This window comes from Paenibacillus oryzisoli, from assembly GCF_001653565.1.
Lineage (GTDB): Bacteria > Bacillota > Bacilli > Paenibacillales > NBRC-103111 > Paenibacillus_E > Paenibacillus_E oryzisoli.
Genome location: NZ_LYPB01000050.1, coordinates 346,028 through 403,698, shown reverse-complemented (window position 1 = coordinate 403,698; position 57,671 = coordinate 346,028). Strand labels below are relative to the sequence as shown.

The following is a 57,671-nucleotide window of genomic DNA, read 5'->3' as shown; positions in this document are numbered from 1 at the left end:
TGGTGCGAAGAAGCAGAACATTCACAGCGGCTCGATGCTCGTTAATGTTCACATCGCACAAGTCCTCTGGCGTGAGGTTCGTGAGCCGTTCAGTTTCTGTCAGCGCAGCACGAACATCCTCATGGACTGGACTTGCTGCCTGTAAGGTTAAGGCCTCTGTCAAATACCAGAGCAGCTCATGAAGCTGTCGCATCAGTGGAAATACTTCAAACATCTGCTTCGCGGTTTCAGGTGCTTTGCGCCAGTCCTGACCACCGAAGGTGCTCTGTGAAACCTTCTGTCCCGCACCAAAACAATCATACACGGTGCATCCGCGGAAACCAATCTGACGAAGCTGGGTATGCACACCGCAACGAAAGTCGGCTTGCAGATTCATACAGGGCTGTCCAGCTCCCTTATCGTTAGCGAAATCCGCTGAAGCTGCGTAGGGCAGAGCAACACAACATAGACCAAAGCAGTTCTCGCAATCTCCTTGCATATGTTGGCGTGCATCTACCGTTGAAGTTTCTGAAAAGTTATCATTTTCTAACATAAATGAGGTTCTCCTTGTTCGTTATCCTTTTTACATTATACAATGAGGAGACCAAAATGCACGAACAAGGTGAGAGGGTGACACCCATGAGCACATTAACGAAAGCTATTTTAATCGCAGCGAAAGCCCATGATGGTCAGGTAGACAAAGGGGGCAGCCCCTATATTTTACACCCCATTCGTTTAGCTAGCAGGGCCAAAACAACGGAAGAGTCCATTGTTGCTGTTTTACATGATGTCGTGGAAGATTCAGATTTTACTCTATTTGATTTGAAAAAAGAAGGCTTTAGCCTACCTATCCTTGAGGCACTAGATTGCCTTACTAGAAGGCCTGATGAGTCGTATGAAGGTTTTATTAAGAGAATCAAAGTAAATCCATTAGCTTCGGTTGTGAAGCTCTTAGATTTAGAGGATAACTGTGATCTTAGTCGAATTGAGGATCCTACCCGTCAAGACTATGAACGAATCGATAAGTACAAAAAAGCCATAGCCGAATTAAAATATGGAAGCTGACTGTAACATGATAAAGAAGATTCGCCCCCCATGCGGGGAGCGAATCTTTTTTTATTTGATGGCGGAAGTTCAATACTTAAGAAATCTTTTAATTTTACCCCACATTTTCTTTAAGCATTCTGCCTTACTCTTAATGCATGCAGAAGGAAGGGGAATGGTAGATGAAAATGTGGGGGTATCATTATGTATGCGTGTTTAAGAAAAGCATGCATAGATGGCTGCGCAAAGATGCCGCTGCAGCGTGGGGATTTCTACTGCCAAGCGGAGTTGGATTCGCTTTGTTTTATCTGATTCCATTTGCAATAGGGGTGCTGTATTCATTTATGAACAGTCCGGTAGGCGGCCATTTTGTTGGCTTTGATAACTACAAGAATCTTCTTTCGAGTGGTTCCTTTCGCAAAGCGGCATGGAATACTTTTTATTTTAGTGCGGTAGGCGTTCCACTTAATCTAGGACTGTCGTTAGGTTTGGCATTACTGTTAAACCAAAGCAGTTATCTTAGGACATGGATTCGAACTGCGTATGTGCTTCCACTAGTTGTTCCAGTCGCTTCGATTATATGGGTCTGGCAGATTATTTTCGACTGGAATGGTTCACTTAACGCATGGCTGAGCTACTTTGGATGGGAACGAGTAGATTGGATGAAGTCCAATGGGGCTCGATATGTGGTCATTATTTTTTATATATGGAAAAACATTGGCTATAACGTCATTTTATTTTTGGCGGGATTGCAGCAAATTCCAAAGGATTATTACGAAACTGCCCAGATGGAAGGTGCAGGAAGTTTCCGGCAATTCTATAGCATTACACTTGTCTATCTCACTTCAACGAGCTTCTTTGTCATTATCATTTCGATAATGAACTCATTTAAGGTATTTAGGGAAACGTATTTGATCTCAGGGGAATATCCGCAAGATCGTATTTATATGCTGCAGCACTACATGAACAACATGTTCCAATCCCTTGATATTCAGAAGTTAACTGCTGCAGCAAACGTGATGGTGATCGGCATTCTTCTGATCGTCTTCTGCTTGTTTACAATTGAACGTCGGTTTCGCCGGTTCATGGAATAGGAGGAACACGCATTGCTAGGCTTAAAATTAATAAAAAAATGTGCGTTTACGCTGATATTAGGTATGTTTGCCATTTGTCTATTGTTCCCAATTGTAATTACCTTCACCAATTCGTTCATGACAACACAAGAGATCTCACTCGATTATGGCGCTATCGGACAGAAGACGGAAGTATCGGCAGGTAGTAGAGGTCATTCATTTGCCAATCTCAAATTAATCCCTGATCAAGTTACCTTGGAGCAGTACGGCATGGTACTTGTGAACAGTCCAAGATATCTCATGATGTTTTGGAATTCGGTTGGTATGGTGGTGCCAATAATTGCAGGACAAACGCTAGTCGCGGGGCTTGCAGCCTACGCATTAGCTAAATTGAATTTTCGCGGACGCGAATTAATATTTCTAGTGTATCTCTTAACGATGCTAATGCCGTTTCAAGTGACACTCGTACCCAATTACATGATGGCGGACAAGTTAGGGTTGCTGGACAGCGCAAGTGCCATTGTTCTACCTGGCATATTCGCAGCATTTGGTGTGTTTATCCTTCGCCAATTCATGCTGCATATTCCGTATGCCTATATTGAAGCTGCCAAGATGGATGGTGCGGGCCACTTACGTATTTTTCACACGATTATTATGCCGATGGTAAAACCAGGGACTGCCGCGCTGATTATCCTCTTATTCGTTGATTATTGGAATATGGTTGAGCAGCCGTTAATTTTCTTGGACGATCCATTTAAACAGCCACTCTCTGTTTATTTATCAAGAATTACAGGAGAGCCTGGCGTTGCTTTTGCTGCATCCGCCTTGTATATGGCTCCAATGGTGCTTGTGTTTCTATATGCAGAATCCTATTTCATAGAGGGCATTCAGTTGTCCGGCATTAAAGGCTAGAAGGTGAGGAATACGATGCTAGAAGCGGCTGACAACAGAAGAAAACGAATGATTCAAATCATGTTCATTGCTTTTATTGGAGTAATGTTATTCTTTACTTTCTTTAGCAACTCCCTACAATCGCTAACCTTGCCCAAAGTACGAACAGAACCTGTGGTAAAGGGAAGCTTTGATTTCACACTCGAAACAAGCGGCAACCTACGAGCTTTCGATGAAGTACAGGTATCCAATCCAGCTGGTTGGAAGGTTGAGCAGATTTTCGTCAAACAAGGCGATCATGTTCAGAAGGGTCAAAAGTTAATCAATTACAATAGTAAATCCGCTCAGAGAGAATTGGCAGATGAAATGGCTAATTTGGATACACAAAAAATTGAAATGGATCGACTCCAAGATCAGTATGTCCAATTGGTTAAAGAGGGGGATGAACTGAAGATTCGAAATGCAAAACGGGATATTGATGTACTGAAACTAGGCATGGCTACTCAGCAACGGAAAATAAATGAGCTGGGTGACCAACTTGCAAGTCAAAAAGAACTTAATGCTCCATTCGATGGTGTAATTATGTCCATTAATGCTACAGAAGGCATGGCTTCGGCGGGTAAAGCAGATATTCTCATGGCGAATGACAGTTTAGGATTCCGCCTGGATAGTACAGTTGATGCCGCATTAGTGGCCAATTTGGGGATATCCGTTGGCGAGCCCATAACAATCGAAGTACAAGCTGGTGAAGATCAACATAGGCGTAAGGTCAATGGCACTATACAAGAAATGTTGCTTGCTCAGCCGCGTACTGAAAGGTCCAGCGGAGAAACGGGAGAGACTCAAACAATCCCTCAGAAAGTACTGAGCATCAAGGTTGTGGATCCGGCACTGAAAGGAGGTGAACTAGCATGGATTAAACTGAAGAAGCCATCACGCTCCGTAGAGCTAATCGTTTCTAACGATGCCTTACATCAAGATCGTGAAGGGACATATGTCTATGCCATCCAAGAACAAAGAGGTGCACTAGGCAATATCTTTGTCGTCCGGATTGTCCGAGTACAATCTGTTGGAGTGAATGGCAAGGAAACGATGATTCAATCGGATAGCCTCTTCGAGGGGGATCCACTTATTGTGGAGAGCAGTGAACCTCTACAAGAAGGAAACCGCATACGTCTGCAATAGAGTATGAGCAAATATAACATTTTTGGAGGCCATTATAACAATGAAGAAACATTTAAGTATAGTGCTTTTTTTGACAATAGTCTTAACCGCATGCAGTTCAGGTGAAAAGGGAGAGACCGCAAAGACAGACGATTCCACAAGTAAAGGGGAGAAAACGACAGTTACACTATCTGTCCAAGAGCCATATCCATTCTATCAGACACTGAAGAAGAAGTTTGAAGAGAAGTACCCGGAGATCAATCTGCAAATTCAAGCCTACAAACAAGCGGGAGAACAATGGTCTGCAGCAGATTACGAGAAATACCAGCAAACAACAAGCACAGCAATTTTATCAGGCAAAGGCCCGGATATTTTTGAAATTGGCAGTTTACCCATAACTGATTTTGTGAACAAAAAGCTGCTTCTGAACATGGATGACTATATAAACAAAGATCAATCGATCAATAAGAGTGATTTGGAAATGAACGTTTTACAAGCAATTAAGTTAAACGGTGGTACCTATGCCATTCCTTCTGGTTATTTCCTAAATACGTTTGTAGGTGATAAGAACCTACTGACCCAAATGAAAGTTGATGATAACAAATGGACTTGGGCGGATTTTGAAGAGATTTCGAGTGGGATCCAAAAAAACAATAGCAAAACCCCACGTTATGCCCTGTCAAACTTTCCGCCTGAAGCACTTCTCCAAGAAATCTTGGGGGACAGATTCAAAGAGTTTGTTGACCGTACAGGGAAAAAGGCAAAGTTCGACTCACCGGAATTCCTAAGTATCATGCAACAAATCAAAAAAATGTACGATGATAACATTATGTCGTCTAAACCAGCAGAGAACAACAATCAATTATTTTATCCTATGGATTTCATATCGCCGACCGACTTGATCAATGGGCCATATTCTGTCTTCACTAATCCACAGCTTTTGAAACGACCGCATGCAGGGCAAAAAGATGGCGGAATTAAGATTAATCTATCGCAAGAGTTCGCGATACAAGCCAATTCTCCAGTTAAAGAAGAAGCATGGAAGTTCATGTCCTATTTGTTATCCAGTGAAGGGCAATCCTTGCAGGAGAGAGAGGGCTTCTCACTTCTTAAATCCGTCAATGATAAGAAAGTTAATGACATTAAGGATCAAGTGAAAAGTGGTAATTTCAAACTGCCCAACGGAATGACCGTTAGTGCGCCCGACGAAGATTTCACCCGTATGAAAGAAATGATACATGCAGCGACTCAGTTTAATGAATTGGATGGCAAAATAATTAGAATCGTTGGGGAAGAGTCCAGGACCTTCTTTGGTGGTCAAAAGCCTGCCGCGGATGTTGCGAAGCTGATTCAAAATCGAGTGACAACGTATATAAACGAATAAGTGGTTTCTGCTTTAGGAGGTTAACAAAATGAAAAGAAAGACTCGCCATACAAGCGTACTACAGATATCCCTTGTGGCAGCACTGCTGCTAGGGATGGTTTCCCCTGCACATGCCAGTGAGAATCTGGCTGCTGATACTGTTGTGCTGGATAAGGTAAATATAAAAGCAAACAGTTACTTTCAACTGGAACAGATTCATGTTCTCCCGAGTCAAAACGGTAAAGTGGCAACATTCACAGTATCCATTCATAATGATAGCAGTTCTGCACTGCAGGTTGTTGATTATTGGGCACGGTTAAGAAGTAAGTCCGGCAATCAATTCGTAGCCAAATTGTTACCTGCGGATCGGGATAAGAAAAGTGTTGCCCCTGGTTCTACAATCGATTTGAACTATTATGCAATAGTTAATTCAGATACGAATTTGCAGGATCTTGTCGTTCAATTGATCAAATGGGATTTCAGTCAGTCCAATTTCGAACAAGTATTGGGTGAAGTAGCTGTACCAGACACCTTCACAGACGTAACCCCCTCAGGCGGCGCTTCCGTAATTTCAGTTAGCGGTATGCAACTAAATGCTTCCATTAAAAAGTGGATGAACAATAAAAATGAGAAATACTACGTTCCAACAATTAATTTGACAGTAGAAAACGTTGGGAATCATACAGCAACACTTCCTTCCTACCTATTTTCGATACGTACATCAGAGGGGCTTCTGTATCCACTGGAGGTGAAAGGAGCAAAAGAATTAACAATAAACCCGAAGGAAAGCAAGGAAATTCAACTCTCAGGTTCAATCCCTGTTTCTGTCGCTGCAGACCATTGGCAGTTGACTGTAGCTGAGAATATCTCAGAGTTAAAGCTAACTGTCCCAATTGCTGCATTCCAATTACCTACGACTACCCAAGGGGAAGAAGGATCGATTGGAAAAGAGTATGCTTTCACGAGCAAATCCGGCGTCTATAAGGCACAGCTGAATGCGCTGCGCCGACTTCCTTGGGAAGATCAGGACCTCCTGACAGCTGATCTGACGCTGAGTAATCCTGGGGAAGATCCTTTGCCGATTCCAAAGTTATCAGGCTATTTCTTACTTGATGGTGCCGTGAAAATCAATGCGAAACTGGTACAGACCGCTAAAGTGATTGGCTTGGGAGCAAATGCGAGAGTGAATTTGCAAATCGTTGGGAAAGTACCTTATACGTATGGATTTTCTCAGATTAAATTAGTTCTTCAAGAAGAGGAAGAGAGATCACCTTCCGTTGGTACAGATCCCAGCAGTGCGACAGTAACGGACGTGCTTGAATTCGCAACCCAAGATGACTTTCAAGCCATACCTTCCATTGATGAGGGTCAGTTCTATACGACGAATGAGGTCGGGCGTAAATCGAAGTATAAGATTCGTGGCGTATCAACCTATTGGGATACAACAAATATCATGTACTCTGCGATGGTCGAAGTTACCAATTTGGAGAAAAGGTTCACTACAGTACCTAAACTTGTTGCCAACTTCCGATCGGCGGATGGCACCGTGTTCCCGGCAACGATAGCAGAGATAGAGAACAAAATAAGCCCGACAGGCAAGGGTTTATTAAATGTTTGGGCATCCGTACCCAAAGGTTACTCTACAACCAATTTAACCTTACTACTAGGTGAAGCAGTGACAGATGGTGCTCTGTCGGAAGGTGAGAAAGTTATACCTGATTCCTATGTAAACCCAATTGCCTACAAGTTGCCTGATGAGAAAACGAATGTTGCGACGACACTGGCCAATGTCGAGTTGTTTCCTTATACGATTTCGATGAATAATATTAGCACCTCCATTGCAGACGGCACGTTCACTTTGAAATTCAATTATGAATTGACGAAGGAAAAGCTGACTGAGATCAATACCGAAGGCCATAACCTACTACTCGTTTTTGAAGATGGCGGTGGCGAGAAGCGTTTCGAGAAAAAGTTTGATTTCAAGGACTTTGACGTGATGAATGGAGATTCTACAGCGGATGAAGATGATAAGATTCGGCTAGGTAAACGAGAAAATTTCAAAATATCGATCGCAGATCCCGGATTAATTTTCAAAACACAATTTTTAAAGCAATATACGCTTCATATTTACGATGAGTTCCAAGGCCAACGAAAACTGCTTGCTTCACAAAAAGCGGATTGGTTTATTACAACGGATTAATTGTATAAAAGTAGTAAAAGAAAGAAGCCGCATAGTTGCGGCTTTTTTTGTCGAAAAAGACTTGGAGAAGGAGGACACCAATCGACATACGAAATGAGCTATTTACAATATGATTAACGTATGAGTACGAGCAGACCATGAAGAAAGGGTTGATCGCCATGAACAACATTAGAATATCCTCAAAAGGTATCGAAAAAGCGCTCCGTAAGTTTGATTATTTGCAAGCTATTGCCGAATACATTTGGAACGGTTTCGACGCTGAGGCTACGGCGGTAGACATAACTCTTCATAAAAACATACTAGACGGCGTGGATCAAATCGAAATTGCAGACAACGGTTATGGGATTAAGCTCAAAGATTTAGAGGGAAAGTTTACGCCTTTCTATGAATCGGAGAAAGCTGTGGACCCAGATAAACGGGGGCGAACAACTTCAGCGATGCACGGTAAAAATGGGATAGGACGCTTAACGTTCCATCACTTTGCTTCGGAAGCGATATGGCAAACCACGTACGAGGATGGTCTCCTGCTCAAGAATACGTATAAGATTCATATTAAAGCCAAACAATTGGATGCCTATCACGTGACCAAGCCTGATCTAACGGATAAGGACAGAGGGACGACCGTCACATTTAACCATATTATTAAGGAATTCGTGGCCCAGGATTTTCTAGCATACTTGAGTAGAGAATTCGGGTGGTTCTTAGAACTCCATGCGGACAAGGCCTACACAATTCGTATTGATGGTGAACCGTTGAACTACACTAGTTTGATTGCAGAAAAGGAAACTTTCCAATTCGTGCATCCGATGTCACAGACGAAATTTCGAATTACGTACATTCGTTGGGAAGATCGTATGAATCATGAGTATTCGAAGCTATATTTCATTGATTCGAAGTTGAATGAGCAGCATAAACAGCCCACAACGTTTAACAATAAAGGGGATTCCTTTTACCATAGTGTCTATATTCAGAGTAAGTTATTTGATCAATTTGATTGGAGCCATGAGGAGCTGAGTGGACAGCAGTCGTTTACATTCGGTGCGAGCCGCAAAAGTGACGCTTTTCAATATCTATTGGATGAGCTAGCGACGTTCATTAGTGAGAAAAGGAAGCCCTATCTGCGGAAATTATCCGATGCTGTTATCAAGGAATTTGCGGAAGCGAAGGCGTTTCCGACGTTCACCGGTGATCCTGAGGCAGCTAACCGCCGGGAGGAACTCGAAGCTGCGATTCGTGCGTTGTGTCATGCGGAGCCCAAGGTATTTGCGCGATTAAATCCGGAACAGAAGAAAGTGCTTGCTCACTTGATGTATGCCGTTGGAGCGGAGGAACGAGAATGGTTGATGGCTGCGCTATGATGTATGATGAAGATAGACAAGGTACCCATATTTCAAGGCTTATTGGATGCAGGTGCAACGTCATATCGAACGGAAGTTACGGATAATTTCACGGTGTGCTAGGCTTTATGCCGATTGCTTGAAGGATATGGCGCAAGCTGGCGTTCATTATTACATCGTTGCAGAGGCTGTTCCTTTATTTAAATGAGATTGTTCGACGAAGCTGCCTCCTCTTAGGGGAGCGGCTTTTTTAAGCTACAGGAATATCCATTTTTATCTCGAATACGTGGAGACGGCATTTTATAGGGGAGGAATTCAAGGGAATGCAGAAGAACATCGTAATTGGCATTGATGGTGGAGGAACACATACAAGAGCAGTAGCCGTGGACACAACGGGGCATGTCTTAGCCCATTCACGGTCAGGTGCTGCAAATTTACATAAGGATCCTCATGCCAAACAGCATGTGAGAGCAGCGATTGCAAACCTACTAGCCAAAGTAGGATGTAATGAAGGCGACATTATCTCACTTGTCGCTGGATTTGCCGGATTGGATCGGACAGAGGATCAGGCTTGGTGTGACGATTTTATCGATATCGATGGGATGAATGGAACGAAGCGTGCAGTTAGTGATGCGTGGATCGCACAAGTCGGAGCAGTTGGTGGAGAGCCTGGGATTATTGCTATTTCAGGGACGGGGTCTGTTGTTTTTGGTATTAATGAAAACGGGGAGCAGTTGAGAAACTATGACTTTCGGCAGTATGCCAGCTCGACGGCAAGGCACCTTTCATACGAAACCGTCTATCGTATCCTTGCAGGTAGCTATGACTTAGAAGATGAAGAGCTTATTACAAAGGTCTTTACCTATTGGGGAGTCTCGGATATGCAGGAATTTGGTAAATTAGCTTCCACTGGTTTCATTTCCGACCATCAATCATGTAATATGAAATTTGGTGACATGGCTCAACTGGTAACAGTCGCTGCTGCTACAGGTAGTCCTTTGGCTATCGAGGTGTGTAATTCAGGAGTGTCTCAGCTCATTACTGCAGTCCGGCTTGTCGGATCACAATTTGCTTCCGATTGTATACGTCTGGCACTGATCGGTAGTGTTGCACGCAGTCCGTATATGATGCAGCGACTTGAAAATGAAATAGCCAAAGCAAATAAGCAAGGAAAGTCTTATGCGGTCCAGCAGCCGCGATATGAACCAGTCACTGGTGCTATTCTTATGGCATTTCAGCAAGCGGGAATCGATATTACGGATGAGATTCATGAGAATCTAGGTTTGAGCACGTGATAAAGATTGTTAACCACGTAAACTTGTTACGATGAAAATAAGTAAAGGAGCCCACAAATGAACAATCACACACCAGGACTGCATCACATCAAAGCTATGGTCGAGAAAAAAGTGACCTGGCTTGAGCTATTCTACGACCTGCTCTTTGTTGCAGCGGTTTCCAAAGCAAGTCATGTCTTGGTACATGTGCATCATGGCACTATCCCGCTGGAGTATTTAAGCAAATTTGTTCTAATTTTTGTCCCTATTTGGTGGGCTTGGGTGGGGCAGTCACTATTCGTCAACCGATTTGGACGGGACAGTACTTCCCATCGCGTTTTCCTCATACTGCAATTATTTTTCGTGTTAATTATGACGGCGAGCCTGTCGGTTGATTTTGATCAGTATTTCGTGCCTTTTCTGATCGGTTACCTAGGTTTGCGAGCGATGACGGCGATTCAATATTTGGCTGTACACAAGAAAGAAGAAGATCATCGACGGATTACTGCACGTTATCTAGGCAGCCGTTTTTGGATCGGGTTGGCTATTTCGGCACTTTCCTTGTTTTTTGACTCATGGATTCGTTACGCGGTGTTATATGTGGGAATTATGGTCGATATTTTGCTCCCACTATGGGGTCGAAAGTACTTGGTGAGAAGCCCTATAAATACACATCATTTATTGGAGCGGTTCTCGCTATTTACGTTGATTCTACTGGGAGAATCAGTCATTAGCATATTGACCGTCTTGCAGTCGAGCGATTGGACATGGCAATCCATTCTATTTGCATCTATGACCTTTCTGCTCATCATTGCGATGTGGTGGCAATATTTCGAGAACGTCGAGAAGAAAGTGAACAAAGATCTCGAGACGGCGGGCCAGACGATCATCTATGGCCATTTATTTATCTATTTATCCCTGTGTATGATGGCCGCTTCCATCCAGTTGTTATTCTTGGAGCAGTTGAACTATGGATTTATGTTGAGCTTTATTTTCGGTTCTGTGCTTCTATACTTTTTCTCAACATCTCTAGTCTTTCACAAATATAGACATCCGCATCAACGATTAAAGATAGGGCATTTAGTCGTATTTCTAGGATTACTCGTTGTCTTTCTTGGTTTGGACCTGATGTTCCAAATGCCGAATTACGTAATCATCGGAGAAATGATGTTATTTTTTGCTGTGTATGCGAAGGGAACGACTTAAGAACGTATCTGTATCTGGAGGGGAAGAAGACATGCGCATTGAACTGGATGCTGATCTTACACTTAAATCGCTTGAACCCAAGGATGCTGAAGCGCTATTCCTACTCACCGACAGCTGTCGAGAGTACTTGAGAGAGTGGTTGCCTTGGGTGGATGCGACGCAGCATAGCGATCATTCAAGAGGTTTTATTCAGCATTGTCAAAATCAAGAGGCATCCAATCATGGCATTACTGCTGGCATTTGGTTCAAAGATGAGTTTGCAGGCTGTGTAGGATTTCACCCGATTAGTTGGGCTAATCATAGTGCGAGTTTAGGCTACTGGTTAGGAGAAGGATTTCAAGGTCACGGTATCATGACACGGGCTTGTCAGTGGCTTGTAGATTATTCGTTTAACGATCTGGGCCTGAACCGAGTTGAAATCAGATGTGGGGAGACCAACTTCAAGAGCAGGGCCATTCCTGAGAAGTTAGGGTTTACAAGGGAAGGACAGATTCGGGATGCCGCATGGCTGAATGACCATTACATCGACCTCATAGTGTATGGCATGCTGAAGCGTGAGTGGAGGCGAGGTTGATTGTCGGTAGTATGAGAAAGCAGGTTGCCGAGGCAACCTGCTTTCTTGCTATAGTTAGAAAGTTTCCGGGCACCATAAACTGCTTTCATATTGGTGATGAAACCTAAGAGGCCTCCCTAGCGCACATAACATGTGCGCTAGGGAGGCCCTCCGTCGTCCGGCGGGCTCTAGTGAGGTTGTTTTCTTATACTTCGGGCTTATTTCGTCGAATTCATGATATCCCAATCCCGCTGCAAAATTATTCGTTCAGCGACTTGGAAGCTAATCGTTACATGATTCATGCCTGGCTGGAGTGGATGGTCCAATGAAAGATCATAGAGCCCATTGTTATAGCTCAAGTCATACAGGAATTTCATCGCGGCGCCTGATTCAGTTGCTGCGGTTTCGTCCAAATCGCGGTGCTTAATCTTGATTTGCAGGGCTGGTTTGATGCTATTGTACTCCAGGTACCGATTTTCATAGACAAGCCCTGATAGATGAAGTTGCTGATCAACAGCTTGAGAGGGTAGCTGTAAATTATTTCCAATTTTATACAACTGAGAACTCAGTGTGACAACTTTGTTATTATTGTAGCCCATGGTGACGCTCGTGGTCGCCCCAAACAATGCCCTTACATCAGTAAGACTCAGATAGGGCGAGCCTTGATCATTAGGAGAATTCGGTGAAGACGCAAGCTTCAACTGCTTAGCTAATTTACCGTTCCAGAGGGTTCTAACTTGCGGCTCACCTGCTTTTATTTGAAAAGCATATCCAGATTCGTTCTTTAGCGTCCACCAGCCCGCGGCATCTGGCCCGGATAGATCGAAGTGATAGATGCCTGCCAGAAAGGCTGTATCTAGGAACGGTTCACCTTGCTTATTGTCGTATCCGATAGATTCATTCCCGAAAGTATAAGCACCTGCCTCATTCTGATTGAAAGCGCCTTGGTAGGAAGTATCACTCTGGATAACTATATCCGATTCGCGATCCTTCAGGGTCAACTTATCCATATAGGTTGAAAGTTGAATCCAAGCTTTACCGACGAATGAGTTAATTTGAAACCAACGGACGCCATTCGGGTCGGTCCAAGCTGCAAGGGGATGAAGCGTTTGTGGGCCGATCTGTCCATGATTGAGTATGATTCCCGTATTCGGATATCGAAAAAGCGTCGTGACAGGAGAATTAAGCTGTATCGTTGCGGTCTCCGCGACAGCATCCTCAGGTTCAGCAAACTTCGGATTAAACCAACCCTCACCCTGCGCGGTGCGAACGTGATACCAATCACCGTCATAGCCATAGTTCGTGATGTACTCGTTATACGTTTTCTCATAGGCAGGTAAGTCTCCTGTAAGAATCAACTTGGGCTCATCTTCGTACTGAGAGGAAGGATACGTATATATGGCACTTGGATGTGTTCGCCGAATGATTGTAGTGTCGGCTACAATTGGTTGTCCGGCACCTAATGCCCATTTCACACCATCGTCTGTTTCAAGCTGATAATATGTTCCGAGCAATGAACGGAATTTACCAGTTACATGGGCAAATTGTTTCGAAAGTATCCCATCTGTTTGATACGTTTGATAATCAGATTGAGGCTTAAGGTTATAGTAAGTATTTGCATAATAGCTCATTTGATCTGCTGGGTGAAAGGTGCCGATCCCATCTAGATTCAAATGAATCCATTGATCTCCTAGCCAGGTTGTGTGAATTTTGAGCCACTTCTTCGGATTATAAACCTCGCCTGTACCCGAGCTATTCCGGAACCAGCCTTTTTCCGCGTCAACGACGGTGACCTCTTGTGGGGAAAGAGCTGCTGTACGTTGACTATTAACCGATGGCTTCGCATAAAGAGGCGTCTCGCTCATCAAATTGATTGTTGCTGGGGGCGGGGCATCGAATTGCCATGGCGCGGTTTTAATCCATCGATCTCCCATGTCGGTATGAATTTTCCACCAATTCCAAGCGCTTGACCAATGGTTTTCGGCTTCAATAACCTTAACAGTTTGTGGAGAGAGGGACCCTTCCGCTTTGTTCAACAGGGCATTCGGAATTACATAATAGGGAATGTCTTCAAGCAGGGTTAGCGCTCTGGGGATATGGATCCCGTCCGCGACTTCCGTTGGTGTATCTTCATATTCATAAGCGTTTCCTTTAGGAGCTCCTAGACTACTTTGTAAACCAATAGCCACCATGCCTAGTGCTATCATCTTTTTCCACATCGTCTGTCACATCCTTATTTGATTTTTCAATCACCTAGTATGTTCTACTATTAAATGGATAATAAGTTGTGAAGATGAGCCAAAAAAAGTGTATGGAAGTGTCATTTGGGATTAGCTCAAAAAGGCACCATTCACTCCCAAGATGGGAATGAAGGTGCCTTTATTCAACGGGTCAGAGAGTTTAGATGGAAAATCTACAGTTAAATTTCGCGATTGTTCGAGCAAACGCAGAATAGATGGAAACCTACATGTAATATTAAGATTTTTACCTAATACGACGCAAAAGAAGGGGATTTAACTACATAATTTACAGTTAAATCAAATTTTTGAAGGAATTACGCATAAATAGATGTACTTTTTCCAGCTAATATGGTCTATGTATCGATCTAATAACAGTAGTCGCCTATACGCGAAGAAGGACTTCAGCGGTATTTTCTCCATGCACGGAACATGTATCCCCCGCTAATTAGCTGCTGAGCCATCCTCGGCTCTCGTCTGCATCCTCGACAGCCCATACCACAGCAGCATTCCGAACGAGCAAAGACCGACGACGATCAACAAACCATAAACATGCTTGTACGACTGTAGGAGCGAGGTATTCCGCTGAACTTCGAGTAGAATGCCGCATATCGCGACAGACATGGATCCTCCGAAAAATTGGATCAGCTGCATGAGCCCCATGCCAGAGCCTATTAGAGGCTTCGGCATGATGCGTGAAGTCTCATTATTTAACGATGCCATTGTCGCGGAGAAGGCAGGCGAGAAGCAAAGGTAGCCGATCATGACGACGTGAGGGGAAGCGCCAAGCAACGTTGCGAATGCGATCATGACCAGAGTTAACAGCCCGTGGCCGATATACAGAAACCGCAGATTGCCGAACCGATCAATCCAGCGGCCGACGAAGCGGGTTAGGAACGCAGATAGAATCGCTCCTGGCGCAATCGTTAAACCGATGGTCATGGCAGATTGGTGGAACACCTTGGCAAGAACAAGTGGCATGAGAAATAGATTGCCGAGGTTCAGAACTAGGATGCAGAACCCGATGAACACAAGTTTCCGAAAGGCTGGATTCACCAATAATAACGGATTAATGAACGTGTCATTAGATCGTCGCAAGTGCCACGCGTGTATAGCAAAGGAGAGGCCGCTAATCGCCAGCCACAGACCAGAAAGCTGCGTAACTGCGAGCAGCAAAGATGCAGCATTCACTACGGTTAGCAGCGCTCCTAGCATGTCAAAGCGGAAGGCAACAGGCTGTTCTTTGGGAAGCAAGCGCAAGAGAACAGGGAGAATGACTAAGACTAGGCAGGTTATAGCAAACAATCCATTCCAGCCCCAATATTCGCTGATGATGCCGCCAACGATCGGTCCAAGTCCGAAGGCCATCGCGCTCCCCGCAGAAATCATCGCAATCGCCGAGCCTCTTCGTTCAATCGGGATGTAGCGACTGGCGAGAACCAAGCCAAGTCCAGCCATCACACCTGCGCCTGCGGATTGGAGAATACGTGCCGCCAACAGGGTGTGAAACTCTCTTGCGAACAGTCCGAATACGGAGGAAAGTCCGAGTACAATAAGTCCTGCCGTGAGCAATTTACGAATCTGAACTACATCCGAGAGTCTACTATAGATAACCGTAGATAAGGCGTAGCCAATGGAATAGCTGGAAATAACCCAAGATCCGAGATCTGCCGTGATATTGAGATCTTGAATAATACTGGGAATCGAGACGTTGAACATCGTCGTATTCATAACCACAATGAACAAGCCGATTGTCCAAACGGGCATTACAATTTTATCGTTCATGTGAATCCATCCTGTCTGGTGCATGAAGTAATGTATGGTCTTTATTATAAACCTACATGGGCGAATAGCCAAAATAGATGAGGTATATGCCAGTTGACAGGTTGGGAAAATAGAGGTACTATTTGATTATACATTTAGACAAATATCTAAATAAGGAGGAGCTTTCATTTGAACGAGGCATTTAAAGCGCTAGCGGATCCGACTCGTCGTGAAATTCTACAACTGCTGCGAGAAAAGAGTATGAATGCCGGTGATATTGCTGATCATTTCAAGATTAGTAAGCCGAGCATATCACATCACTTGAATCTGCTCAAACAGGCGGGACTTGTCATGGATGAACGTCATGGACAACATATCCTATATACCTTGCACACGACAGTTGTTGAAGATGTCATCGGATGGATGTTTAACATTCTTAACAAACAAGATAAGGAGGAGTCGTCATGAAAAAATGGAAGGAAATCTTGTTGCTTGTAATCAGCCTTTCGCCAGCGATAGGGGGCTTTATACTTTATAGCAGACTTCCGGATACGATGGCGAGCCATTTCGGTGTGAATAATGAAGTAAACGGAACGATGAGCAAAGAAATGTCGCTGCTCATGCTGGTACTGCTGGGTCTGCTGCCGCTGTTTATGCGTGCTATGAGAGCGATTGATCCGAAGAAAGCCAATTTCGAGAAATTTCCTGCGGCATTTGAGGTAACGCGATTCGGCGTAACCATTCTCTTGGCCGTTGTTGGCTGGGCAATCATTTTCTTTAATCTGGGGTACAGCCTGGACTTTAAGAAAATCACGATGATTTTGCTGGGCGTGTTGTTTGCTGTGATGGGGAACTTTTTGACGCAAGTGAAGCCCAACTATACGTTCGGCATTCGGACACCTTGGACACTCGCAAATGAAGAAATATGGAGAAAGACGCATCGGTTAGGTGGACCGCTGATGATGGTCGGAGGCATTGTCGCTTTCATTGCAGCGTTCTTAGCGAGCTCCGTCGCCATCGGCATTTTTATTGCGGCTATCCTCATCTCTTCCTTCATTCCGATTATCTATTCGTATGTGATGTTTAGCCGCCTCTCGAAATAAAATAGGCCCAAATAAAGACTGCTCAGCACACGCTGAGCAGTCTTTACTTACATCTGTTTAACGCCATTAACGTTTAACCTAGGCGGGTCGCTTTTCAACGCATACGTTCGATTTAAGAGATAACCGAAGAGAGAAGCAAGTGACTGTTGAAACAACATGCCGAGTACGACAGGAATCGCTACAGGTGGCGGGAAATAAGCAACAGCGAGGACTGCACCCGCACTAATATTACGCATACCACTGTTAAAAGTAAGAGCAACCACGACATCTTGTTCCCAGCGGAACAGTCTAGCGACAAGCCAACCGATCATGTAGCCCAGTGAGGCCACCACTAGTACAAAGCCTGCTAACCCGAGCAGCTTCGCATTGAAATCCCGGAGGTACGGAGCTATGACAGAGCTATTAATCGCGACAACGATACCCATGCATATCTTGGAAAATGGACTTAAACGGCCTCCCCATTGCTCCTTAATTTTACCCCGCGTCCACTGATTGAGCCCCATCCCGATGAGAGAAGGAACGACGATCATGAAGAACAAGCCTTTCATCATCGCGAACGTATCGAGCTGCACCTTGGTGCCGACGAGCAGAGAGAGTGTATATGGCACGACAAAAGGGGAGAGAATCGTATCCATCAGGATGATCGACAGCGTGAGTACGATATTGCCGCGATAAATCGCCACCCACACGAAGCTTGTAATCCCAGTAGGAATGGCCACGGCCAGAATAAGTCCCGTAATTGTCAGCGGTTCGTGACGATAGACAGCATGACCGAGTCCGAGTGCGATGAGCGGCATCCCGACATGCAGAATGAATAAGGTAGTCAGAAGCGGCAGTGGCTGAACGACAACCTTGATGAATTCTTTGAAACTCGAAGAGATACTCCCCGAGAACGTCATGAAGGCAAACAACCATGGCGACAAATAGGTGAACCCAGATAAGTGACTTCCGAGCAGAACTCCGATAAGAACACTGAGAGGTGTGATGAGCGGCAAGATCTTTTCTAATTGGCGATTCAACTGAGGCAGCATCTAGGTGAACATCCTTTCGTGACCAGCTCAGAACGAGTGCGGTAGTAAGCCGATTGTGATGATGATCTTACAATTGTAGCAGAACAAGTAATAGAAGATAAGAGTCAATTAGAGGAAGGTTAAGGACATAAACAAAAAAAGCATGCCATCCGAAGATGACATGCTCTTACATAGACCTCAATTATTTACCAAGTAAAATTTTCGTGTACGGAGAATCAATCGGCAGCATAATGACAGGCTCCCCTTTGAATGACACCAAGTAACTATCCAGCGTACGGTAGAAATTGTAGAAAGAAGGGTCCTGGCCGTAAGCGGAGTTATAAATTTTAGCGGCTTCTTGCTCGCCTTCGGCGACAATTTTCTTCGCATCCGCTTGCGCTTGTGCGATCAACTCGCTTGCTTGCCGATCGGCTTTGGAGGTGATTTTCTTCGACTCCTCATCGCCCTCGGACAAGTACTTCGCGGCAATGGATTGACGGTCAGAGATCATCCGTTTGTATACGCTTTGTTTGTTGGACTCAGGTAGATCCGTGCGTTTGATGCGCACATCGACAATCTGAATGCCGTAGTTATCGCGCTCCATCAAATCCGAAACTTCCTTCGTAATCTCATCGTTCAAATTCCCGCGCTGCGTATTTTCGCTGATAATATCGCTGTAATTGATCTCCGACAACTTCCGTCGAACGGTGTTGTACACAGCGGCATCAATCCGCTCTTCCCCGCCAGTGATCGATTGAATCGTGCGCAAGAATTGCTGCGCATCATCAATGCGCCATACCGTATAGTTATCCACTTCGATCGGCTTCTTATCTTTGGTCAGAATGGAAGTAGGCTTGCTATCATACACCATCTGGTATTTAGGAAGTGTACGAACCGATTCAATGAAGGGGATTTTAAAATGAATACCAGGTTCTGTCTGGATACGAACAGCTTCCCCGAATTTGAGGACGACGCGGTATTGGCCTTCTTTGACAATAAAGATGGAAATCAGGAAGAAAAAGACGAGAACGACACCAAGGATGGATCTCAGAATCCATTTATTTTGTGTGGTCATTTCGCAGTCCCTCCAGTCGTACCTGTTGCAGCAGCAGGTGTACGCAACAGCTCATTAATTGGTAGATATTTAACAGTTTCGCCGGTGCTGTCGCTGATGAAAATTTTGGCATTCGGCAATATTTTTTCTAACGTCTCAATGATAAGCCTGCTCTCGGTTACTGATTTATTATTGGCATATTCCGCATACAGGGCATTAAACTTCGCAACATCCCCCTGTGCATTCAAAATCCGTGATTTCTTCTGAGCTTCGGCATTCTCAATTAGTGCCTGCGCGTTACCGCGCTCCCGAGGAAGGATATCATTTTCGTATTTCGTTGCCACGTTAATCTTCGTATTTTTCTCTTCACGTGCATTCGTTACATCCTTAAAAGCATTCTGCACATCGCCTGCTGGCGGCTCAATATCTTGGAATTTCAAATCGACAATATGGATGCCCGTTTGATACTTCGTCTGCATTTCAATCAAACGCTCTTTGACCTTGCCTTGGACTTCGGTTTTACCTTCGGTAATAGCAAAATCTAGCGCTGTCGCTCCAATAACCGAACGAATCGCAGCACTCGCGGAGTTGCGTAGGAATAGTTCAGCATTATCAATATTATACAAATAGTTGCGCATGTCACTAATATTCCATTCCACCACGGCATCAGCGGACAAAATATTCTCATCCCCGGTAATCATCATCGCTTCTTCTTCGACGGGCGTAATTTTGCCATTAGCTTCACGGAAGCCGATTTGGATACGTTGTGTCTTTTTGGCAGGTAATACAATTACTTGTTGAATGGGAAAAGGGAGTTTAAAGTGAAGTCCAGCTTCCTTCTCGGTCGTATATTTACCTAATGTTAGAATAGCCGCCTTCTCATGCTCCTGTACCGTGTAGAAAGTGGAAGAGCCGAAAATAAGGACGAGAACGATGACAAGGCCGATCACGATTTTGGTCATCAAGCCTGGCGGGAGGGAGGAGGGTCTTCGTCGATCAGGTTCTGGCAGTACAAATGGTTCCATGGCAAACACCCCTTAATATAAGATTTACTTATACTCCTATACGGGAAGTATTGGAAATGGTTTCAGGGAGATGAGGTTATTCTCACTAAACTGAGAAAGGCTAGGTTGACTGCAAGCGAATATGGAAAATTATTATTTCCAAGAGTTGGCTGTCATGCTATGATGAATAGTAATCGCATACGAATGAATCCCTAGGGGCGCCGAGAGGCTGAGACAGTGCAGACTGAACCCTTTGAACCTGATCTGGTTTATGCCAGCGGAGGAAAGTGGAACGAGCTACGGAGCCGAATTTATTGCTATTTATGATGAGGCAGCCTACAACCACTTTCCTGAGGAAAGTGGTTTTTTTGTGTTTATATGCACAGTCAAGATGGTTCACGTGGTTAAAGAGAAGTGAGATATCGTGGAGAGGAGTCCCTTCAATGTCTGAGAAAGAACTGCACGTCATATCTAATGGGAAGATGACATGGTCTGAGATCGCAAAGATTGCGGCGCAGATTCACCCGTATGTCACAGCCATTCATATTCGAGAGAAAACGAAATCCTTGGATGAAGTGTTCATCGGCATTCAGTATGTAGTGGAGCAAGGGATTCCGGCGAGTAGCTTGTACGTTAACGGGTTTCCTTCGGTCGCGTTGGCTTTGCAAACAGGAGGGCTTCAACTGCCAGGTACGACGCCACCTTTGGTTATTCAGGATGAGTTTTGCCAGGGGATACAGCGCATCGGAGTTTCTGTGCATGGGGTAGATGAGGCGAGGTGGCGTGAAAAAGAAGGGGCCGATTATGTCATGTTCGGTCATATCTATGCGACAAACTCGAAGCAAGGCGTGCCGCCTAGAGGTTTGGAGCAGTTAAGCCAAGTAGTTAATGGGGTGAACATTCCTGTCATTGCAATAGGCGGGATGACACCTGCGAGAGTCCAATCGGTTCTGGATGCAGGAGCATCTGGCATCGCAGTGATGAGCGGAATATGGGAAGCAGCGGATCCGCTTGGAGCCGTTCTAGCCTATCATGAAGAGCTTCAATAAATAGAGGTGAGCGAAATGTCAGCAACAAGATCCCCTGTCATCATCGTTGGCGGTGGTGTTATCGGTACATCCATTGCTTATTACTTGGCCAAAAGAGGGCAAACGGTCACGCTGCTAGAGCGCGGCCAGCTAGGCATAGAAGCCTCGGCTGCGGCAGCAGGCATGCTCGGCGCCCAGTCCGAGATGGAAGACACGGGCGCCCTGTTCCAGTGGGCGCGCCTGAGTAGATCTATGTTCCCCGAGCTGAGCGGGGAACTGCGAGAGCTCACGGGCATCGACATCGGCCTCGTCCGTGAAGGGCTGCTGAACGTCGCGCTCAGCGACGTTCAAGAAGCGGAGCTGCGCGCGCGGGAGAAGCTCCAGCGCGCCGCGGGCGAGCAGGCCCAGTGGCTAAGCGCCGCTGAAGCCACGGCCCTGGAGCCCGCGCTGAGCGCAGCGACGCGCGGAGCCCTGTACCTGCCCAGCGATGGGCAGGTCGATGCTCCGCTGCTGGCGGCGGCGTTCGCGCAGGCCGCGCAGGTGCTTGGGGCGAAGGTGCAGCCCTTCGCCGGGGTGCAAGGGCTGCTGACCGCGCAGGAGCGCGTCATCGGCGTGCAGACGGCCGCTGGTCCGCTCTACAGCGACCACGTGGTCGTCGCCGCAGGCACGTGGAGCGGTCAGCTGCTGGGGAGCATCGGCATCGAGCTGCCGATGTATCCAGTGAAAGGCGAGTGCTTCTCCGTGAGGACGCCGAAGCCGCTCTTGAAGAAAACCCTGTTCTCGCCAGGATGCTATATCGTTCCGAAAGCCGGCGGACGGCTGGTGGTCGGCGCGACGGTCGTGCCGCACAGCTATGACCGCAAGGTGTCGCTCTCGGGCTTAGCCGAGCTTATGGAGCGAGCGAGGGGGTTGATGCACGCGCTCGGCGACGCCGAGTGGGAGAAGGCTTGGTCGGGGCTGCGCCCGCAGACCGCCGACGGGCTGCCTTACATCGGCAAAGTGCCGACGGTTGCGGGCTTATATACAGCGTGCGGTCATTACCGCAACGGGATTCTGTTGAGCCCGATCACCGGGAAGGTGATGGCGGATTGGATTCTGGGCGGAGAGGGCGCAGGTGAGCAGGGGACAGCATCTATAGCTCCTTGGCTGGATGCGTTCAGCCCTGATCTGTCCCCTAGAACCGTACGGGTGAGTAACAGTTACGAGGGTCAGGAACCATTTTCAGCCCCAGGAAAGGAATTGATAAGCATTGAAACTGCACATTAATGGTCAGCCAGTTGACGTACCGGATACGATTCGGACCGTTGTGGAGCTGCTTGCCCACTTCGACCTAAGCGACAAAATGCTCGTGGTAGAGCATAACGCAGCCATTTTACATAAAGAAGATCACGCCGGTGCTGAATTGGCGGAAGGTCACAAAATTGAGATCGTTCATTTCGTTGGAGGAGGATAAAGACATGTTAAAAATTGGTCCATATGAATTTCGTTCACGTTTGCTGCTAGGTACGGGGAAGTTTCCAGATTTTCAGATTCAAAAACAAGCGGTGGATATCTCAGAATCGCAAATTTTGACGTTTGCGGTTCGTCGGATGAATATTTTTGAGGCGAGTCAGCCGAACTTCCTCTCGATGCTGGACACGTCAAACTTCACATTGCTGCCGAATACAGCTGGTGCCAAGACAGCCGAAGAAGCCGTGCGTATCGCACGCTTAGCGAAAGCTTCTGGTTTGTGCGACATGATCAAAGTCGAGGTGATCGGCGATGAAATGACGCTGCTGCCCGATCCCGTGGAAACGTTGAAAGCTTCGGAAATGCTGCTGGAAGAAGGCTTTATCGTGTTGCCTTACACATCGGACGATGTTTTGCTAGCTAAACGTTTGCAAGCACTCGGCGTACATGCCATTATGCCTGGTGCATCACCGATTGGTACAGGGCAAGGGATTATTAACCCGCTGAACCTGAGCTTCATTATCGAGCAAGCAACAGTACCTGTTATCGTGGATGCGGGAATTGGTGCACCCTCCGATGCATCATTGGCAATGGAAATGGGCGCGGACGGCGTGCTGTTGAACACGGCCGTATCAGGTGCCAAGGATCCTGTCAAAATGGCTTACGCCATGAAACTCGCGATTGAAGCGGGACGCGCAGGCTTTGAGGCGGGGCGTATTCCGAAGAAGCGATATGCGTCCGCGAGTTCTCCCATGGATGGATTTAGCAGAGTTTAGGGTCGTGTGGGGTTGAGTAGAGGAGTCAGTTGGATTTGGAGAATGCTAAGCGTCTGCGAGTTCTTCGATGGATGGATGGATTGAGCAGAGCGTAGGGTTGTGTGGGGTTGAGTAGATGAGTCAGTTGAACTGGAAGTTTAAGGTTCATTGTTACTCGGAGTCGCAGTGTTTCCCTCATCCAACAGTGACTTATGTGTTTGAAAAATGCAAAAAGGCATCTACTTCACTCCATTAGGGACTATATATGACCTGAAAGTTGCAAAAAGGCAGTTATTTAGCGGCAAATGGTCCAATTTGCTGTGAAAGTAGCGAAAAGGTTGCAGATTTGCACGTATTTATGAAATTGAGGCGTTTTGGTTGGAAAAGGATGCCTTTATGCATCTTTGGAGACGTAGACCTGGATTTGATTGATTTGATTGATTTGATTGATTTGATTTGATTTGAACTTAGATTACTACTAAGAAGTACATAAGCGGGTAAGTGCTGAGTCGGAAAGGGGGCGTACCGTGGCGATTTGCAAAGCATTGACGATTGCCGGATCAGACAGCGGTGGTGGTGCCGGCATTCAGGCGGATTTGAAGACGTTTCAGGAGCTCGGCGTGTACGGCATGTCCGTAATTACCGCTGTGACCGCACAGAATACGTTGGGTGTGCAAGGGGTCTATCCGATGAGCGGGGAAGCAATTGAACGCCAACTGGCGTCTATTGGAGAAGATTTGCGACCGGATGCTTTGAAAACAGGGATGCTTTTCAGCGGGGAAATTATTCATATTGTCGCGGCGGCGATTAAGAAGTATGCATGGGAGCAGATTATTGTGGACCCGGTGATGATCGCCAAAGGCGGGGCTTCACTCTTACAACAGGAAGCAATTGACGCGATGATTCAGCAGTTGCTGCCACTTGCAGATGTGGTAACACCAAATATTCCCGAAGCCGAAGTGCTTAGCGGCATGCGGATTACGGATGCAGACTCACGGCAAAAGGCAGCTATACGAATTCATGCCTACGGCTGTAAGCATGTGATGATCAAAGGCGGCCATGAAGCGAATACCGAGCAGGCAACGGATTTGCTGTTTGATGGCGTTTCTTTTACTGAATTTACAACTAAAAGGCTGCATACGCAGCATACGCATGGAACAGGCTGCACATTTGCGGCAGCCGTGACTTCGGGGTTGGCTCAGGGCCTTACGACGAAGGCGTCTTTGCAGTTGGCGAAGAGCTTCATCCATGCAGCGATTTCGGAGCCTTTACATATCGGAAGCGGGCATGGACCGACGAATCATTGGGCTTATCAGCAGGGTGTTCGCGGCGCTGAACTGCAAGAGACAGCCACCCGAGGTGCACGATGAGCGCCATGTTGAGTGCTGAAGAGCTGCGCAAAGCTCTGCGTTTGTATTTGGTGATGGGCAGCCCCAATTGTGGCGGGGGAGATCCGTATGAAGTGCTGGAAGCCGCCATCGACGGCGGCATCACGATGTTTCAGCTGCGCGAGAAGGGCCCCGGCGCCCTGCAGGGGCCGGAGCTGCTCGCGCTAGGCGCGCGGCTGCGCCGCCTTTGCGCGCAGCGCGGGATCCCGTTCATCGTGAACGATGATGAACGGTTGGCTCTAGAGCTTGAGGCCGATGGGCTCCACATCGGCCAAGAGGATGCCCCAGCCGCCGCGGTGCGCGAGCGGCTGCCGAAGATGATCGTGGGCGTGTCGGCCCACGATCTGGGCGAAGCCCAGTCGGCGCTGGCCGAAGGCGCCGACTACTTAGGCGTAGGCCCCCAGTACGCCACGCGCACGAAGCTCGATGCGCGTGAGGTCCAGGGGCCAGCCGTACTGGCGCGGATGCGCGCAGGCGGCATCCATCTGCCCTTAGTAGGCATCGGTGGGATCGATGCCACCAATGCAGGCGCCGTCATCCGCGCAGGGGCGGACGGCGTTGCAGTGGTGAGCGCCATCGCGAGTGCGCGCTCACCGCGGGAAGCTGCAGCCGCGTTGCGTGCGCTGCTTCTCTTGTAGTGGTGAGCCCTCATCTACCTGATCCCATCATCGTAGATACTACTGAAACTATTAGATTTGTACAGTTCATAAATGACTGAATGCTATTTGAATGGCGCATTACAGAATATCTCATTTTTATTGGTGACGTTTCTACCTTTATGGTGACAGAAACGTCCCTTTTTGCTACCATAGTAGAAAGCTTAATTTCGGTAATCCGTTAAAGCGGTGAAATGCCACCGTATCTTAAGGTCTCGTACTGACTTAGGTGGACAGAAACCGCAATTGACATAGATTCTGTTTAGCATTATGATACGGTTAAAAAGATTTGACCGTCGTTTAATTAATCTCTTTAAGAGATTATAAGATGACCAGGAAGCGCTTGTAACAAGGCTTTTTCGAGATGAAACTCGTTCTAGCATAGGTGCATTCGTTGAACTTGGTACTGGAGAGGGAGGTCGGATCCATGATGAAACTGCAGCCTGTTTATATCATTGAAGAACTCGAACAACTCAAAACAATTAGTGATCCACTTCGCGCTAGAGTACTGCTATATCTCATAGAGAAAGCTTATACGGGACAGCAGTTGGCTAAACTATTAGGGATGGCGCGCGCCAAAGTGCATTATCATTTGAATGAGCTTGAGCGTCATAATTTGATTTGCGTCGTTCGTACAGAGCTTAAGAATGGCATTGTGCAAAAATTTTATCGTGCCGTAGCACGTGGTTTTGTGCCTAGTGAGAACTTGCTCCCGTATGTTTCGGAGGTAGAGAATTATTATCGAGAACGTACATTAAGTGTACTTGGACATGCTAGAAACAGAGCGATTAATGCCCCCGAAGAGGCGTTTCAAATTCCATCGCCCGACCGATCCCAGTGGCCGATTATCATGACGCAGGTTGAAGTCAAAATGAGTAGAGCGAAATACACCGAATGGGTAAGTAAATTCCGCGCACTTATTTATGAACTAGATGCCGAACAAGAGGAGAATGGGGAATGGTTCTATTTGACGACGGTCGGCTTTCAGACACATGAAAGAGGATTTGACCCCATCGAACCCGCCAATGAAGAGGAGAGATAACACATGCTGGATCCTAGATTAACCAAGCTTGCTGATGTATTGGTCAATTATTCTGTTAAGGCGCAGCCAGGTGAAAATGTTTTAATTGAAGCGTATGGGATTGATTCTGCTCTTGTCAAAGAGATCGTCAAAAAAGTGCACGCCGCGGGCGCACATCCCTTCGTAAACTTGCGTGACCATACTGTGATTCGTGAGCTCGTTATGAACGGTACGGAAGCTCAAATGCAAACATGGGCGGATGCCGATGCTTTCCAAATGAAACAAATGAACGGTTACATCGGTGTACGCGGCGGCGCGAATATTTATGAGTTGTCGGATATTCCAGCTGATCGAATGAAGCTTTACAATTCTGTGTACTATCAACAAGTACATTTCGATGTTCGCATCAAGGACACAAGATGGGTTGTTCTTCGCTACCCAACGTCCTCAATGGCTCAACTTGCGAGTATGAGCACGGATGCGTTCGAGGATTTCTATTTCAATGTATGTACGATGGATTATGGCAAAATGTCCAAAGCGATGGATCCGCTCAAAGAGCTTATGGATCGCACGGACAAAGTACGTCTTGTTGGCCCAGGTACCGATTTGACGTTCTCGATCAAAGGTATTGGCGGCGTGAAATGCGACGGTGAGCTGAACATTCCAGATGGCGAAGTGTACTCCGCCCCTGTAAGGGATTCTGTGAATGGTGTCATTTCCTATAATACGCCTTCGCCACATGACGGCTTTATTTTCGAGAACGTGGTGCTTCATTTCGAAAATGGTAAAATCGTTAAAGCGACGGCGAACGACACGGATCGCATTAATGAAGTTTTTGATATGGATGAAGGCGCACGCTATGTTGGTGAATTTGCAATTGGTGTGAATCCATACATCCAACACCCGATGAAAGATATTCTGTTCGATGAGAAAATCGACGGCAGTTTCCACTTCACACCTGGTAATTGCTATGATGATGCCTACAACGGCAACAAATCTTCGCTTCACTGGGATATGGTGAACATTCAACGTCCTGAGTATGGCGGCGGCGAAATTTGGTTTGACGATGTGTTGATTCGTAAGGACGGAATCTTCGTATTGCCTGAACTTCTAGTGTTGAATCCAGAGAACCTGAAATAATGTTTTGCATAGTCAAAAGGTTGCCCAAGTCATCAATGATGACTTGGGCAACCTTTTTATTTACGTCAAGTAGTATCGTAAACATACCGTGCGCCAAACTGAGCGGATAAGCTATTCTCGCCGACAGATGGCCCCGCAGAAACCTCATCCATGTATGCGCTGCCGTTGCTGCCAACTCCACTAACAAGCTCCGCATGAGGCACCGCGCCGCGATAACTGGAAAACCTACAGTTATTTTAGGCTTATTTAGCTGGTTACATCAAATAACTGGAAATTCTACAGCTATTTTCAGCCATTGACACCCTTTGGCCAGAATGGTGAAATTAACTGTAGTTTTAAAATTTTCCATTTAATATAATTTTTCAACCTGTGTATGCTCAGGCCATGGTCTCTTTCAACTGCTGGACAATCTTCTTAGGTGCTGTCCGTGCATACCCTTCAAGGATCAGGTCTTCAATCTCTGACCATGGCACTAGCTCAATGTCCATAATGCTAACCCAGCCATGCTGGCCGATATAGGGTGTCTTCTTATATGCCGTGCCATCTTGACTTAAGAGGAACTCTTGCGTTGTTAGGTTCGTTTTGAACGAGGTTGAAACACGGCCATCGGTCTCACCAATGAAAATAAAGGGCTTGTCTTTGACACGAAAAGTAGTGTGACCAAAGCCATCTACCTTTTCTTCTACCACCGGCAGTTTGGTGCAATATTCGCGGATTCTGGCAACTAGCGCCAATCCTTCCGGTGAGGTAATTTGATGGTGTGACACAAGGATCACTCCTAAGTATAGATTTGAAATTTCCAGAACAGTTGCTGCCTATTACACTCGTCGTTGCTGTGATTGGTACTGACGAGGGGGGAGGCCGACGGCCTTTTTAAAAGTCCGAATGAAGTTCGAATAATCGTTGAAGCCCGCTAGCTGGCAAGTGTCAGTTACAGTTGAGCCCTCGCGCAGCAAATGTTTGGCCCTGGCGATTCGCTTGAACAAGATATGCTCGTGAATGGTGCTGCCTGTATGCTTTTTGAAAAGTCGGCACAAGTAGGAACGGTTCATGAAGACGACTTGTTCGAGTACTTCGAGCGACAGGTCTTGATCTAGATTTTCATCGATGTAGGCGAAGAGAGAGGATAGCTTGTCTGGCATCATGACTTGTTCTTCTTGTTTCCCTTGATTCTGGAAGATCCGATTAATGAATACGAGCAGCTCAATAAAGGTAGCAAAATAAAGAATCTCCGAACCTGGTAAAGCCTGAGGCCGGCGATGCATCTCCATGCGATCGAAGAGTTTCATGATGTCGTCAATTTGCGGAGGTGTCAGCCTCATACGATTCTGCTCACCAAAAACACGATTATTGAAGCAGTCCAACAAGTCGAACTGTTGAGAGTTAAAATGTTCTAGCACCGCTGGATTGAAGTGAATGACAACATTCTCATAGCGCTGTTTCTTCGATTGGAAATTAGGCCGATGCAGCTCATTGCTATGCATGATCAGCAAATCTCCGTACTGCAAGGGATATACTTGCTTTTCAATGAAATAGTGAACATCGCCAGTAAGGAAGAAATAGATTTCATAGTGGTCCTGATGCTGGTGGAAGTCCAACGGAATTGGATTATGGGTTACGGAATGTCGAAAAGTCAACAGCTGATCGAGATTCTTGTACATTTCCTGCATGTGAAGATCTCCTCTGAGAGCCTAGTCAATATTAGCAAACTTTTGCCCAATTAATGCAATGAATACGTTTTTATTATACTGCAAAATATAGGAGAGATAAACATGCAATGGGATCTTGCTTATATACTTAAGGAGGCATATATATGAAATTATCCGTATTTACTGTAGCTACACCTGATTTGGCGCCTGAAGAGCTTGCAAAGGTTGCTGCCGCTGCTGGTATTACTGGCATTGAGTGGCGGTTTAAAGATATCCCTGCGGACGCGGTAGGACAGAAGCCTTCCTTCTGGGGAAATAATTTGTGCTCGATCGATCCGGCTGCTTCGGATGCAGAACTTGAGCGTTTTAAGCAAGCGGCTTTGAACGAAAACCTCGTGAACCTGAGCATTACGCCTTATTTAAATAACTGTGATGTAGCTGAAACGGAGAATGTTTTCAAAGCAGCTCAAAAAATTGGCGTTCCCTTCATCCGTGTTGGCGTACCTGGTTATGATAAAAGCAAAAACTACAATGATTTGTTTGCAAAAGCTGTGGACTACCTTCACCATGTTCAAGAGCTTTCCCAGCAGTATGGCGTGAAAGGTTTAGTAGAGACGCACCACAATACGATCACTGCGAGCGCTGGACTAGCCCATAGACTCGTATCTGGTTTCAAACCTGAGAACATTGGTGTGCTTCATGATGCGGGCAACATGGTGCATGAAGGATTCGAGAACCACCGTATGGGTCTTGAATTGCTAGGACCTTACCTGGCACATGTGCATGTGAAGAACGCGGCATGGACGCTTTCAGGTGAAGAGCAAGATGGCATTAAGCTTTGGAAGAGCGAGTGGGCACCTATCGATGCGGGTATCGTGAATTGGAAGCAAGTGCTTGATGATTTGAAAGCAGTTGGCTATGATGGTTACCTGGGTATTGAAGATTTCAGCGGCCAATTCGGCACGGTTGAAATGCTGAATAACTTCTCAGCGAAAGTGAAGCAATGGTTAGCGTAAATTAGTGGCAATAAGCGAAACGAAAAACCTTCAAAACCACGGAAAGTGGGGTTGAAGGTTTTTTGGCCAGCATAGTGAACAGAATTCCATATAATGAAACAACAACATTCGTGTGAATAGATTGAAGTTGGTTGTAACAAGTGTTATTCTAACTACGGTAAACTTGAGATCCGTGGTCTTCCAAGCATTTAATAATTTGATATAAAGAAAGGTAATACGATGATAAAAGTTGAAAACTTGTCCTTCTCATTTCCGCAAAAAGAACTATATAATAACATTTCATTTACGCTTGAAGAGGCACAACATTGTGCTTTTATAGGAACAAGTGGCAGTGGGAAAAGTACACTGATCGATATATTGATGGATCCAGAAAGATATTTGTTCGAGGGCAAGTTAGAAATAGACCCTACTTGCAAAATTCGGCATGTAAGTCAATTCCCGCAATTCGACAAAACGAAAGAAACAACCGTGTTTGAGTATATAGGGGAAGAATTTATTGGGCTACAAAATGAAATAACAGCTATTTGTACGGAAATGGAAACATCATCGGATATGGATGCGTTATTAGAAAGGTATCAATTGGCTCTAGACACTTTTGATTCAATTGGTGGAGCTGATTTTGAAAGCAACATTAATAAAAAGTTAAATCTAGCCAACCTCATGAAGCTCAAAGATCTTAGGGTATCCGACCTGAGTGGCGGGGAATTCAAGCTTATTCAAGTGATGAAGGAAATGCTTAGTCGTCCAGATGTAATGATTATGGATGAACCTGATGTGTTTTTAGACTTTGACAATTTAAATGCGCTTAAAAATCTGATTAATTCTCACAAAGGAATGCTGCTCGTCGTTACGCATAACCGATATCTATTGAATCATTGTTTCAACAAAATCATACACCTCGAAAACATGGAGATCCAAGAGTTTGACGGGCGTTACATTGAATATAATTTCTCCCTACTTCAGACAAAAATTGAGTTGCAAGAAATCGCTGTCGCTGAACAAGAAGAAATTGAGAGATACGATAACATTATTGATAATCTTAGAGCTATCGCAACGTATAATTCAGAAGCATCTCGAGGGAGAGCATTAAAAGCTAGAGTCAGATTTCAAGAAAGATTGGAAGCGCGTAGAATTAAAGCGCCATTTGTTGAAATTAAGCAGCCGAATATCAGTTTCGCTATTGAAAATGAAATTGAGGACGCCGTTGTTGTCAATGTCAATCATTATCGTGTTGCCTTTGATGAGTTGCTTCTAGACAATGTTAACTTTGAGATAAAGTCTGGGGATAAAGTGGCCATTATCGGTCCAAATGGTGCCGGGAAAACGACGCTGCTCCGCGATATTTTTAAAAACAATCAGGATTCAATTGAAATAAATGCCGATGCTAAAGTGGCCTATTTATCTCAGATTCAAGGCGAAATGCTAAAGGATTCTAACACAATACTAGAAGAATTCATCGATGCGGGGTTTAAAACGTATGATGAGATTAGATCGTATGTTTCGAACTATGGCTTTGAAGGAGAAATCGTTAATCAGAAGATAGCATCGTTATCTGGTGGCGAAAAGAATATGCTTCAATTGGCTAAAGTTTCTGCCAGCAAAGCAAATCTATTGCTTCTGGATGAGCCGACAAGCCATTTGGACACCTACACACAAATAGCACTGGATAAAGCCATTGAAGACTACAAAGGCGCGATTCTCATGATTTCTCATGATTTCTATTCGGTTGTCAATGGTATGGATTATGTGTTAATCATTGACGATAAGACGATTAGAAAAATGAGTATGCGGAAATTTAGACAGATGATTTATGCAAGTCATTTTAATAGAGACTATTTAGAAGCTGAACAAAATAAAAAAGCAGTTGAAATGAAAATAGAATTAGCTTTAAAAAATACTGATTTTGAACAGGCAAAAGTATTGGTTGATGAGCTTGAAGAGTTGATTAAGTTGCTTTAATGTGTTTGGAGAAGTGCGTAAGAGCAAAGAGCCCAAAAGTGCAAAAGAGCATCTTTTATGAGGATAAGAAGTAAAAAGTGGGTAAATAAGTGCGAAAGTGCAACCTTTTGGCATGAATCGGCGAGAAATCGCTGAATCTCAGCTAAATAGATGCCTTTTCGCACTTATTTCAGTTGAAAGCACTGAAATCGCGGAAAAGGTTGTATTTTTGCACTTTTGACGGGGGATGTTGAAGACGGGGGGTAGTGGGAGATTGGCAGATAGAAGATTACTGCGAGCGGGAGAGAGTAGGTAAGTGTGTGGATGGTTAGTGGTGAATCAGCTGCCACACACAAGCAATTAAGACCGTAAGGGAGTCCCTCACGGTCTTAATTGCTTGCATTAGTTGTCTTCCGTATGCAACTTCACCATCGCACGGATTGCCGCATCAATCTCTCGCTCGATAGCGCCAGAAACGACATCCGTATGCGGATTGTACACTTCGCGCAGATCGGCGTCCGCATAGCCGTCCAAAGCGACGATGGCCCCAGCGCGTACTCCGCGCAGCGAAGCGATAACATAGAGGGCGGCGATTTCCATCTCAACCGCTAATGCACCAGCTTGCTTATATTTGCGGTGAGGGAATTCCTCGACGCCTTGGAAGAAAGCATCCAAGGTAACGGTGATGCCTTGCTTCACGAGTCCATCGCTCTCGGAAGCGGCTTGATACAACGCGCGAGTAACAGCGTGATCAGCTACCGCGGGGAAACCGTGAGGCACTAGCTGGCGAGTTAAGCCCTCTTCACGTACCGCGGCTGTGCTGACGACGAGGCTTCCTGGCGGTACGTCAGCTGAGTAGGATCCAGCGGTTCCGACGCGAATTAGTGTCTTCACACCGCCTTTGATGAGCTCCTCGAAGCATACTGCTGCTCCTGGGGACCCCACACCGTGACTCACGATAGTGATAGGGACGCCATCCTTAGCGCCTACGAAGGTCCGATACTCGCGGGAGAAAGAAAGCTCACGCACGTTGTCCAGCTTACGTGAAATGGCCTCAGCCCTGAACGGGTCGCCGCACACGATCGCATAGGGAGTTAAGTCTTCCGAATTGACTTGCAAAATGGATAAAAACAATTTAATCGAACTCCTTTCTGACCCACTCATCTTCGGGAATTGGAATGGCTTCACCGGAGAAGCGCTGTTCTTGGAACGGATCTGCGACATTATGGAAACCATTGCGTTCCCAGAAGCCTTCGCGATCTTCTGCCATGAACTCGATGCCGCGAATCCACTTGGCGCTTTTCCAGAAATACAAATGTGGAACTACGAGGCGAAGCGGCCAACCATGCTTGAGCGTAAGTGGCTTGCCATCGAAAGTCGTTGCCAGTAGAATATCATCACCCATAAGATCTGTGAGTGGCACGTTCGTTTCATAGTCATTGTCCGCATGGATCATGACATACTTTCCTTCGGGTTTTACATCAATCAGTTCAAGGAAATCTCGGAAGCGCACGCCTTCCCATACCGTATCCAGCTTGGACCAACGGGTTACACAGTGGATATCGCACTGAATTTGTGTATGGGGTAAAGCCAATATATCATCATAACTGAATGTTTTCTCTTCGACGACTTCCCCAAATACGTGCAGCGTCCATGCCGCCATATCGTACTTGGGAACTTCACCTTCATGCAGAATAGGAAAGCGGTCCGTAACAGCTTGACCGGGTGGAACTCGACCAGCAAGCTCTTGTGGAACGTCTACAGCGGGGATTTGCATGCGCTTAATGCGCTCCGCTTTGGTGTCTTTAGGCATCTGCCATCCTCCTAAAAGTTTTCCTTCAGGAAAACTCACTTCATAAGCATTACTAAACATATCTGGGTTGTATCTTAACGCGAACTGCCATTCGCTTTCTGCGCATCTGCTAAGTAATTGCTCCTACGGAAGAAAAGCATAGCTAGCAATGTCACGATATAAGGCAGCATTTGTGTGAAATGGGTAGGCAATGAGAAGCCTTGAAGCCGGATACTGAACGCGTCCATTAAGCCGAACAGCAAGCTGGACGCCATGACGCCAATGGGATTGGCTTGTCCCAGCATGGTTGCCACGAGCGCGATGAAGCCGCGGCCAGCTGTCATGCCTTCGGTGAACATGGTCACTTGTCCGAGAGATAGCTGTGCACCAGCGAGTCCGCAGAGGACACCGCAGATGAGGACAGCGATATACTGCATCCGATTGACCTTAATGCCGATACTCTTGGCGGCTACTGGGTTTTCACCGACAGCGATCATCCGGAAGCCAAGGACGGATTTGAATAGCAAGTACTGTAGCGCGAACACCAGCACGAAGGCTAGATAGACAAGCGGAGAGTGCCCGGATATAATCCCGCCAAGGACAGGAATATCTTGAATGAAGGGGATGTCCCACTTCGGCAGTCCGATCATATTTTTATCATAATAAGCACCTTTAACGTTGAAAATAGCTTTCAAACAAAATGCCGTTAAGCCTAAGGCTAGAAAGTTGAATGAGATACCGACCACGATGACGTTCGCTTGCAGATGGATGCTCATATAAGCAAAAATCAACGAAAACACCACGGTCACGGCAATGGCGATGAGCACGGCTAGGACCACGTTGCCCGTATAGTAATTCCCGACAATCGCCGAGAAGGCACCGACCAAGACGAACCCTTCTAGGCCGACGTTAAACAAGCCGACGCGCGAGCAGATGGCTCCGCCTAGTGCTGCAAGAAGAATCGGCGCAACCATGCGAATCATGGAGTTGAATAAAGATACATCAAGAAGATGCTGCATCGCCCTTGCCTCCTTTCCGGCGTTTCCATAGGGTAAAGCTGATTTTGGCTGTTACAAAGAGAATGAGCAACGACTGAATCACGCTGGATATTTGCAGTGGAATGTCAGTATTGCGTTCAACACCCATGCCTCCGGTTTGCAAGGCTGCAAGCAGAACGGAAGCAAGCGCTGTGCCTAAGGGATGCGCGCCTGATAGCAAGGTAGCCATGATGCCTGACCAAGCGTAGCCAGGATTCGAAATCATACCATCCGTATAGCGATACTGCATACCGAGCACCTCGACGGCGCCAGCAAGCCCCGCGAAACCGCCGCTGGCAAACATACTCGTCAGCATGACTTTGCGTCTATTTACCCCGCCGTACGCCGCGAACAGCGGATTGTAGCCCAGCATGCGGACCTCATAACCTGCCACGGTATATTTAATGAATAGAAATAGGAGAATGGCAAGTACAATCGCAATAATAAAACCGCCATGAATGCTCATGCCTTGAAACAATTTGGGCAGCCATACGCCTTTATCGATCATCATCGTTTGGGCTAGTGCAGCTGATCCTGATGTATCTTTGAGCGGATATGCGACGATATATCCTGCGAATAAAGCGGCTATATAGTTAAGCAACAGCGTTGTAATGATCAAATTCATTCGGAATTTCGCATCCAGCCAACCCGCGAAGGCCGACCAAATTCCGCCTGCCAAGATACCGCTAAGAATCGCGGCAAGCAATTTAAATAGCGGAGGACCAGGGAGGTATAATGCAACCACGGCACTGGATAAAGCGCCAAGAATCATCTGGCCTTCGGACCCCATGTTGAAGAATCCAGCACGAAATGCAATCGATACACCTAACCCAACAAGAATGAGCGGAGTAGCGCGTGTTAACGTATTCGTAAAATAGAAGAAGTTGCCGAAGGCACCTTTCCACATCTCGGCGTACGTTTCGATGACGGACCCGCCAATGAGTAGAATGGCAATTGCACCGCCGAGCAATCCGATGACGATGGCAAGCAGAGGCTGAATCCAGGCGCTTAGGTTGAACAGTCTTTTAAGCATGTGAAGTTCCCCCCGCCATCCATAAGCTGATTTGTTCCTCTGTTGCTTCTGCCGCGGACAATTCGCCCACAATTCGTCCTTCGTACATAACCAAGATACGATCAGACAGTTGTAAAATCTCTGTTAATTCCGAGGAAACTAATAGTATAGCACCTTGGTCGTCCCGTTTCCGAAGCAGTTCTTCATGAATCAATTCCATGGCCCCGATATCTACACCGCGAGTCGGTTCAGCTGCGATCAAGAAGGGCTGTCCCTGCGCAAGTTCCCTCGCTACGATAAGTTTCTGCAAGTTCCCTCCGGATAGAAACTTCACTTTAGCATCTTGGGATCCCGCTTTAATCTGAAATTGCTGAATGAAGCCGCTAACCATATTGCGGAGTTCTTTTCCGTTAAGAAGACCAGAGCGGCTTTTGGTTTTATGATGACCCATCGTGCCATTATCTAACACAGTTCCTTCTTTGGCTGCTCCCCATTGATAGCGATCTTCAGGAACATGGGAAAGTCCGATTTCTCTGATTTCACGAACGGAGCGCCCTCGAACCGGCTCCCCTAACAATTGGATTTCTCCCTGATCAATCGATTGGAGGCCAGAAATGGCTTGAATTAATTCGGATTGACCATTACCTGAAATGCCAGCAATACCGACGATTTCCCCAGCTTTCACCTGCAACGTGACACGATCCAGTACAGGCTTTCCTTTGTCACCATGAATGGAAATGTCTTGAACATGAAGGACGGTCTGACCGACAGTCAGATCTCTTTTCTTAAGCTGCTTCAAATCTCGCCCGACCATGAGCTTGGAAAGCTCTTCAATGTTCGTGGCATTAGCATCCACCGTACCCGTCATTTTGCCGTCACGAAGCACAGTAACACGGTCTGCAACCTCCATGACTTCATGGAGCTTGTGCGTGATGATAATGAAGCTTTTGCCTAGTTTGGCTAGGCTTTTCATAATGACAAGGAGTTCTTTGGCTTCCAGCGGCGTAAGCACACCAGTAGGCTCGTCCAAGATAATGATGTCTGCACCTTGATAGAGCACCTTCAAGATCTCGACACGTTGCTGCAAGCCGAGAGGGCAATCAGCGACTTTCAGGACCGGATCAATCGGGAGGCGATATTTGGCGCATAGTTCTTCAATTTGCGTGATGGCTTTCTTACGGTCAAATGCCACACCAGACTTCGGCTCGTTGCCAATCACGATATTTTCAGCCACAGTAAACGAAGGGAAAAGCATGAAGTGCTGATGCACCATCCCGATACCATGTCGAATGGCATCTGTGGGATTGGTGAAAGTAACTTCCTTGCCGTTCAAAAGAATATGACCGGCCGTAGGCTGCTCCATGCCGTACAAGATACGCATTAGGGTGGTCTTACCAGCACCGTTCTCCCCGACTAATGCATGAATTTCACCTTGACGCAGCGAGAAATCAACGCCAGAATTCGCTGTTAAATCGCCGTATGTTTTCGTAATTTGACGCATTTGAAGCAGCATAACGGTTTTTCGCTCCTCTACCTAGACATGAGGAAACTGCTTACGTCTCCGTAAACAGTTTCCAGGTCAAACATATATGCGATTGTGAAACAAATTATTTGACTGGATTTTCTACTTTTACTTTACCAGAAACGATATCATCACGGATAGCTTTTACTTTGGTAATGACATCTTGTCCAACGAATGGGCTTAATGCGGATGTTGTTTCTCTTGTAACGAATGTAAGACCAACGCCATCTTCTTTCAAGCCGTAGTCAACAGCACCGAATTTGAATGTGCCATTCACGAAATCTTTCACAGTTTGGTAAGCTACAGCGTCTGTTCCTTTCAATTGGGAAAGTACGATGTGTTGTGGATCTGTTAGCGTACGGTCAATGTCTTGTCCGGATGTATAGAAGCCTTTTTCTTTCGCTGCTTCAAATACGCCAAGATCGCCTACAGCGGATGCTCCTGCGATAAAGTCAGCACCTTGCGAGAATTGAGTTAATGCCAATTCTTTGGCTTTCGCTGGATCTGTGAAGCTGCCTACATAGTTTACGATGAATTTGGCATTCGGGTTCGTAGCTTTCAAACCTTCTTGGAATCCAACTGTGTATTTCTTGATAAGAGGGATATCAACGGCTGCAACCATACCTACAATGTTTTTCTTCGTGGAAAGACCTGCTGCTGCTCCAAGCAAGTAAGCTGCTTCATGTTCACGGAAAACAACGCTGCGAACATTCGGAAGATCAACGACGGTATCAATAATCGCGAAGGATTTCTTCGGATTTTCAGTGGCTACCTTTTTAAGTGCATCCTCAGCTGTGAAGGAGCTTGTAATGATTAGATCGTAGTTGTCGGCAACGGCAGCGCGCAAGTTTTGCTCGATCGCACTCGCATCTGCGGACTCAACGGTTTTAACCGTAACACCAAATTCTTTGCTAGCTTTCTTAACGCCTTCATCCATTTGTGTAAAGAACGGGTTTACACCGATTTTCTCAGGCGTAATTAGGATGATCTTTTTATCGGACTTCGCTGCAGGTGCACCGGATGCTGCAGGTGATGCTGTTTCTGTTTTCGCTGCTCCGCAGCCTGTTAGTAAAACTGTTGCGGCAAGAACTGAGAATATAACTTTTTTCATAATGGATCTCTCCCCTAATCTATTTATGTATGAATTAACCAATGACATAATTATATCCTACTAAAAAACTCGGATATAGTCAAAGGGATTATTTTCTGATTCGACAAAATCATCCAAAATTCTACAAATTCGAAAGTCTATCCGTTATTATACTAAAATGTACGAGCACAATCCATCTCTTTCAATAAAATACCAGTAGTTTCTTATAACTTCGATTGCTTTCAACTCATAATAGGTCGCGTCTTGGCAGGCCTTCATGCAATCTTAAATCGGGATAGCCGTTGTGAAAAGTGGTTTGTGCACCAAATGAAAATGGGTTTGTCATTATTAAGAATGACTGATAGGCACGAATAAACAAATAACCTATAGTGTTTGTATGCGCTTCCAAAGCGCTGAATCTATATGAGAGGTGGTTTATTTATGCTTCGAAGATTAAGCTTGGTTTTGCTTAGTATCCTGATGATAGGCGTGTTACTCCCTCCTAGCTGGAGCCAGGCAGGTCTCCCTGTCGCGCAGGCCGCGGAAGAGAATCTGGTCCAGAACAGTTCGTTCGAGACCTATTCCACGGATTCCCAATTCGGCTGGACAACGAGAAGGGCGACCAACTGGTCGATCTGGGTAGACACGGCAAACACGACGGTCGCCCCGGCGGTCTCTGTGGAAGCGTATCCGGCGAGTGTGGGACTCCGATCCGTGAAGATCAGTTCGCCTGCACCGAACAAAAGCAGGCTGACGGTGTATCAAGGCAATCTGCCAGTAGTCCCCGGTCAGGAGTACCGGTTGTCCGGTTCGATCAGAACCCAGCAGCTTGTAGGGGATACCACTGCTTACGGCGCCAATATCCGGCTTGCCTACCTCAACTCGAGCGGGCAGCTGCTGCGGATGGATTATTTGCTTCCTACTAATAAACCGGTCCGAGGCAACAATTTGAACTGGCTTACCAACGCAACTTCAACGATTGCTCCAGCAGGGGCCGTTACGGCGAGAGTCGATCTCGATTACAACCAAGTATCGGGCACGGCCTGGTTCGATGATATCCAGTTCAAACCATGGATATCGCTGAAGGGGATTTCCTTTCAAGAGCCTGGGGGTATGATCCCCGCGGGAGGCTCGAAACAGGCGCCTGTTCAGCTAACTCCCGCCAATCCGTCCAATCCAAGCTTGAGCTGGACTTCGTCCGATCCGGGCATAGCGGCTGTAGACGGACAGGGTGTGATCACCGGGGTTGCGCCGGGCACTGTCACGATTACGGCCACTTCGGCAGAAGGCAGCTACACGGCGTCCTACCTGATTACAGTAACCCCTGCCGGGCTTGTGAAGAACAGCGGCTTTGAAACCGTGGTAAGCGGCTCACAGAACGGCTTTACGGGTTTGACGGCTACAGACTGGTCGGCATTAGCCCCTTATGGCAGCCCGGTTATTACTGTCGACGAAGCCGTATATGCGGCGGGCAGCCGCTCGCTCAGCATCAGTGCCGCGGTAAACAGCAGTGCTTCCGCCGTGCAACGACAGATTCCTGTGACCGGCGGACAATGGTATCGCTTAAGCGGTAAGATCGCAACCGAATCACTAACTGGCAATGCGGCAACTCTCCGCATAGTCTGGACGGGTTCCGGAGGGGCTGTGCTCGGAACGCTTTATCTGCCGGAGACCCCCTTGAAAGGGACACAATCTTGGCAGAACTACGAGGATTTGTTCCAAGCTCCCGCGGGAACGACCTCGGCGAGTCTATATGCGTACTTCGCGAATGGAAGGGGAAAAGCCTGGTACGATGACGTGCAGCTCACGCCATGGGTATCCGTTACCGGGCTTACCGGGGATGTACCTTCCTTCAAAGCGCTGAGTCCCGGCGAAAGTGTGACCTATGCGGTCTATGCCTCCCCGTCGAACGCCACGGATAAGCGTGTATATTGGACGTCCTCCCAGCCGGACGTTGCCGCTGTCGACGCATCCGGAAAGGTAAGCGCCAAAGCGGTGGGTCAAGCGGTCATTACCGCGACGTCCACGGAAGGCGGCTTTTCGAAATCTTACACCGTTGTTGTATCGAATGCCTTTCCGAACGGCGGTTTCGAGACCGTAGTCGCCTCCACGAAGGACTGGCTCAATGCGATCAAACCGGGCACGTGGATTTATTATTTCAGTACGGATACGACCCTAGCGAAGCCCCAATTATCGCTTGATTCGACCGTGAAGAAGGAAGGCGCGAGATCGGTTAAGATTGAGGCTCCAGCTAAAGGAAAAGTTGTTCTTTATAACAAAATTATAGGGGCCACTGCCGGTAAGAGCTATCGGGTAGGCGGCTGGCTCAAGCAGGAGAACGGCGGAACGAATGTCAGCCTGCGATTGCTCTACCAAGATGAAGCTGGGAATGTCGTTTCGAAGAACGGCAAGGTCTTCGACACACTTCCCTTCACGGGAACCGTAGATGCACACGGCTGGAATTATTATGAAAATATGATCACGGTCCCAACCGGCGCCACGCAGGCTCGGGTGGAGGTTGGCTTCGAGGCGGGTACCGGTACGCTATGGGCGGACGATATCCAGGTGATCCCATGGGTTCCGGTTTCCGGTATCCAATTGGATAAAACGAAGGATCTGATCGGGGTCGGCCAGAGCGTCGCCTTAACAGCAACTGTGCTGCCCGGCAACGCCACCAATCCGGTCGTGTCCTGGACATCGGATAATGGCTCCGCAGCTGTCGTGGAGGCGAGCGGATCGAACTCCTCCCTGGCCACCGTCAGAGGGGTTGCTCCCGGAATCGCCACGATCCGCGCTGTAGGAGAAAATCCACAGTATGCTGCAACCTATACGGTCATTGTCGGGACGGATACGGACATTACCGCTTCCGATGAAGCCGTCGAGGTCATGGAGGATCAGTCGATCACTCGTCCGGTTCTGGCAACCGATGCGGCGGGAGACCCGCTTACCGCGTCCGTGCTCCTGGCACCGTCGCACGGTACGGTCTCTGCGCGCGAGAACGGGACATGGGTGTATTATCCGAATGCCGAATATAACGGACCGGATACGTTTACGCTGCTGATTACCGACGGCCTTAATCATTTTGCTTTTTCGATCATCCAGGTTAATGTTCTGTCGCAGCAGGATGCTCCATCCATGGATGTGCTGCAGGTCAATGTAGGGACGGTTCGGGATCAAGCCGTATCGGGTGTTGTTACGGCCAAAGATCGGGATCAGGATCCGGTTACATTCAGCCTCAAACAAGCGTCTCAGCCTCAGCACGGCAGCGCAGTCGTTCAGCCGGGTGGAGCCTGGACCTATACGCCTGCAATGGGCTATACGGGCTACGACTCTTTTCAAATTGAAGTTTCAGATGGACAGGGCGGGACGTCCAGCACCACAATCGTCGTTTATGTCGGTCTGCCTGGAGCGGAAATGGTTTCTTCGCTCGTCTCCAGACATTCGGCGCCAGGGACGGCTCATCCCCGGTTGTATGCAACAAGCGATGACTTTACGAGAATACGCGGGCTTGTTCAGACCGATCCGATCATGCAAGAGTGGTACGCCAAAGTGAAGGCCACTGCGGACAAAGCCCTCGGCGATCCGACGATCGAATACTTTACGACCAGCTCAGGTTCGAACATTAATATCGTCAACCTGGCGGATAAACTGATGCCGCGGATTCAATCGCTTGCCCTCATGTATCAAATAACAGGAGACAGCCAATATTCATCTCGTGCAATCGAGCAATTGAATGAGATGGCGGATTATCCGGACTGGCATGGTGGCGCCAAAAATTTCCTCAGCATTTCGGAAATGGGGAATGTGGCTTCCATCGGCTATGACTGGCTGTACGGCGCGATGACTCAACAGGAGCGGGATCATCTTCGCGCCAGAATGATTCAGGAAGTGCTCATCAACGCGAAGTATGAATATTTGGAGGGCGGAGCCAAAAACAATGCGTGGTGGACGGTTTCTCCAAGTAACTGGAATTTGGTAGCCAATGGCGGCATCGTAGCAACCGCCTTGACGATCGGAGACGAAGCGGATGCCAACCGCATCCATACGGAAGCTTCCGATCCGCGTTTCCAAGTACCAATTGCCGAATCGGTCTTACAAGCAGCTCTTTCCTCCGTACAATACGGTATAGGCGTATTTGCCACAGATGGCGATTGGCCGGAAGGAACCGGTTATTGGGATTATGCAACAGAATACTTTGCCTATATGATTGGGGCGCTCCACACGACTCTAGGCACTGACTACGGTTTATTGGAGCAGACTGGAGTCTCCGAAACCTCGAAGTATATGGCGAACCTGCACGGTCCGAACGGTCCCTTCAATTATTCGGACGCGCATCTGACGTTTCTCGATACGCCACAGCTTCTGCTGTTCGCGGATTTGCTCGGTGACCCGGACATTTCCTGGTACAGACAATTCACGTATAACAAGAATAAAAAAGCGGAACCGATGGATCTGATCTGGTACCGTCAGGGACTGTACGGCAGCAGCGATCCTCTGGAGCTTGACGCGCTGTACGATCATCCGCTCAAGAACAATGTCGCGGTCTTCCGTGATTCATGGAACGATCCCGGTGCTAACTACGTCGCGATTAAGGGCGGGGTCAACGATTATGCGATAACGAAATCCCTGCATAACAATCTCGACGTAGGCACATTCGTTCTCGATGCGCTTGGCGTCCGCTGGGCCGTCGATCTCGGAAAGGATGACAAGGACTATAACGTACTTGGCTACTTCATAACCGACCCCAAGGCGGATCCGAACCGTTGGGATTTTTACCGCACGAGGGCCGAAGGTTCCAATACGCTTGTGATCAACCCGGACGACGGACCGGATCAAGCGCTCGACGCGAACGCGCCGATTATCGCTTACGATTCCAAGCCCGAGGGCGGCTATGCGGTAGTCGACATGACGTCGGCCTACAAGGATGACGCGGTGTACGCGAAGCGGGGCATGATGATGGGACAATACCGCAGCAGCCTCCTTCTTCAGGATGAGCTTCAGCTGAAAGCCCCATCGGACTTGTACTGGTTTATGCATACGGAGGCGCCGGAGATCGCCGTTGCAGCGGATGGCAAGTCGGCGATCCTCAAGCAGAATGGGAAACGGCTTTATGCTCAGCTCCTATCCCCAAGTGCAGCGAACTTAGAGGTCCGTACGGCGACACCACTTCCGACAACGGATAGTTATACCGGCCAAACGCTCAATGCCAAGGTAAGGAAGCTGACGATCCATATCCCGGATGCCAAGGATCAATTGACGGTTGCCGTTCGGTTCACACCGCTCTCAGCGACTGAAGCGCCGCCTGCTGATGTGCCGGCTGTCACTCCGCTGCAGCAATGGAGCCTGGATTCGACACCTGCAGCTTTGTTATCGGAAATCAAAATCGACGGAGTGCCGCTTAACAGCTTCAGACCGCTAAAAATGAAATATTCGTTGGAAGTTCCGTTCTTGACCCAAACTGTGCCTGCGGTCACGGCTGTCGCAGAAGATCCATCCGACACGATTACCATTACGCCGGCATCTGGCATTCCAGGTACAGTGCTGGTGGAAGTAACGGATGACCAAGGCGTCCGTCGACCGGGCAAATATTTAATCGATGTGTTCAAGGGTGTATTCGCGGGTGTGCTGACGGATGTTCCGATACTGCCTGTCACGTATTTGGACGACAGCGGACCTGTCGACAATACATGGCCCGGACCGCAAGCCGTGGACAACGATCCGTTAACGTACTGGGCCGTTCTCGGGCCGAACACCATTGATTTCGATCTCGGCTCCGAGACGCTGGCCACTTATGTCGGAATCTCCTGGTTACGTGGAAATGAGCGCCAATTTTTCTTTGATATTCTGACTTCCACGGATGGACAGACTTGGACGAAGATTTTCCAAGGTCCGAGCTCGGGGAAAGTGAACGGCGATTATGAAATTTATGATATCCCGGATACGACGGCACGGTATCTTCGACTTGCCGTAACGGGAAACAACATCACGAATGCAACCAGTATTAACGAAGTCATGGTCTACGGCGCAAAACCACCTGTTGAAGTACCTGAACAAGAATAGAAACGCCAACAGACACTGCTGCATCAAAGCCGGCTAAGCCTGCCATCGCCGGTGATTGCAAGTGATATGATGTCATGATACTTCATGTGACAAAATAACAAGAAGAACCTTCGCTGCCGGTAGGGGTGGCGAAGGTTCTTTGATGTACACGTAAATCCCAACCTCTAATTATGTAATTGAATTCAGGTCAGGCCGTGGTCTGTAATTTATAGCCCCGAAATGCACAAAAAAGAGCGGGTAACCGCTCTTTTTCATATTGTATAAGCACCCATCAACCTTTGATCGCACCAATCATAACGCCTTTCACGAAATACTTTTGCAGGAAAGGGTAAAGGAACAGTATAGGGGCTGTGGCTACGATAATCGTCGCGTATTTGATCGTTTCTCCAGTTGGTACCTTATCGGAACCGCCAATGTTGGTCATCATCGAATCGGTACTGTTCGTAATCAGAATCTCGCGCAGAATGAGCTGGAGCGGGTAGAGATCGCGCGTGCGTAAGTAGATGAGTGCACTGAACCAAGAATTCCAATGGGCAACGCCATAGAAAAGAATCATGACGGCTACTACAGGCATCGATAGCGGAAGAATGACACGGAATAGGACGGTGAAGTCGTTGGCCCCGTCAAGCTTGGCCGATTCCTCCAGGCTGACTGGGACACCCATGAAGGCCGTACGCATAATAATAAGGTTATAAGCACTCATTGCAGCGGGAATGATCAGAGCTAGGCGGCTGTCCACCATGCCTAAGTCATTGATCAACAAGTAGGTTGGAATTAAGCCGCCGTTGAAGAACATCGTGAAAACAATCAAAAACATGACTGGGTTTTTCCACATTAATTGCTGTCTGGATAAAGCATAAGCGCCGAACGAGGTCATAAGAATGTTTAGCGAGGTGCCCAAAACAACGTACAGCAGTGTGTTCGTGTATCCAGTAATAATTGAAGGGTTCTGGAAAACCATTCGATAAGCTTCCCAATTGAGCCCTTTAGGATACCAAATCAGACCTCGCACTTGCATGGCCCATATCGGATCGCTTAAGGAGGCGAACAACACATAGAGGAATGGGTACAAGGTGAATAGGGATAATAGGATCAAGAACAAGGAATTCGAAAGGTCGAATAGTAGTTCTCCCCAGCTTCTGCGCATGTAGATGAGCCTCCTTTCACCAAAGTTTGTTATCGCTAGTGCGCCGGCTCAAAGCATTTGCCAATACGAGTAGCGTAAAATTAATGAGAGAGTTGAAGAGACCGACAGTAGCGCTATAGCTGAAGTCAGATTCGAGAATCCCTTTACGATATACGAAGGTTCCGATGACATCAGCGGTTTCGTAAGTAGTCGGATTATAGAGCAGCAAAATTTTGTCGGCTCCGATGGACATGAAGTGTCCAATTTGCAAAATAAGCAGGATGACCACCGTTGACATAATTCCCGGCAATGTAATATGCATTGTCTGCTTCCAACGATTGGCGCCATCTACTCTGGCCGCCTCATAGAGTGAGGGATCGATGCCGGACATGGCTGACAAATAAATGATGGAACCCCAACCAATATTTTGCCATACATTCGAGGAAATGTAGACGGAACGAAACCAGCTGCTCTCCTGCAGGTAGGAGATGGGCTCCAGACCGAACAAGGAGCTGAGCAAGTTATTGATTAAGCCGTCACGGGCCAGGAAGTCAACCATCATACCTGAGATGACCACGATAGATATAAAATGCGGCATATACGTAATCGTTTGAACGGTACGCTTCAACACCGCGCTGCGCAGTTCATTAAGCAGAAGGGCAAGCACGATGGATGCAGGGAAAGCGAACAGCAATTCATACATGCTTATTAGCAGCGTATTGCGCAAAATACGAGTAAAATAAAAGCTTCCGAAGAAATCCTGAAAGTGTTTCAGGCCAACCCAGTCACTGTGCAGAATGCCGACACCGGGTGAATAATCCTTGAAGGCAATCTGCAGTCCGTACATCGGAACATAATAGAAGAGAACATAATAGACTACGACGGGAAGCAGCATGATATAGATATATTTATTGAGCCTGGCGTCGCGTATGAACCGGTACTTGAACCCGTTCTTGTCGACCGCGGGCTTCACGGAGTCAGGTTGTTGATGGAGCGCTGTGGACATTGCGAGTTCCTCCTTGAGCTGGTGAGTCTGTCAAAATGGACGCAGAAAGACGCCATACGGCGGGAAAATTCTCTCCCGCGCCGTATGTTTACGTCTGAAGCTTATCTTACTTTCTGCTGAGGTAACGATCCAATGCGGCTTGGCGGACTTTGATCGCTTCCTCGATCCCCATACTTTTCATCGTTTGCACATACTTATCAAAGCTTTCAATCGGTTCTGCGTTCATGACGAATTTATTGAACATTTCTTCCTTGTAGGTCTTGACGTCATTCATGACCGAAGCTGTTTTCGAGCTTTCATCGGCATTCAGACTAATGCTCGGCATTTGCTTGGAATGATCCGCTTGGGCCCACGTTTTTTGTGCTTCACGCTGCGCAGGAATGGTGTAATATTGTTCGATAACCCGCTTATCCTGAACGAATGGTCCGTTCCAGCTGGATTGGAAATATTTAGCCATCGCTTGCGTCATCGGCAGCTTATCCGGGTTGTTCATAATCATGTCGGTGTACTTGGGATAGCCGTTCTCCATTTTGTAGCTTTCGCCTTCGATGCCGAAGTTGATGAGCATGTGGCCTTCCGGACCGTACTTGTAATCGAGCCATTGAATAATTTGCTCCGGGTTTTTGGCTTTGGCCGATATGGCTGCGCCGTATCCGACGAAAGGCATCGTATACTGGCCAAGCGGGTTTGGTCCGCCCTCTTTGAGCTTCGGATAGGGGGCTCCTACGAGGGAGAAGCCTGGGTTTGTCCCTTTAGCCAAGTCTAAGTAACGGCCTAGACCGGAACCGGCAAAACCGGAGTAAGCGCCGACCTGGTTACTGATAATTTTGTTGTCCTTAAGCTTGGAATCCTTGATGCTTGCGTAGTCCTTATCGATAAGTCCTTCCTTGTACCAACGGGCTAAAGTAGCCAGAAACTCCTTGTACTCGGGCTGTATAGGGCCGTATTTCACCTTGCCGTTATCGTTATAGAAGTCCGTTGCAATTCCATAGGCGCCAACAAACAGATGGTTCAAGTCAAAATCGCCAGCCAAATTCATAAAGAAGGGGATCTCATCCTGTTTGCCGTTGCCGTTGGGATCCTTATCGCGGAATGCCTTCAAGACCGTTTCCCATTCGGGAATGGTAGTTGGCACTTTCAAGTTCAACTTATCAAGCCAATCTTTGCGGAAAATCGGGCCGTTCACGACGCTTAGCTGCTCGTCGCCCAGAAGGTTTGGCATGACATAAATATTGCCTTCATCCGTTGTCATCATTTTGCGGAACTCAGGGCGTTCCTTCAATACTTTGGTCAAGTTGGGCGCATATTTCTCAATTAACTCGTTCAAACGCAGAATCTGTTTACCTTTAATTAGAGCATCAGGACTTTGGGCAGCGGCTGCCCCTGTGCCTGAGGCGAAGTTGTATTCCACCACATCAGTCAAGCTTCCTGAAGCCAGCATAATATTGAATTGGTCTTTCTCTTGCCCTGTTGGAGGATGCTGGAATTCAACCTTGGTTCCGGTTTTCTTTTCAATTTCCTTATAGGCAGCCATCTCATTGTACGTCTTCATAATCGCGCCTGCATTGCCGTTCAGCTGTACCCAGTACGTAATGGAAGCGGGATATTTGACTTCAGCCGCTGCCGATACGGCGGGAGCTGTTCCTGTTGCTGCAGGCGTTGATTTGGCTGTGTCGCTGCTACAGCCCGCCATGAAGACTGAGAGTGCTGCTGCTGAGATCACGGTTAATTGGATCGTTCTTTTCTTTCTGTTCATTCGTGGGTGACCCTCCTGTACATATTGTTTTTGCGGTGTCGTTATCCGCAATTTCAATATAAAAGAACAGACATTTGCTGCCTACAATACGTTCTAATGAACGATAAACCCCCCTTCAGATCAGGGGCAAACCGTATTTCAGGAGGGCTAACCATCCTTCAGATGATCCTCTCTTTGCAGCATGTCACGGTACTTTCCTGGGGTGATGCCTTCTATTTTTTTGAAAACACGGATGAAGCCTATATCTGTCGAATAGCCAACGCCTTGTGCGACTTGAAGAACGGTCATGCCAGGTACCTCAAGCAAGCGCTTTGCCTCTTTCATTCGAACTTCAATCATATAATCGGTCAAATTGATCCCATACTGCCTTTTAAACAATCCGGATACATATTGAGGTGTCATCCCAAAATGATCCGCAATCGAAGTTAAACTGAGGGAATGATCTCCATAATGTTCATCAATATAGAGCTTCATTCGTTCTTGCCAACGTTCATGCTGTTCGGAGCGAGCTTCTTGCACACTGTTGCAAATATATAGGCAAAGTTCTTTGACCTTTTTTAACATATCTTCGGCCGATGTGCTGTTAATGATGAGCTTTACAGGGTCAGAGTTGTCCTCCTGCCATTGTTTCTCATCGATTTTCAAAGCACTGGTAACTTTGAGAACGGTGCCTAGCAGATTCAGGAAGAGTAACTTTCCTAGTTCAGGTGTCGTGTCACGGGAACCCATATTGTGCTGGTACAGCTCGTTAAGAAGTCGTTCGACACCTTCATAATCCCCGCTTTTGAGACAATTCATGATTTGTGCTTCCATCTCCATGGGATAGTGATAGTAAGTGCGTTCCATGTAACGAATTTCATCGTAATGTATAACAGTGTTAATGCCATGAATAATTCGGTAATCTAGCGCATTAAGCGCTTCGCTATAGCATCGGGAGGCTTCTAGTCTGCCCAAATGCAGGGAGCTGGTCGCAACGGTGATCTTCATACGGAAGCGATCCTCGATGACTCCCTTGAGCTCAGCGATTAATCGGTCTCTACTCTGAATGGTCTCTTCTGAAGCATCGGGGACATTCAACAGAAGCGCTAAGCGATTGTTATCTGTTTCCGTGACATAGCCGGAATCACCAACGAATTCACTGCTCAAATTGAATAAAATAAACCGCACGAGCGCACGATCTCGATCATTCTCGGCAATCCGAAAATCTCGGCTTTCATCGACTTCAAGAATGATTACGCTAACATAGGGATGCGGGAGCCTAATGCCCATAAAAGCAAGAGAGTCTCCCGTTAATTCGGTTTGCTCGACATCTCCTTTTAATAATCGGGTCAAAAAGTTGGCACGCACGACCGGGAGATGTCCCGCTAGCTGCTGCTCAAGTGCTTTGCCTTCGGCCACAGAGGCGGCAATGGAGTTTCGAATAAAGTCGTATTCGTTAGATGGGCTATTTCGTGGCACACTTTTACCTTTGTTAATGGCATAAACAAGATCGCGAATTGGACTATAGCTGCGGTACGCCATCCAATAAGCAGCAGCACTTCCAGCAGCGACTACTAGTATGATCAAATAGATCGCCCAAGTTTTCATTTCGTTCACTCGCTCTAACACAACACTTTTGGGAACAAGGGATATATATTTCCAGCCGCTTGCGCCTGTTGTAAAGGAGAGCATTTGTGTGGTGCCATCGGCGTTATATGTTTCGTAACCATTGGAGTTTTGGGTCTCAGCGAGCAGGCTCGGAGAAAGTTTGTAGGTATTTGAGGTGGAAATAATCACTTGTCCCTTCTCATCCAGAATGAACATAGTACCGTTATCGACCCATTGAATACCTTTCAGAAGATCGAGGATTTGCTGCTCATTAATGAGCATGACAATCGTGCCTTTGATGTTGCTAGTCTCGCCAAGAGGTAATGAAATTGCACTGGCAATGACGTTTTTAGTGGCAGGGTCGGCAGTCGATGAAGGGGAAGTAGGCAAGTAAGTTAAATAATGATATCCGGTTAAAAGCTCCGTGCGTACGTGCTCCAAGTTTTTACCAGGGAGTGGGTACAACTTTGTGAAAAAGGTTGGGGCATCCGTTTTCAAAATGGGTGAAATTACGGCGTCTTCATCCCTTAGGTAAACGTAAAAGTCATCAATAAATGGCGTGCCATTGCGAATCGTTCTTAACGCGCGGACCGCCTCTTCATATTGAATGTATTTTTCGCTGTCTTTAATCGTCCATAAGGTTTGAAGCTTAGGCTGTGTCGCGATCTGAATGCCAAGCTGTTCGATCTCTTGCAAATTCTTGTCTACAATCTGGCGAGCTTGTTCAAGCATAGCCAAATTAGATCGATTTGCATTCTCGACCATACTTTTTTCCATATTCGTATACAAGATGAATGTACCCGTTACAGGAATGAGTAAAATGAGGATGTAAGAGAGCCATAGTGTCAGAAAAATACTTTTGCGTCGCAGCAGCATAGGTGAGCCCCTCCAATGGGTGCGGGATTAGGTGGCATGATATATGTGAAAATAGTGGTAGGGCTTGGAGAGAAGATGGGTGCAGTTTATCATATCTAACTGTTAGCATCAATGATTTCCTGCGTATTTCAGTACGTGGAGGGTGTCTTAAAACTGTCCTAAAATCGCAGGCGGTAGGATGACCATTCCAGCAAGTTGATATCGACCAACATATTTGTGTAAGATGAAGGGGAAGTTCCGCCTGTAAGTAGTTGGAATCAGGAGTATGGAGGAGGCGAGCTATGGCGCGTTCAAAGCCGCTTTGGTTACTAATTAGTTGGTTTGTTGTTGCTATTCTGGGACTACTCGTATTGAAATGGACAGGTGTATGGGAACATATAGATTTGAATTGGGTCACGAGATGGCTTCGTGATTTGGGCCCTATTGGGGGTCTGTTGTATATCCTGGCATATACGCTAAGACCGTTGGTCTTGTTCCCAGCGACACCTTTGACCCTTTATGGAGGCTATGTATTTGGCGCCTTTTGGGGGACCGTTTACGATATTATTGGTGCAGGAGCAGGAGCATTACTGTCGTTCTATATAACACGCAAATGGGGCCGCGGCAGCTTTCAACGTATACTACGAAGCCCTAAGCTCTTATCCTTTGATCAAAAAGCAGAGGAAAAAGGTTTCATGGTTGTATTGTATATGCGGCTTATGCCGTTCTTTCCATTCGATGGGATCAGCTATGGTGCTGGATTATCGAAAATTCGCTTCTGGGACTATACATGGGCCACATTCATCGGGATTATTCCCGGAGCGATTGTGTATAACGTTTTTGGCGCTTCCTTGAATGATATCTGGTCATGGAAGTTTCTCGGAGCTGTGGCGATGTATGCTGTATTTGCTATCGTCCCACTGCTAATTAAGAGAAGGCAAGCGCGCAAAGTGCGCCAAGCCGCATAAGAGGAAGAGGGAACAATCATTTCGCCGTGGGAGGCAAGGGACAGATGAAGGGGAAAGTCGTAGCAAGGGATGGCATCTGGCGTTTAGTGGGAGCAGGTGCTCTGCTCCTTATCTTTATAGTGATATCGCAGAACATTTCAGCAACATGGGTGCAAGCTTTTGATCAACATGTAGGCGGTTACATACAAGAGCAACGAGGTCCCTTTTGGACACCAGTGGCCAAATTTTTTACATTCATGGGAAGTGGAGCTACGGAATTCATTCTCTATTTTCTAGTAGCCGGACTGTTGTATGTGAAATACAAGATGAAGTGGGAAACCCTTGTCATATTCGTTGGTGTGCTTGGTGCATGGCTGCTGAATTCGGGGTTGAAAGAGCTCTTTGAACGCGACCGTCCATCCCCAGAGGGGTGGTTAGTGGAGGTGGATAGTTTCAGCTTTCCCAGCGGTCACGCGATGGTCTCCATACTCTTCTATGGATTGCTTACTTACTTGCTATGGGTGAATGTATGGCAAACATGGCGAGTAGCCTGGGGGATACCCCTAATTGGCGCCATAGTCATTTTATGCATTGGGCTTAGTCGAATTTATCTCGGCGTTCATTATTCAAGTGATGTATTGGCTGGTTACATGGCTGGGGGGCTTGTGCTTATGGGGTGTATGCAAGCGATTCGCATGATTAGACGACGGAGAATGATAACATCTAGTCATAAAGGGAAATACACATTCTTCGAGAATATGTAAGAATTAACAATACATATCATCTATAAAACGGGGGAATGTGCATGGCTATAGAAACATCTCGCTTTTTTACTTATGACGATACCAAGAATCAAGACATTTTTTATCGGTTGCCTGACCACTGGTGGAGTAGGCATTACGAGTACATATGGGCTTCCCATTTTGTTAAAAAAGATGATATTGTTCTAGATGCTGCATGTGGCTTAGGCCATCCCTTTAAGTATTATTTAGCTGACAAATGTCGAGAAGTATACGCTTGCGATATGGATGAACGCCTATTAGATACGAACGAAATTATCAAAGAACTGGAATATTATCTTGGGAAAGAGCATATAGATCAAATTAATCTGCCCACGTTAAGTATTCCTAAATTCGCTGTATCGGACATTTCCAATTTGCCGTATGATGACGGGAAGTTCGATGTAGTTTTCTGTATTTCTGTCATGGAGCATATTGAAGACACCGAGGTGCAGCTTCGTTCGCTGCAAGAGTTTAAGCGGGTTCTGAAAGACCATGGCAAATTGATTATTACCGTTGATTATCCAGATGTACATGTGGAGGGCTTTCTAAGTTTGATTGCGGCTTCAGGCTTACAATTGGTCGGAGATCATGACTTTACGAAGCCCGTTAATGCGATTACGTCGGACTATTATGGCCGAGATTTATGGTGCATTCGATTCGTTCTTGAAAAAATAAGCGTTTAATATACGACAACGGTATTTACTCTTTTCACAGGACAACGCCACTTCGGTTTGTCCTTTTTTCTTTTGTGAGCCGAGCGTTGTATAATTATGAATGTCATCATTATTAGAAGACTCAGAAAGAAGGGATGACCATGCTAAAGCTAAGTATTCTTGACCAGTCACCGGTATCATCCGGCTTTACTCATAGTGAGGCATTACAACAAACGATAACACTCGCACAGCTCGCTGATCGACTAGGCTACACCCGATTCTGGGTGTCAGAGCATCATAATTCAGCAGGGCTTGCAGGTTCTTCTCCAGAGGTGCTTATATCCACGCTTGCTGCTCGCACAAGCCGTATCCGGCTTGGCTCCGGCGGCGTACTGCTTCCTCACTACAGTGCCTACAAGGTTGCTGAGAACTTCCGTATGCTCGAGGCGCTGTATCCAGGGCGCATCGACCTTGGCATCGGGCGTGCTCCTGGCGGCACGCCGCATACGGCCAAGGCGCTGCGTGGCGTCAGCGCCGATCTGTTCGAGGGACTTGAGCGGTTCCCAGCGCAAGTCACGGATTTGCTGCGGTTCCTCACCGACTCGGTGGAACCTGGGCATGTGTTCGAGGGCATCCGCGCCACCCCGTTGGTGGCTTCGATGCCCCAGGTTTGGCTGCTCGGTTCCACGGGGCAGAGCGGGGTGTACGCGTCGCAGGCAGGCGCAGCCTTCTGCTTCGCGCACTTCATCAACGGAGCGGGGGGGCAGCATGCGGTGCGAAGCTACCGCAGCTCGTTCCAGCCGTCCGCGCTCAATGTCGTGCCGCAGGCGACGGTTTGTATTTATGTGCTGTGCGCCGAGACGACAGCTGAGGCGGAGGAGCTTGCGACTTCGGTCGATTTGCGTATTCTGCAAATGGAAAAAGGCGAGTTCACCGGAGTGAAATCGCCGAAGGAAGCTGCGGAATATACATATTCCGATTGGGATCAAACCCGTGTGCGAGACAATCGCTCGCGAATGATCGTGGGCAATCCCGGCCAGGTCCGAGAGCAAATCCTGCTGCTCGCCGAAAGCTATGGTGTCGACGAAGTCATGGTCGTTGCAGGTGGACACCAAGTGGAAACGAGACTGCGGACCGTGGAGTTGTTGGCGGAAGCTTTTGAATTAAGCCATCACCACAGTTACGTAATCTAGCGGGCTGAAGCCAGATGGATGAGGAATCGCTTAGCGCGTGCGCTTCGGCCGCTTATCGATTTCTTGCGTCACGATAAACGCCAGCTCTTCATTGCCGAAGAGGGATAGCACGCCAAGCAAAGTGTCATCCGGTACTTCACCAGCTTCCTCTTTCGGCACCGTTAGTTCCAGAGCTTTCTCAAGTGCTTCATTATTCGGCTGGTCGGGATAGGCGCTATGATAAAGTGCTGCAGGGTCCAGACCATGGTTAATGCACCATTGTGCAAAAACCAAAATCATCATATGCTCTTCACGTTTGTAATTTTCGATCATTTGCTCTTCTAATTGTTTATTATTCATGGGGTAACAGACAACTCCTTATATTACGATTGCAACACGTGTACTAACTAGGCCAACTTCTATTCACAAAGAAACCTTTATACACAAAGAAACTTCTGTCTACCAAGAAACTTCTGTCCACCAAGAAACCTCTGTCTACCAAGCCAACCTCTATCCACCTTCGGGTGGATGGATTCATTATAGCGAAAGATTAGGTGTATTCACAATGATCATTAAGAATGAGAAAATCAAAGCATCCGAAGTTGAGGTCACAGGGCTGCAGGGTGAGGATTTAGGTGTCATGTCCACGAAAGATGCGCTTGCTCTTGCTAAAAGGTTAAAAGTAGACCTCGTCTGCACCTCGCTCATGAGCTCGCCACCCCCCTGTAAGCTGATTGGAGCGGGTGCAGCCAAACAGGAGGCCTTGCAAGAAAAGCAGCAGGCCCGGAAGCAAGAGCAAGGACCGAAGGTCAAGGAGCTTCGCTTGACGGCGAACATCGAAGATCACGATCTCGAGACGAAACGTCAGCAAGCTGAGCGTATATTGAAGGGCGGGGACGCCGTCCAGCTGGTCGTTAAGATCTCCGGCAAGGAAGGCGCGAAAGCCAAGGAATTGCTAGAAACGCTAGTGAAGGAGCTCAGCTCTCAAGGCAAGAAGCATACCGGCATTCAATTAAGCGGCAAGCAAGCGGCCGTTCAATTGAATCCTTTGTAGTAAAAGCATGGACAACCCTTTGGGGAGGTCCATGCTTTTTTGAGTAGTGATTTATATGTTTTGGGTTCTGGGAAAGCGAAGCCCCCTTAAGTATTCAGGAGGGGAGTGCAAGAATGCTGGGGGTGGGTTTAGCGTTATAAAATTATTAAACCATCTTATTTGGTAGTCTGGTAGCAGATACAACAGAATATCTACTCGTGCGTAATAGCAGGGGATCGAGGAGCCAACGCAGCTTAGGGCTGCGCTGGCGTAATCGTAATCGCCTGCGAGCCCATCGCTTCCCATGCCTGATGAAAAGCGTCTAAGTCATAAGCTTCTTGCTGCCCTGTCATCGGATCGTTGAGATACGCGGTCCCATCGTCCACGCCGACGAGGAGCAACGCATGCTCCGGTTGATACCAGTCTACGAGCTCGCCGTCCGGGTCCTCCCATGTTAAGTCGAGGTAGGGGGTGTCCATGTGCTCTGTTGCCCAGACCATGACGGGCCGACCTTGCGCCAACTGAGCTAGCAGGGCTTCCAAAGATGCTCCCGTGAGGTTCTTGACCCTCCCGGGCAGCCACTGCTCCATCAGCTTCGCGACCGGTGCGTGGTAAATCCCATAGCCGACGTCAAACGGGTCGCCGACGAAGACATCCCGAGGATTACCGCCTACCATGGCGCCATCCTCGTTGGTGTAAGGCAAGTCGCCTTTGGGCAGAGCCTCGGCGACCTCATCTTTGGAAATGGGCAGCCCCGCCCAATTCATCAGCATCGTGGCGGCGACGGCCTCGCAGCCGTTCGGCAGCTCCGGCAGCTGCGACAACGCCGGAATGTCGTGCAGCCCCGCCTGAGCTGCGACAAGCTTCATCGGCGACGCAGCGACCGCCGGCGGCTCCGGCGAAGCCGTCGCTGGCAGCGCCGTCAGGCTCGGTGCTACCTCACCAACTGCCGCCGCTGGACTAGCCGGCGCCGTGTGAGAATGCGCTGCGGAAAAGTCCGTTTCCGCCACATATAAACAAACGGCTGCAGTCAAGCAGCCGAGCAGGCATAAGGTTATTTTTTTCAAGAGGCATGACACTCCAAGGTTAGGGGATGGGTTTGTCCGAATTTGTCGATAGCTACATTACAGCATGGAGCTGGCATTTATGCAAGTTGGCGTAGGGATATATCGAAGCTTGTTTTCGCATAGACTAGCATCAGGCCTGTCTGCTGCGTGCAGCAGGAGGAGGCTGTGAGGGAGGAATGAAAATGACGCGTTTTTATATCGGCTGTGTGGCCGCTTTTATCAGCTATTGCTTGCTCGTCATGTTGATTTTTCTGAGGGGTGATCTCTTCCATATCCCAATGGAATTGGTGGGTACAGCGGCTGATCCGCATACCTTTATGACGGCGGCTCAAATCTCCAAAGCGGAGTCTCTTTCCCGGATTCATTCCCTGAGCTTTTTCATAAGCGCTCCCTTGCAAATGGGCATCATGGTTGCTCTATTCGGCATTGCAGTTCGTATGCGTACATTTGCAGAGCGGATCAGCCGGTCGGGGGTGCTGCAAACCCTCTGGTTTGTGCTGCTTTTTAGCCTATTGACGGATCTCTTGTTTCTACCCATCGACTATCTGCTGTTTCGGATTGACCATGCTTACGGCATGTCTACGGAATCGCTTGGGATGTTCTGGGGCGATCATGCCAAATCGTTACTGATCTCCTTGGCGGGATCGCTTGTCATGGTTGGTATATTCCGTGGCATTAGCAGATGGAGTCCGAGGCGGTGGTGGCTGTGGCTCTGGGGTGTATCAATTCCGCTTCTCGTAATTGTCACTTTCCTGCAGCCGGTGGTGCTTGATCCGCTGTACAATAAGTTCGAGCCCCTTCAAAACCAAGAGCTAAAAACGCAAATTCTAGACTTGGCAGCCCAAGCGCACATCCCAACTGACCAGGTTTACCAGGTG

Annotated in this window: 49 protein-coding genes and 1 riboswitch (2 of these 50 running past the window's edge); of the genes, 29 read left to right on the top strand and 20 right to left on the bottom strand. The window is 47.3% G+C overall.

Annotated features, from left to right (window positions below; genetic code table 11):
* Nucleotides 1-532, bottom strand: partial view of a pentapeptide repeat-containing protein gene (locus A8708_RS09800; protein ID WP_082927397.1) — the 5' portion only. 341 nt of this gene lie to the left of the window's left edge; the window shows 532 of its 873 coding nt (coding positions 1-532); the start codon lies at nt 530-532; its stop codon lies beyond the left edge, outside the window.
* A gap of 86 nt (nt 533-618) precedes the next feature.
* Between A8708_RS09800 and A8708_RS09795 the strand changes: the two genes are divergently transcribed.
* The 10 genes from A8708_RS09795 (at nt 619) to A8708_RS09750 (ending at nt 12,105) form a co-directional block, all read left to right on the top strand.
* Nucleotides 619-1,044 (top strand): GTP pyrophosphokinase, encoded by a 426-nt coding sequence (locus A8708_RS09795; protein ID WP_068663392.1) that lies wholly within the window; start codon nt 619-621, stop codon nt 1,042-1,044.
* A gap of 206 nt (nt 1,045-1,250) precedes the next feature.
* Nucleotides 1,251-2,117 (top strand): carbohydrate ABC transporter permease, encoded by an 867-nt coding sequence (locus A8708_RS09790; RefSeq protein WP_068663390.1) that lies wholly within the window; start codon nt 1,251-1,253, stop codon nt 2,115-2,117.
* A 63-nt stretch (nt 2,118-2,180) separates the two neighbouring features.
* Nucleotides 2,181-3,008 (top strand): carbohydrate ABC transporter permease, encoded by an 828-nt coding sequence (locus A8708_RS09785; protein WP_068663391.1) that lies wholly within the window; start codon nt 2,181-2,183, stop codon nt 3,006-3,008.
* Nucleotides 3,009-3,023: 15 nt separating this feature from the next.
* Entirely contained in the window at nt 3,024-4,172 is a 1,149-nt protein-coding gene (locus tag A8708_RS09780; RefSeq protein ID WP_068663292.1) for an efflux RND transporter periplasmic adaptor subunit, read from the top strand.
* A gap of 40 nt (nt 4,173-4,212) precedes the next feature.
* Nucleotides 4,213-5,535 (top strand): ABC transporter substrate-binding protein, encoded by a 1,323-nt coding sequence (locus A8708_RS09775; protein WP_068663291.1) that lies wholly within the window; start codon nt 4,213-4,215, stop codon nt 5,533-5,535.
* Between the two features lie 28 nt (nt 5,536-5,563).
* Nucleotides 5,564-7,714, top strand: a complete 2,151-nt coding sequence (locus tag A8708_RS09770; RefSeq protein WP_068663290.1) for a hypothetical protein — start codon at nt 5,564-5,566, stop codon at nt 7,712-7,714.
* A 158-nt stretch (nt 7,715-7,872) separates the two neighbouring features.
* Nucleotides 7,873-9,072 carry an ATP-binding protein gene (locus A8708_RS09765; protein WP_204787499.1) on the top strand — a complete coding sequence of 400 codons (1,200 nt, stop codon included), beginning with the start codon at nt 7,873-7,875 and terminating at the stop codon, nt 9,070-9,072.
* Between the two features lie 302 nt (nt 9,073-9,374).
* Entirely contained in the window at nt 9,375-10,346 is a 972-nt protein-coding gene (locus A8708_RS09760; protein ID WP_068663288.1) for a BadF/BadG/BcrA/BcrD ATPase family protein, read from the top strand.
* Between the two features lie 96 nt (nt 10,347-10,442).
* Nucleotides 10,443-11,531, top strand: coding sequence for a low temperature requirement protein A (locus A8708_RS09755; protein ID WP_068663389.1), 1,089 nt, complete (start codon nt 10,443-10,445; stop codon nt 11,529-11,531).
* 31 nt (nt 11,532-11,562) lie between these two features.
* Nucleotides 11,563-12,105: a GNAT family N-acetyltransferase gene (locus A8708_RS09750; protein ID WP_068663287.1), complete on the top strand. Its 543-nt coding sequence runs from the start codon at nt 11,563-11,565 to the stop codon at nt 12,103-12,105.
* Between the two features lie 197 nt (nt 12,106-12,302).
* Here A8708_RS09750 and A8708_RS09745 read toward each other — a convergent pair whose 3' ends face one another.
* Together A8708_RS09745 and A8708_RS09740 are read right to left on the bottom strand one after the other, a co-directional pair.
* Entirely contained in the window at nt 12,303-14,303 is a 2,001-nt protein-coding gene (locus tag A8708_RS09745) for a hypothetical protein (protein ID WP_068663286.1), read from the bottom strand.
* 462 nt (nt 14,304-14,765) lie between these two features.
* Entirely contained in the window at nt 14,766-16,106 is a 1,341-nt protein-coding gene (locus A8708_RS09740) for an MFS transporter (RefSeq protein ID WP_068663285.1), read from the bottom strand.
* A 168-nt stretch (nt 16,107-16,274) separates the two neighbouring features.
* Here A8708_RS09740 and A8708_RS09735 point away from each other — a divergent pair, with 168 nt between their 5' ends.
* Together A8708_RS09735 and A8708_RS09730 are read left to right on the top strand one after the other, a co-directional pair.
* Complete coding sequence (locus tag A8708_RS09735; RefSeq protein WP_068663284.1) at nt 16,275-16,553, top strand: autorepressor SdpR family transcription factor; 279 nt, start codon at nt 16,275-16,277, stop codon at nt 16,551-16,553.
* Nucleotides 16,550-17,188, top strand: coding sequence for an SdpI family protein (locus A8708_RS09730; RefSeq protein WP_068663283.1), 639 nt, complete (start codon nt 16,550-16,552; stop codon nt 17,186-17,188). Before A8708_RS09735 ends, A8708_RS09730 begins: the two co-directional genes overlap by 4 nt.
* 47 nt (nt 17,189-17,235) lie before the next feature.
* Here A8708_RS09730 and A8708_RS09725 read toward each other — a convergent pair whose 3' ends face one another.
* The 3 genes from A8708_RS09725 to hflK form a co-directional block, all read right to left on the bottom strand.
* Nucleotides 17,236-18,219: a bile acid:sodium symporter family protein gene (locus A8708_RS09725; protein ID WP_068663282.1), complete on the bottom strand. Its 984-nt coding sequence runs from the start codon at nt 18,217-18,219 to the stop codon at nt 17,236-17,238.
* Between the two features lie 181 nt (nt 18,220-18,400).
* Complete coding sequence (gene hflC / locus A8708_RS09720) at nt 18,401-19,273, bottom strand: protease modulator HflC (RefSeq protein WP_068663281.1); 873 nt, start codon at nt 19,271-19,273, stop codon at nt 18,401-18,403.
* Nucleotides 19,270-20,277 carry an FtsH protease activity modulator HflK gene (gene hflK, locus A8708_RS09715; RefSeq protein ID WP_068663280.1) on the bottom strand — a complete coding sequence of 336 codons (1,008 nt, stop codon included), beginning with the start codon at nt 20,275-20,277 and terminating at the stop codon, nt 19,270-19,272. The genes hflC and hflK overlap by 4 nt, the downstream gene beginning before the upstream one ends.
* 183 nt (nt 20,278-20,460) lie before the next feature.
* Nucleotides 20,461-20,559: riboswitch (TPP riboswitch) on the top strand.
* A 140-nt stretch (nt 20,560-20,699) separates the two neighbouring features.
* Here hflK and A8708_RS09710 point away from each other — a divergent pair.
* The 8 genes from A8708_RS09710 to A8708_RS09675 all read left to right on the top strand — a co-directional run bounded on the left by A8708_RS09710 (nt 20,700) and on the right by A8708_RS09675 (nt 27,693).
* Nucleotides 20,700-21,305, top strand: coding sequence for a thiamine phosphate synthase (locus tag A8708_RS09710; protein WP_068663279.1), 606 nt, complete (start codon nt 20,700-20,702; stop codon nt 21,303-21,305).
* 15 nt (nt 21,306-21,320) lie between these two features.
* On the top strand, nt 21,321-22,550 hold the full coding sequence (thiO, locus tag A8708_RS09705; protein WP_068663278.1) for a glycine oxidase ThiO: 1,230 nt from the start codon (nt 21,321-21,323) through the stop codon (nt 22,548-22,550).
* Nucleotides 22,534-22,737 carry a sulfur carrier protein ThiS gene (gene thiS / locus A8708_RS09700; RefSeq protein WP_068663277.1) on the top strand — a complete coding sequence of 68 codons (204 nt, stop codon included), beginning with the start codon at nt 22,534-22,536 and terminating at the stop codon, nt 22,735-22,737. Before thiO ends, thiS begins: the two co-directional genes overlap by 17 nt.
* A 4-nt stretch (nt 22,738-22,741) precedes the next feature.
* Nucleotides 22,742-23,509, top strand: a complete 768-nt coding sequence (locus A8708_RS09695) for a thiazole synthase (protein ID WP_068663276.1) — start codon at nt 22,742-22,744, stop codon at nt 23,507-23,509.
* Nucleotides 23,510-24,015: 506 nt separating this feature from the next.
* Complete coding sequence (gene thiD / locus A8708_RS09690) at nt 24,016-24,858, top strand: bifunctional hydroxymethylpyrimidine kinase/phosphomethylpyrimidine kinase (RefSeq protein ID WP_068663275.1); 843 nt, start codon at nt 24,016-24,018, stop codon at nt 24,856-24,858.
* Nucleotides 24,855-25,514 carry a thiamine phosphate synthase gene (gene thiE / locus A8708_RS09685; RefSeq protein WP_068663274.1) on the top strand — a complete coding sequence of 220 codons (660 nt, stop codon included), beginning with the start codon at nt 24,855-24,857 and terminating at the stop codon, nt 25,512-25,514. Before thiD ends, thiE begins: the two co-directional genes overlap by 4 nt.
* Nucleotides 25,515-25,959: 445 nt before the next feature.
* A complete protein-coding gene (locus A8708_RS09680) occupies nt 25,960-26,574 on the top strand; it encodes an ArsR/SmtB family transcription factor (RefSeq protein WP_068663273.1) in 615 nt (204 codons plus the stop codon).
* A 3-nt stretch (nt 26,575-26,577) separates the two neighbouring features.
* Nucleotides 26,578-27,693: an aminopeptidase gene (locus A8708_RS09675; protein ID WP_068663272.1), complete on the top strand. Its 1,116-nt coding sequence runs from the start codon at nt 26,578-26,580 to the stop codon at nt 27,691-27,693.
* A gap of 377 nt (nt 27,694-28,070) precedes the next feature.
* On the opposite strand, the gene A8708_RS09670 is transcribed toward A8708_RS09675, so the two are convergent.
* Entirely contained in the window at nt 28,071-28,460 is a 390-nt protein-coding gene (locus tag A8708_RS09670; protein WP_068663271.1) for an MmcQ/YjbR family DNA-binding protein, read from the bottom strand.
* Between the two features lie 51 nt (nt 28,461-28,511).
* Complete coding sequence (locus A8708_RS09665) at nt 28,512-29,363, bottom strand: AraC family transcriptional regulator (protein WP_068663270.1); 852 nt, start codon at nt 29,361-29,363, stop codon at nt 28,512-28,514.
* A 143-nt stretch (nt 29,364-29,506) separates the two neighbouring features.
* Here A8708_RS09665 and A8708_RS09660 point away from each other — a divergent pair, with 143 nt between their 5' ends.
* Both A8708_RS09660 and A8708_RS09655 read left to right on the top strand, forming a co-directional pair.
* Complete coding sequence (locus tag A8708_RS09660; protein ID WP_068663269.1) at nt 29,507-30,358, top strand: sugar phosphate isomerase/epimerase family protein; 852 nt, start codon at nt 29,507-29,509, stop codon at nt 30,356-30,358.
* A 219-nt stretch (nt 30,359-30,577) separates the two neighbouring features.
* Complete coding sequence (locus tag A8708_RS09655) at nt 30,578-32,317, top strand: ABC-F family ATP-binding cassette domain-containing protein (RefSeq protein ID WP_068663268.1); 1,740 nt, start codon at nt 30,578-30,580, stop codon at nt 32,315-32,317.
* A 381-nt stretch (nt 32,318-32,698) separates the two neighbouring features.
* On the opposite strand, the gene A8708_RS09650 is transcribed toward A8708_RS09655, so the two are convergent.
* The 6 genes from A8708_RS09650 to A8708_RS09625 all read right to left on the bottom strand — a co-directional run bounded on the left by A8708_RS09650 (nt 32,699) and on the right by A8708_RS09625 (nt 38,770).
* Nucleotides 32,699-33,430: a nucleoside phosphorylase gene (locus tag A8708_RS09650; RefSeq protein WP_068663267.1), complete on the bottom strand. Its 732-nt coding sequence runs from the start codon at nt 33,428-33,430 to the stop codon at nt 32,699-32,701.
* Nucleotide 33,431: 1 nt separating this feature from the next.
* Nucleotides 33,432-34,109 (bottom strand): sulfite oxidase-like oxidoreductase, encoded by a 678-nt coding sequence (locus A8708_RS09645; RefSeq protein WP_068663266.1) that lies wholly within the window; start codon nt 34,107-34,109, stop codon nt 33,432-33,434.
* 74 nt (nt 34,110-34,183) lie between these two features.
* Entirely contained in the window at nt 34,184-35,107 is a 924-nt protein-coding gene (locus A8708_RS09640) for an ABC transporter permease (RefSeq protein ID WP_068663265.1), read from the bottom strand.
* On the bottom strand, nt 35,091-36,158 hold the full coding sequence (locus A8708_RS09635; protein WP_068663264.1) for an ABC transporter permease: 1,068 nt from the start codon (nt 36,156-36,158) through the stop codon (nt 35,091-35,093). The genes A8708_RS09640 and A8708_RS09635 overlap by 17 nt, the downstream gene beginning before the upstream one ends.
* The gene (locus A8708_RS09630; protein ID WP_068663263.1) at nt 36,151-37,650 is read right to left on the bottom strand and encodes an ABC transporter ATP-binding protein; all 1,500 of its coding nucleotides are present in this window, start codon (nt 37,648-37,650) and stop codon (nt 36,151-36,153) included. Before A8708_RS09630 ends, A8708_RS09635 begins: the two co-directional genes overlap by 8 nt.
* A gap of 94 nt (nt 37,651-37,744) precedes the next feature.
* On the bottom strand, nt 37,745-38,770 hold the full coding sequence (locus A8708_RS09625) for a BMP family lipoprotein (RefSeq protein ID WP_068663262.1): 1,026 nt from the start codon (nt 38,768-38,770) through the stop codon (nt 37,745-37,747).
* Between the two features lie 420 nt (nt 38,771-39,190).
* Here A8708_RS09625 and A8708_RS09620 point away from each other — a divergent pair, with 420 nt between their 5' ends.
* Entirely contained in the window at nt 39,191-44,809 is a 5,619-nt protein-coding gene (locus A8708_RS09620; protein WP_068663261.1) for an Ig-like domain-containing protein, read from the top strand.
* Between the two features lie 271 nt (nt 44,810-45,080).
* Here the strand turns inward: A8708_RS09620 and A8708_RS09615 are convergent, their stop codons facing one another.
* The 4 genes from A8708_RS09615 to A8708_RS09600 all read right to left on the bottom strand — a co-directional run bounded on the left by A8708_RS09615 (nt 45,081) and on the right by A8708_RS09600 (nt 51,160).
* Nucleotides 45,081-45,956, bottom strand: a complete 876-nt coding sequence (locus tag A8708_RS09615; protein ID WP_068663260.1) for a carbohydrate ABC transporter permease — start codon at nt 45,954-45,956, stop codon at nt 45,081-45,083.
* 16 nt (nt 45,957-45,972) lie between these two features.
* Nucleotides 45,973-46,941, bottom strand: coding sequence for an ABC transporter permease (locus A8708_RS09610; RefSeq protein WP_082927395.1), 969 nt, complete (start codon nt 46,939-46,941; stop codon nt 45,973-45,975).
* 106 nt (nt 46,942-47,047) lie between these two features.
* Nucleotides 47,048-48,697: an extracellular solute-binding protein gene (locus tag A8708_RS09605; RefSeq protein WP_068663259.1), complete on the bottom strand. Its 1,650-nt coding sequence runs from the start codon at nt 48,695-48,697 to the stop codon at nt 47,048-47,050.
* 147 nt (nt 48,698-48,844) lie between these two features.
* A complete protein-coding gene (locus A8708_RS09600) occupies nt 48,845-51,160 on the bottom strand; it encodes a helix-turn-helix domain-containing protein (protein WP_068663258.1) in 2,316 nt (771 codons plus the stop codon).
* Between the two features lie 281 nt (nt 51,161-51,441).
* Here A8708_RS09600 and A8708_RS09595 point away from each other — a divergent pair, with 281 nt between their 5' ends.
* From A8708_RS09595 to A8708_RS09580, 4 genes are all read left to right on the top strand, one after another.
* Nucleotides 51,442-52,107, top strand: coding sequence for a TVP38/TMEM64 family protein (locus A8708_RS09595; RefSeq protein ID WP_068663257.1), 666 nt, complete (start codon nt 51,442-51,444; stop codon nt 52,105-52,107).
* Nucleotides 52,108-52,151: 44 nt separating this feature from the next.
* Nucleotides 52,152-52,850, top strand: a complete 699-nt coding sequence (locus A8708_RS09590) for a phosphatase PAP2 family protein (RefSeq protein ID WP_068663256.1) — start codon at nt 52,152-52,154, stop codon at nt 52,848-52,850.
* Nucleotides 52,851-52,891: 41 nt separating this feature from the next.
* Nucleotides 52,892-53,551 carry a class I SAM-dependent methyltransferase gene (locus A8708_RS09585; protein WP_068663255.1) on the top strand — a complete coding sequence of 220 codons (660 nt, stop codon included), beginning with the start codon at nt 52,892-52,894 and terminating at the stop codon, nt 53,549-53,551.
* Between the two features lie 131 nt (nt 53,552-53,682).
* Nucleotides 53,683-54,714, top strand: a complete 1,032-nt coding sequence (locus A8708_RS09580) for an LLM class flavin-dependent oxidoreductase (RefSeq protein ID WP_068663254.1) — start codon at nt 53,683-53,685, stop codon at nt 54,712-54,714.
* Nucleotides 54,715-54,744: 30 nt separating this feature from the next.
* Here the strand turns inward: A8708_RS09580 and A8708_RS09575 are convergent, their stop codons facing one another.
* Nucleotides 54,745-55,053 (bottom strand): hypothetical protein, encoded by a 309-nt coding sequence (locus A8708_RS09575; RefSeq protein WP_056608254.1) that lies wholly within the window; start codon nt 55,051-55,053, stop codon nt 54,745-54,747.
* A 205-nt stretch (nt 55,054-55,258) separates the two neighbouring features.
* Here A8708_RS09575 and infC point away from each other — a divergent pair, with 205 nt between their 5' ends.
* A complete protein-coding gene (gene infC / locus A8708_RS09570) occupies nt 55,259-55,747 on the top strand; it encodes a translation initiation factor IF-3 (RefSeq protein WP_068663253.1) in 489 nt (162 codons plus the stop codon).
* A 233-nt stretch (nt 55,748-55,980) separates the two neighbouring features.
* Here the strand turns inward: infC and A8708_RS09565 are convergent, their stop codons facing one another.
* Complete coding sequence (locus A8708_RS09565; RefSeq protein ID WP_068663252.1) at nt 55,981-56,793, bottom strand: C39 family peptidase; 813 nt, start codon at nt 56,791-56,793, stop codon at nt 55,981-55,983.
* A 242-nt stretch (nt 56,794-57,035) separates the two neighbouring features.
* On the opposite strand from A8708_RS09565, the gene A8708_RS09560 reads away from it, so the two are divergent.
* A protein-coding gene (locus A8708_RS09560) for a M48 family metallopeptidase (protein ID WP_167355870.1) crosses the window boundary here: on the top strand, nt 57,036-57,671 show its 5' portion. Its footprint extends 552 nt past the window's final position; 636 of the gene's 1,188 nt are visible here — the first part of the coding sequence; it begins with the start codon at nt 57,036-57,038; its stop codon lies beyond the right edge, outside the window.

What these genes read in the sequence shown, in the direction of transcription:
- A8708_RS09605 (WP_068663259.1), bottom strand. Translation starts at nt 48,697, where the DNA reads ATGAACAGAAAGAAAAGAACGATCCAATTAACCGTGATCTCAGCAGCA.
- infC (WP_068663253.1), top strand. Translation starts at nt 55,259, where the DNA reads ATGATCATTAAGAATGAGAAAATCAAAGCATCCGAAGTTGAGGTCACA.
- A8708_RS09785 (WP_068663391.1), top strand. Translation starts at nt 2,181, where the DNA reads ATGTTTGCCATTTGTCTATTGTTCCCAATTGTAATTACCTTCACCAAT.
- thiE (WP_068663274.1), top strand. Translation starts at nt 24,855, where the DNA reads ATGAGCGCCATGTTGAGTGCTGAAGAGCTGCGCAAAGCTCTGCGTTTG.
- A8708_RS09615 (WP_068663260.1), bottom strand. Translation starts at nt 45,956, where the DNA reads ATGCGCAGAAGCTGGGGAGAACTACTATTCGACCTTTCGAATTCCTTG.
- A8708_RS09790 (WP_068663390.1), top strand. Translation starts at nt 1,251, where the DNA reads ATGCATAGATGGCTGCGCAAAGATGCCGCTGCAGCGTGGGGATTTCTA.
- A8708_RS09630 (WP_068663263.1), bottom strand. Translation starts at nt 37,650, where the DNA reads ATGCTGCTTCAAATGCGTCAAATTACGAAAACATACGGCGATTTAACA.
- A8708_RS09730 (WP_068663283.1), top strand. Translation starts at nt 16,550, where the DNA reads ATGAAAAAATGGAAGGAAATCTTGTTGCTTGTAATCAGCCTTTCGCCA.
- A8708_RS09665 (WP_068663270.1), bottom strand. Translation starts at nt 29,363, where the DNA reads ATGCAGGAAATGTACAAGAATCTCGATCAGCTGTTGACTTTTCGACAT.
- hflK (WP_068663280.1), bottom strand. Translation starts at nt 20,277, where the DNA reads ATGGAACCATTTGTACTGCCAGAACCTGATCGACGAAGACCCTCCTCC.
- A8708_RS09610 (WP_082927395.1), bottom strand. Translation starts at nt 46,941, where the DNA reads ATGTCCACAGCGCTCCATCAACAACCTGACTCCGTGAAGCCCGCGGTC.
- A8708_RS09635 (WP_068663264.1), bottom strand. Translation starts at nt 36,158, where the DNA reads ATGCTTAAAAGACTGTTCAACCTAAGCGCCTGGATTCAGCCTCTGCTT.
- A8708_RS09620 (WP_068663261.1), top strand. Translation starts at nt 39,191, where the DNA reads ATGCTTCGAAGATTAAGCTTGGTTTTGCTTAGTATCCTGATGATAGGC.
- A8708_RS09655 (WP_068663268.1), top strand. Translation starts at nt 30,578, where the DNA reads ATGATAAAAGTTGAAAACTTGTCCTTCTCATTTCCGCAAAAAGAACTA.
- A8708_RS09575 (WP_056608254.1), bottom strand. Translation starts at nt 55,053, where the DNA reads ATGAATAATAAACAATTAGAAGAGCAAATGATCGAAAATTACAAACGT.
- A8708_RS09755 (WP_068663389.1), top strand. Translation starts at nt 10,443, where the DNA reads ATGGTCGAGAAAAAAGTGACCTGGCTTGAGCTATTCTACGACCTGCTC.
- A8708_RS09775 (WP_068663291.1), top strand. Translation starts at nt 4,213, where the DNA reads ATGAAGAAACATTTAAGTATAGTGCTTTTTTTGACAATAGTCTTAACC.
- A8708_RS09640 (WP_068663265.1), bottom strand. Translation starts at nt 35,107, where the DNA reads ATGCAGCATCTTCTTGATGTATCTTTATTCAACTCCATGATTCGCATG.
- A8708_RS09770 (WP_068663290.1), top strand. Translation starts at nt 5,564, where the DNA reads ATGAAAAGAAAGACTCGCCATACAAGCGTACTACAGATATCCCTTGTG.
- A8708_RS09725 (WP_068663282.1), bottom strand. Translation starts at nt 18,219, where the DNA reads ATGCTGCCTCAGTTGAATCGCCAATTAGAAAAGATCTTGCCGCTCATC.
- A8708_RS09625 (WP_068663262.1), bottom strand. Translation starts at nt 38,770, where the DNA reads ATGAAAAAAGTTATATTCTCAGTTCTTGCCGCAACAGTTTTACTAACA.
- A8708_RS09760 (WP_068663288.1), top strand. Translation starts at nt 9,375, where the DNA reads ATGCAGAAGAACATCGTAATTGGCATTGATGGTGGAGGAACACATACA.
- A8708_RS09585 (WP_068663255.1), top strand. Translation starts at nt 52,892, where the DNA reads ATGGCTATAGAAACATCTCGCTTTTTTACTTATGACGATACCAAGAAT.
- A8708_RS09740 (WP_068663285.1), bottom strand. Translation starts at nt 16,106, where the DNA reads ATGAACGATAAAATTGTAATGCCCGTTTGGACAATCGGCTTGTTCATT.
- A8708_RS09645 (WP_068663266.1), bottom strand. Translation starts at nt 34,109, where the DNA reads ATGCCTAAAGACACCAAAGCGGAGCGCATTAAGCGCATGCAAATCCCC.
- A8708_RS09675 (WP_068663272.1), top strand. Translation starts at nt 26,578, where the DNA reads ATGCTGGATCCTAGATTAACCAAGCTTGCTGATGTATTGGTCAATTAT.
- A8708_RS09795 (WP_068663392.1), top strand. Translation starts at nt 619, where the DNA reads ATGAGCACATTAACGAAAGCTATTTTAATCGCAGCGAAAGCCCATGAT.
- A8708_RS09780 (WP_068663292.1), top strand. Translation starts at nt 3,024, where the DNA reads ATGCTAGAAGCGGCTGACAACAGAAGAAAACGAATGATTCAAATCATG.
- A8708_RS09595 (WP_068663257.1), top strand. Translation starts at nt 51,442, where the DNA reads ATGGCGCGTTCAAAGCCGCTTTGGTTACTAATTAGTTGGTTTGTTGTT.
- A8708_RS09695 (WP_068663276.1), top strand. Translation starts at nt 22,742, where the DNA reads ATGTTAAAAATTGGTCCATATGAATTTCGTTCACGTTTGCTGCTAGGT.
- A8708_RS09710 (WP_068663279.1), top strand. Translation starts at nt 20,700, where the DNA reads ATGTCTGAGAAAGAACTGCACGTCATATCTAATGGGAAGATGACATGG.
- A8708_RS09750 (WP_068663287.1), top strand. Translation starts at nt 11,563, where the DNA reads ATGCGCATTGAACTGGATGCTGATCTTACACTTAAATCGCTTGAACCC.
- A8708_RS09660 (WP_068663269.1), top strand. Translation starts at nt 29,507, where the DNA reads ATGAAATTATCCGTATTTACTGTAGCTACACCTGATTTGGCGCCTGAA.
- A8708_RS09590 (WP_068663256.1), top strand. Translation starts at nt 52,152, where the DNA reads ATGAAGGGGAAAGTCGTAGCAAGGGATGGCATCTGGCGTTTAGTGGGA.
- A8708_RS09765 (WP_204787499.1), top strand. Translation starts at nt 7,873, where the DNA reads ATGAACAACATTAGAATATCCTCAAAAGGTATCGAAAAAGCGCTCCGT.
- A8708_RS09600 (WP_068663258.1), bottom strand. Translation starts at nt 51,160, where the DNA reads ATGCTGCTGCGACGCAAAAGTATTTTTCTGACACTATGGCTCTCTTAC.
- A8708_RS09745 (WP_068663286.1), bottom strand. Translation starts at nt 14,303, where the DNA reads ATGTGGAAAAAGATGATAGCACTAGGCATGGTGGCTATTGGTTTACAA.
- hflC (WP_068663281.1), bottom strand. Translation starts at nt 19,273, where the DNA reads ATGACCACACAAAATAAATGGATTCTGAGATCCATCCTTGGTGTCGTT.
- thiO (WP_068663278.1), top strand. Translation starts at nt 21,321, where the DNA reads ATGTCAGCAACAAGATCCCCTGTCATCATCGTTGGCGGTGGTGTTATC.
- A8708_RS09580 (WP_068663254.1), top strand. Translation starts at nt 53,683, where the DNA reads ATGCTAAAGCTAAGTATTCTTGACCAGTCACCGGTATCATCCGGCTTT.
- A8708_RS09680 (WP_068663273.1), top strand. Translation starts at nt 25,960, where the DNA reads ATGATGAAACTGCAGCCTGTTTATATCATTGAAGAACTCGAACAACTC.